The following is a 57,392-nucleotide window of genomic DNA, read 5'->3' on the forward strand; positions in this document are numbered from 1 at the left end:
TGTTCGGCCAAAACAACCACTGAGATCGCTGGAAATGTCTGAAATAGCCCCTGGTTCGGACAAAACAACCATTGGGATCGCTGGAAATGTCTGAAGTAGCCCTAGGTTCGGCCAAAACAACCACTGGGAAGGCTGGAAATGTCTGAAGTAGCCCCAGGTTCGGCAAAAAACTACCACTGGGATCGCTGGAAATGTCCGAAGTAGTCCTAGTTTCGGCCAAAACAACCATTGGGATGGATGGAAATGTCTGAAGTAGCCCCAGGTTCGGCCAAAACAACCACTGGGATCGCTGGAAATGTCCGAAGTGACCCCATGTTCGGACAAAATATTATAGTAAGTTAGAACGTAATACATACTCAGAATCTTTCCTATGAGAAACTGCTGCATTTTTCAAGTAGTGAGCCCTATTCTTCAGGTACATTTAAATCAGCTTTCAGTACTTTCCCGCCAACTTCCTTCATATATATGATAAAAATGGACAGGCCGGGGTGAGGGAAGTGTGTGTGATGAATTTCTGTTATGAAGAGAGTCTATCTGATGATCTTTAGATTGTTTGTTTTGACGATTGGTTTTGGACTGGCTGTTTCGGGAGGGATCAGCTCAATCGCTTATTTGAATATGATTGTAGCTGGGCACGGTCTGGATGAGTATTTAGCTTTTGTATCGAGGAGAGTGGAGTGCTACTTGCTGCCGGCTGGAATCGGGATCATTTGGTTAAGTATTTATTGGCCTCATAATAATGATATAAATTGATCTTCCTTTTAAGGAATATTTTTACTTAGTGATGCCCATACTGATGGACAAACAGTTTCTTGAAGTGAGGGGTTATAAAATCATGTTGTATCTTCATGATGTCTGGGTAAACTGGTTCGAAGGGGAAGAGAACGGTTATAATGTTTGCCATTTCCACGAATGGCGGAAGGATGATGGAGTTGAGCTGCTTGACCAGGTGCCGCTCCTTAAAATTGACCATCTTCTATTTAATTACATTGAGAATGATTTATCAGAGTTGCCACAACAGCTTCTGGATGACATTTACCGTAAGGCATATTTGAGGAAAAACCATGAACGTACACAGCTTGATTACTGTTTCGTTGTTTCCGATGGAACTGGCATACTGGCTGTAGATACCATCGGCTATAATATCCCAATCCGAAAGAGCCGGCTTATTCCGCGCCAGGAGCAGCTCGTGTACGAAATGATTGAAAATCAGGATACGATCCAATATGGGTTCAATGATCAAAGTGCCTTAAAGGACTTCCATATTTTATCGCCTGCTCCGGATTTAATGAGAGGGCTGACGCGTAAGGAAAGGCAGTTGAAGCAATTATTGTTCATGGCCATGGACCAGTTGAGTTCCTCAAAAAATGTGGCTGAAGTCCGTTACTGGTTCACTGAATGGAAACCTGAACTATATGAAGAGATTCAACGCCTTGGATTTGAAGAGGTATGGGAACGGTTATTTGAAGAGACAAAGTTTGGCTGGTCACATAAACACGAGAAGTTTTGCGAAAACATCATTAAAGGACAATCCTTTTTCGAAAAACTTTGGGAAATGGAACACGGCCCTAAGGTAAACTGATAAGCAACAGTATTGAAATCTATTGCGAAAAAACGGAGCTGACATTGTGTCAGCTCCGTTTTGTTCTATCTGCGCTTGCGCCCAAGGCCCATCGCATTCTCCATTTTCTTTAGCATTTTGTTAGCGACAAAATTTGCTTTCTCAGCACCACGGTCAAGAATATCATCTAACTCTGGTGAATCGATCAGCTCGTAATATTTTTTCTGGATTGGTTCAATGACATCGACAACAACCTTCGCAAGGTCTCCCTTGAAGTCTCCGTAGCCTTTACCTTCATATTCTTTTTCAATATCAGCAATTGCTTTGCCGGTCAAGATAGAATAGATGGACAAGAGATTTGAGATGCCAGGCTTGTTCTCTTTATCATATTTCACGATACCCTCTGAGTCAGTAACAGCACTCTTGATTTTCTTTTCGATTTGCTTTGGATCGTCGAGCATCGAGATGAATGCCTTGTTGTTCGGATCTGATTTGCTCATTTTCTTCAATGGATCTTGTAAGGACATGACTCTTGCTCCGACTTTTGCAATGCGAACATCTGGAATTGTAAAAATGTCATTGTATTTCTTGTTGAATCGTTCTGCTAAATCCCTTGTTAATTCTAGATGCTGTTTCTGATCTTCGCCGACTGGCACGAGATTAGTATTATATAGAAGAATGTCGGCTGCCATTAACGGAGGATACGTTAATAAACCAGCCGAGACAGCTTCTTTCCCAGTGGATTTATCCTTGAATTGGGTCATCCTTTCAAGCTCACCTATATAGGCTACACATTGCATCATCCATCCTGCCTGTGCATGCGCCGACACTTCCGACTGGATGAATAAAGTTACCTTCTCAGGATCAATACCAGAAGCGATATATAATGCTGCAAGGCTCTTGATGTTTTTTCGAAGCTGCAAACGATCCTGCGGGACAGTTATCGCATGCTGGTCAACGATACAAAAATAACAATTATATTCTTCCTGCAGTTCTGTGAATTGCTTCATTGCGCCGATATAGTTGCCAAGTGTGATGGTACCGCTCGGCTGGATGCCGGAAAAAATAGTCTCCATAATAAAATCCTCCTATAAGTATATATCTTGTTCTCTTTCTGTCTGAATGTATTTACATTAACTTAAAAACAGAAGAAAAAAGAACACAAAAAAGACCATTCGCCCTAAATTCTAGGGACGAATGGTCCGTGTTGCCACCCTAATTACTCACGAATGAGTCACTCTGCCCATGCCTCAGTGAAGCATGGATTCCTTTAACGCAGGAATACGCCTGGATCTACTTAAGTTCAAACCAGAAGCTTAAAAGTCCATTCCAATTGCCAGGCTGTTTGTTTTCACCAACCACAAACTCTCTGAAAAGCCTTGAACAAGTGTACTACTCTTCATCATCGCTTTTAACGTTTTATTAAAAATGATTATAATCAAATCAATCATGATAAGCAAGAGTACCAGAAGGATTTTTACAGATAATAAACGGACAATGCGGCAAGCATCAACATAAAATCTAAAAGTCCAACCATTAATAGAGGGTTGGCATTGAGGGTGACCAGTTCGGATAAAGGCGTCATCTCATGTAATGACTTTTTCTTCTCTCCCTCTTCTTTGCCAGCAAAAACAATACGAAAAGAATAGGAAATGGCGTCAAAAAACCCTGAGTTAACCGTAAAGACTATAAGAGAAGTAAACAGCAGGGTACTAGCGATGTAAAAAGAGATATTTATGTAACTGAGCAAGCTAATGCTCTGTTGATAGACAAGTGAGAGGATAAAAATCAATAGCTGTGAAATCAAAAAACCATAAAAAATTTTCCCAAATCTATTACGCATATTTCTAAATCTCCCTTATATTGTTATTTCATAAAAGTAATTTTGAGAATAAACCTTCGGAAATAAACAAATATTACAATAAGTAACACTATGATTTTGCCCGCAAAAGGCTTATAAGACACTATTATAACACAATTCAAGGAGGAAATTTATTACTATTGTTTCAAAGTTGTAAATTTTTCGCGCAAAAATATTGAACATTTAATTTAATCTATGTATAATAGGGAATGTAAAAAGTTTTCAGAAAACAATAATAAAGAGGGGGCATATCCTTGAAAAAGTCAAAATTTTCATTTCTATTGATTTTGACTCTAGTATTCTCGTTAATCCTGTCTGCATGTAACAGCGGAGACGACAATGCTGGAGACAAAGAGCCTGCTGATAAAGACGATGCAACAGGCGAAGAAGTAGCTAATGTACCACAAGAATTAAACATGTTGGATTCTTCTGAAATCCCAACTATGGACAGCGTACTTGCTGAAGGTTCTACAAGTTTCACTTACATAAATAACGTAGGTGAAGGTCTATACCGCCTTGACCAGGATCACAAGCCAGTTCCTGCTCTTGCAGAAGGCGAGCCTGAAATCAGCGAAGACCAGAAAGTTTACACTTTCAAACTTCGTGATTCTAAATGGTCTAACGGTGAGCCTGTAACTGCACACGACTTCGTGTTTGCTTGGCGCCGTGCGATCGACCCTGCAACTGCTTCACCTTATGGTCCATACATGATGGGCGGAAAAATCAAGGGAGCAGCTGAAATCACTGAAGCTGGAGCTGCTAAGAAAGAATACAATGTAGAAGATCTTGGCGTTAAAGCAATCGACGACAAGACTTTGGAAGTAACTCTTGAAAAGCCAGTAGTATATTGGGAAGACCTATTCGCTTTCCCAACATTCTACCCACAGAACGAAAAGTTCGTAACTGAAAAAGGCGACGCGTTCGCTAGCAATGCTGAAAACTTACTTTACAATGGTCCATTCAAAATGGAAAAATGGGAAGGTACTGACGCAACTGAGTGGGTACTTGTTAAAAACCCAGATTACCACAGTGCTGACGATGTAACTCTTGAAAAAATCACTGTTAACGTAGTTAAAGATTCTAACTCTGCTGTAAACGCATTTGAAGCTGGCGAAACAGACATGACTGGATTGCTTTCTTCTGATATCGTTCCTTCTTATGAAGGTGATGAGCGTATGCTTACATGGATGGAGCCAGTAGTATTCTGGATCAAGATGAACCAGAAGAACGAAGCTCTTGCTAACGTGAACATCCGTAAAGCAATTGCTATGGGCTTCAACAAAGAAGACCTAGCAAAGAGCATCCTTAACAACGGATCTATCGCTGCAAACTTCTTTGTACCAAAAGATTTCGTAACAGGCCCTAACGGAGAAGACTTCCGTGAAAAGCACGGCGACCTAATCGTTTTCAATGCTGAAGAAGCTAAGAAGCATTGGGAAACTGGTCTTAAGGAACTTGGTGTAGATAAGCTGGAAATCCGCTACCTTGGTGGAGACACTGAAGCAGCTAAGAAGACTGACGCTTATATCAAGAACCAATTGGAAACAAACCTTCCTGGCTTGACAGTCAAGCTTGAGAGCGTTCCTTTCGCAGTACGTCTAGAGCGTGACAACGCTATGGATTACGATCTTCAATTCGCAGGATGGGGCCCAGACTACGGTAACGCATTGTCGTTCACTGACCTTTGGATCACTGACGGCGGAAGCAACAGAATGGGTTACTCTAACTCAAAATACGATGAGCTGATCAAAGCTGCTCAAGGTGAGCTTGCTACTGACCCAGAAAAGAACTGGGAAGCACAGCAAGAAGCTGAAAGAATCATGCTTGAAGAAGATGCTGGTCTAGCGCCTGTTTACCAGCGTTCTGCTAACATCCTTCTAAACCCTGGTGTTAAAGGTCTTGCGATCTACAACTACGGTCCTGACTACAACTTCCAGTGGGTTAAGATCACTGAAGCTGAATAATAACTGAAGCAGTTTCTTATTTCAGAGTGTAATAATTCTGAGGATAGAAAGAGAGTATATCTAGATATACTCTCTTTTTCCCTGTAAAGCATTTGTCGAACAATAGGGAAAATTGAAATAATACAGGAGGTGCACCCATATGGCAAAATACCTGTTAAAAAGGGTACTTTATATGTTTTTGACTCTTTTCATCATTGCGTCCCTTACATTTTTCTTAATGAAAATCATTCCTGGTACGCCTTTTGCAAGTGCGAATAAATTGGGTCCTGCACAAATGGAAATCATGAAGGCAAAGTATGGTCTAGATCAGCCAGTGCCTGTGCAGTATGCTAAATATATTGGCAACTTGCTTCAAGGGGATCTTGGTATTTCCTTTCAATTTAACAACACTCCGGTTACTGACCTGATGTTCAAACGTTTAGGGCCATCCATGCAGCTAGGTGCCCAGGCGATGTTATTTGGAACAATCGTTGGTATTTTACTTGGTATTTTTGCTGCATTAAGACAGAATACCTGGGTCGATTACAGTTCCACTTTTGTTGCAGTATTGGGTAAGTCTATTCCTAACTTCGTATTTGCAGGATTGCTGCAATATTTCGTAGGTGTAAAATTAGGCTGGTTCCCGGTTCTTTTCTGGCGTGGGTTTGAATATACAATCCTGCCGACTATAGCTCTGTCCATGCTGCCAATAGCAATTGCAGCTCGTTTTATGAGAACAGAAATGATTGAAGTCTTAGGCTCTGACTACATTACATTGGCAAAAGCAAAAGGAGCAAGCTTCTTTGAAATTGCTTTTAAGCATGCATTGAGAAATGCAATGATCCCACTAGTCACTGTTTTAGGGCCATTGGCGATTTCCTTGATGACTGGCTCCCTTGTAATTGAGAAAATTTTTGCGATCCCTGGACTTGGTGAACAGTTCGTAAAATCTATTACAGTAAATGATTACCCTGTTATCATGGGAACAACCGTCTTATTTGCAGCGTTATTTGTAGTTATCATCCTTGTAGTGGATATTCTTTATGGAATCATCGATCCACGTATCAGGCTGTCTGGAGGGAAAAAGTAATGGCTGACTTCGAAACAAAAATTCCAAAAGATCGTTTTAGGCCGGCAGAAATCGATTCGGCCAAGAGCGAGGAAATCAACAAGCCAAGCTTAACCTTCTGGCAGGATGCTTGGATGCGTGTCCGTAAAAATAAGGGTGCTCTTGTCAGTTTGATTGTGATGGGCATTGTTATAATTATGGCCTTGGTAGGACCATTGGTTAGCGGAAAAGAATTTGATAAACAATATGTTCCACACAATAATCTACCACCGAAAATCCAGGGGCTTGAAAACATTAGCTGGCTTCCATTCGACGGTGTAAAGACGAATAAAGCTGGCAAAGAAATCGATATGTATGAAGTCAAAAAGGTAGATGAGTACTACTGGTTTGGAACAGACGCACTCGGACGTGACTTATTCACTCGTGTCTGGAAAGGTACCCAAATCTCCTTGTACATTGCGCTTTTGGCCGCGGTCATTGATATGATCATTGGTGTTGCTTATGGCGCAATATCTGGATATTACGGTGGAAGATTGGATAATGTGATGCAAAGGATAACCGAAATCCTTGTGGGTATTCCAACTATGATTGTTGTTATCTTGATGATCCTGGTTCTAGATCCTGGTATTATTTCCATTACGGTAGCATTGACGATTACAGGCTGGGTTGGTATGGCTCGTGTCGTGCGTGCCCAGACACTAAAACTGAAGGAACAGGAATTTGTTCTGGCTTCCAAAACTCTTGGTAACAGTGATGGTAAAATTATCTCTAAACACTTATTGCCAAACCTTGCGGGTGTCATTATTATCAATACGATGTTCACTATTCCAAATGCGGTATTTTTTGAAGCATTCCTGAGCTTTATCGGTCTGGGACTGCAGGAGCCATACGCATCACTTGGTACATTGATTGATGAAGGATTCAAAGTACTGAGATTGCACCCACACGAAATGATAATTCCAGCTATTGTCATTAGTGTCATTATGATTACCTTCAATATGCTGGCAGACGGATTGCGCGATGCGCTTGATCCGAAAATGCGCGATTAAAGGGCAGGTGAATGTATTATGGAAAATATTTTAGAAGTTAAGGATTTAAATATCTCCTTCCATACATTTGCGGGCGAAGTTAAAGCAATCCGCGGTGTGAATTTTGAACTTAAAAAGGGAGAAACCCTTGCGATAGTCGGTGAGTCTGGCTCAGGTAAATCAGTAACGACTAAAGCAATCATGAGACTGCTTCCTCCTGGTAATTCAGAAATCAAGCAGGGTGAAATATTGTTTGAAGGCAAGGATTTAGCAAAATTGACCGACAAGCAAATGCAGAAGATCAGAGGTCAGGATATCTCGATGATTTTTCAGGATCCAATGACATCTTTAAACCCAACAATGACTGTTGGAAAGCAAATCATGGAACCATTGATCAAGCATCAAAATATGAGTAAAACTGCAGCTAGAGAACGCGCTGTTCAGCTCTTGAAGCTGGTAGGTATCCCGAAACCGGAATTGCGTATCAAGCAATACCCGCACCAATTTTCAGGCGGTATGAGACAAAGGGTTGTAATCGCAATTGCTTTGGCTTGTAACCCAAAAGTTCTAATTGCTGATGAGCCTACAACAGCTTTGGATGTTACAATCCAGGCACAGATTTTGGAACTCATGAAAGATTTGCAGAAAAAAATTGATACTTCAATTATTTTCATTACTCATGATCTTGGAGTTGTAGCTAACGTAGCTGACCGTGTGGCAGTCATGTACGGTGGAAAAATTGTCGAAATTGGTACTGTGGATGAAGTATTCTACAACCCGCAACATCCTTATACTTGGGGATTGATCAGTTCAATGCCAAGCCTGGATGCTAAAGAAGAGGAACTTTACGCAATTCCTGGTACGCCGCCAAACTTGTTGTATCCGCCAAAAGGTGATGCTTTTGCGCCTCGTAATGAGTATGCTATGCAAATCGACTTAGAGGAACAGCCTCCAATGTTTAAAGTGTCTGATACACATTATGCTGCTACATGGCTGTTGCATCCAGATGCTCCTAAGGTAGAACCGCCGGAAGCTGTGAAAAGCAGAATGCGTAAATTCATGGGCACGAAATAACTGTAGGAGGAGGACTGGCTGATGGAAAATAGAGAAAAGCTTCTTGAAATAAAGAATCTGAAGCAATACTTCAATATGGGTCAACCGAATGAAGTAAGAGCGATTGACGGAATTACTTTTGATATCTTTAAAGGAGAAACTCTTGGATTGGTTGGAGAATCAGGCTGTGGTAAGTCCACAACTGGCCGAACAATCATCAGGCTTTATGAAGCAACAGATGGAGATGTCCTTTACAAGGGAGAAAACGTACACGGCAAGAAGAACAAAAAAGATCTGAAGAAATTCAACAGAAGTATGCAAATGATTTTCCAGGATCCTTATGCTTCCTTGAATCCGAGGATGAAGGTTTCTGATGTTATTGCAGAGGGCATTGACATTCATGGCCTTGCAAAAAGCAATAAAGAAAGAATGGAAATGGTATATGAACTGCTTGAAACAGTTGGCTTAAACAGAGAACACGCCAACCGTTATCCTCATGAGTTTTCAGGTGGACAAAGGCAGCGTATCGGAATTGCACGTGCACTTGCTGTGCAGCCCGAATTTATTATTGCAGACGAACCAATTTCCGCATTAGACGTTTCCATCCAGGCGCAGGTTGTCAACCTGATGAGGAAATTGCAGCGTGAAAAAGGTTTAACATACTTGTTTATCGCACATGATCTTTCAATGGTAAAATATATCAGCGATCGAATTGGTGTAATGTACTTTGGTAAGCTGGTTGAGTTAACAACAGCTGAAGAACTATACAAGAATCCGCTTCATCCGTACACGCAATCATTGTTATCAGCGATACCACTTCCGGATCCTGAGTCTGAGCGAACACGCCGACGCAAAACATATGATCCAAATGTGCATCAATATGCTGATGGCGAAGAAGTTAAGATGCGCGAAGTTGTTCCAGGGCACTATGTGTATTGCTCTGAAAAAGAACTAAAGCAATATCAACAGTCATATGTCAAATAAACTTAACGATCTCTCATTTTGAGATCGTTTTTTTTTATATTAGTTGATACGAAACTTGAATTTTTGTCAGGGAATAAATTCCATGTGAAAAATTTAATCAATAATATCTAAATCTGTCGAAAGTGGGTAAAATAGAATTATAGATTCATATTATATAGAAAACTACTGTAAAGAGTAGGCATACGTTTTGAAAGGAGAGGTGTTTATGCAGTTTAAAAAAATCGCAGCAGCAGCATTATTGGCTGCCTCTTTTTCACAAGCAGGAGGTACAGTGTTTGCAGAATCGAAAACACTTGAAACAGAAAAGCTTCCGGTCAGGGAACATCAGTCATTGATTAGGGAAATACCAAAGCAGATGCCAAGGTTCAAATTCGATTCAGGTTACACATTTGAATATCCTGATGCTGTAAGGGGAATCTATGTAACTGGGAACTCAGCTGGAGGAGAGAGGTTTAGTAGTCTTACAAAACTTATCGATGACACCGATTTAAATGCAATGGTTATCGATATAAAAGAGGACCACGGATATCTTACATACAAACCCGATGAAGATTCACCTTTCAAAGAGATTGGAAAGCCTTATATTAAAGATCCGAAAAAACTATTGAAAACCTTGGAAGAAAAACAGATATATCCTATCGCTAGGGTAGTTGTTTTCAAAGATACCGCCCTGGCAAATAAGAAACCGGAGTGGTCATTTAAAGATGGAAATCAGGTTTGGAAAAATGGCAGAGGAGAATCGTTCGTTAATCCATTCGTGAAAGAAGTGTGGGATTACAACGTTCAAATTGCAATCGAAGCAGCTAAGATGGGTTTCCAGGAAATCCAGTTTGATTATGTTCGTTTCCCTGAGGGATTTGAAAAGAGGGATGCTACTCTTCAATATTCAATGGGTGACTATAAGGATGTAGAAATGGATAATGTGCAAAAGAGGGTTAAAGCGGTGACTGATTTCGTGGCATACGCTCGAAAAGAGCTAAAGCCATATGATGTTAAAGTTTCTGTTGATATCTTTGGCTATACGGCAACACTTCCTGAAGCACCAGGAATCGGACAGAACTTCTCAAAAATATCTGAGAATGTTGACGTCATTTCTTCAATGATTTATCCAAGCCATTGGACTTCTTATTTTGGAATTGCCAAGCCTGACACAGAGCCATACCGTCTCGTTCAGGAATATGCAAAATTGGAGAAGAATAAGCTTGATGAATTAAAGACCCCGCCTATTTCACGTCCATGGCTGCAGGATTTCACAGCCTCATGGTTAGGCAGTGGAAATTACCTTGTCTACGGGAAAAAGGAAGTCGAAGACCAAATCAGGGCTTTGAAGGATCAGGGCATCAATGAATATTTATTATGGAACGCAAGCAACAGATACTCACCAAATGTTGATTACACACCATAACCTGGAAGTGAGAAAAGCGCAAGCACCTTGGTCACCCCCAACAAGCGCTGGAGCTGGACAATTCTCGAAGTGAAAAATTTATACTTTCTGATACTATATAAAAAGCCTGGAATGATTAAAATCGTTCCAGGCTTTTCATATCATTAGATTATCGATATCAAAATAAGTTATAATAACAGTTGGGATGTGGATTACTTCTTGCTTCCGCCGACATTTTTCCAACCAGTTTGCAAACTAGTTGATTGATCTACGAATTCATTTCTTTTATTTCCACTAAAGAATCTGGTTCCTACTCCATTGGTAATCACACCAATTGTCGCGGTAATGCCCACAATCAGTAAAGCAACGATAGTTAAATCCATTATGTAACCGCCCATGATAAACCTCCACCTTTTTTTTCACTAAGTCTTAATAGTGATTTTGTGATAAATATAATTCATGATCCCCGTACATCTTTATTTTAAAAGAATTGCCGGTGTATTAAAAGAACTTTATAAAGAAAAAATAATACAAGTATTATGATCATGATTATATAAGAAAAGCTGGGTGCTTATCAGGAAGGAATAAAAATAAAAAGGAGATAAGCAATGCATTGGTATGAGAAATTAAATCAGTATTTCCCGATTGAGGAAATGAAGTCAAAGGAACATATGGAAACACTTTTAAAGGAAAGACCAGAGATTTACCATAAGGATGAAGGTCCCGGACATGTCCTCATGTACGTTGAAACAGATGATTTTGTTTTCATCGATTACCTTTTCGTCTCTAAGACGACACGTGGTCAGGGACTAGGCCATAAGCTGATAGAGAAGCTGAAGGAAAAGGGCAAACCGATTATCCTTGAAGTTGAACCAGTTAACTATGAGGACACAGATACGGAGAAGCGTCTTCGTTTTTACAAACGGGAAGGCTTCGAGCATGCAAGGACGATTGGTTACAGACGTCGGTCGTTAGCGACGAAGGAAATCAATGAGATGGAAATCCTTTACTGGTCTCCAGACGAGGCTTCAGAGGATTTAGTATATGAGTCGATGAAGAAGACCTATAATATGATTCATACTTATAAAGACAAAAAGTTTTACGGAGAATCCTACCAGCCAGTTGAGGAAGTCTTGACTGTGGAAGATAAACGGGAGGATTTGCTACAGGATATCTAATTCAAGAGCGCAACCAGTGTTTCTAACATGGTTGCGTTTTCATTTTTGCTCAATTAAATGAGAATATAACTTTTTTAAATAAAAAGGTTTAAGTCTTTTACAATCGGGTAAATATAATTAAATTATGAAAATGAAAGTCTAACGGACACAAACAAGTAGAATTGTACGAATATTTATATTGATTTAGATCAGAGGGTGATGAAAAATATAAATTATATTGAAACTTTTTTCTATTTCGTTCGTTATATATAGAGAAGGACAAAAATATCCTTACATAAATACCCGGAATAAATTATGAAAAGGGATACCTTTTATTAAATCCATAGTGTATAATAAACAATATGAATTATAAAATTAAACTTATTATTATTTAAGAAATGAAAGTCATTTAAAGCAAATAATATAAGTAAATCTAAGGGAGTGTGAATTACCAATGGTCACTTTATACACTTCACCAAGTTGTACCTCTTGCAGAAAGGCAAAGTCATGGCTTGAAGAACATGAGATTCCTTATACTGAAAGAAACATATTCTCAGAGCCATTATCTATTGATGAAATAAAGGAAATTCTTCGAATGACCGAAGATGGAACGGATGAGATTATTTCTACCCGCTCGAAGACTTTCCAAAAGCTTGATGTAAATTTGGAAACCATGCCTCTACAGGAACTGTTCGAGGTTATCAAAGAAAATCCTGGCTTGCTACGCCGTCCGATCATCATTGATGAAAAGCGCCTGCAGGTTGGATATAATGAAGACGAAATCAGACGATTCCTGCCGCGCAGAGTGCGTACATTCCAGTTGCGTGAGGCTCAGCGTTTAGTCAATTAAACATAACAAAACTAAGCTCCCTTTTGGGGGCTTTTTATTTTCTATGAAAGAACATATCCTAAAGCCGCATAGCCGTGCAGACAAATTGAAATATAGGTGCAGTTCTGCTAAAATATAAAGAATACTTTAAAATTTATAGTATGTTAAAAACCAATAACTTTTGGGGTAACTTGGCTGATGGTAGCTGAAGGGGAGAGTATCCTGTGAAAAAGGCAGCACATTCCCGCCTTTACAGCAGCCTAATCAACAGTAAGTCGATCCAGACAAAATCATACATTAACCTTTTTTAAAGGCTCTTTTCTCAAACTTTGTTGCTAATGAATACAAAAATGGATTTAATTCTCTATATTCCTTCGTAAAGTTGACACTTCTTATGTGAAAAGAGCTTGCAAACTTAATACCGACCTGCACACTGGGTATTTATTACGTTAAAATCAAATTTAGGATTTAACTACAATCTTTACGAAAACAGCCTTAATAAAAAATGGGTGTATATTTTGTTTCCAAAATGGCTTAATATAACATAAAATGAAAGTACAAGATCGTTTATTTCTATTTACACAGCCCCTTAGTAAATCAAGGTGATTTAGGCTTATTTATTAAGGGTAAATGATAAGACCAACTGCTTTTTTGGGGGTATTTAGTCCCTTCAAATCTTTGCATGGAAGGGAGAGAAAGCGAATGGAAATCGAGCGTATTAATGAAAATACGGTTAAGTTCTATATTTCATATATGGACATAGAAGAGCGCGGGTTTGACCGGGAGGAAATCTGGTATAACCGTGATCGCAGTGAAGAGCTTTTCTGGGAAATGATGGATGAAGTACATGCCGAGGAAGAGTTTGCCGTTGAAGGTCCTTTATGGATACAGGTTCAGGCCCTGGAAAAAGGTCTGGAGGTTTTAGTTACAAAGGCACAGCTATCGAAGGACGGTCCTAAGTTCGAACTGCCGCTTCCAAACGATAAACTGAAGGATCTGCCAGTCGATGAACGAATCGAAGAGCTGCTTGACCACCAATTCAATCCAAAAGGAATTGATGATGCTGATCCAGCCTTCGAGGATGATTTAGAATTCCTGCTGTATTTCAAGGATTTCGAAGATGTCATCTCACTCTCGAAACGCCCGGGAATAGACAAAGTCAAAACAAGCTTGTACAGCTATGATGACAAGTATTATTTATACATTGAATTTCCTGAGCAAGATTTTGAGGATGAAGAAGAAATTGACAATATACTAAGTGTTCTTCTAGAGTATGGGCAGGAGTCGACAGTAACGATTCACCGTCTTGATGAATACGGTAATAAGATTATCGAAGAAGATGTGTTTAGTGTCATAAGAAAGCATTTTTCATGATTGCAGGCCGATTTCAGAGATGAAATCGGCTTTTTTGATATAATTTGTATGAATCTCTTCACTTAATAGAAACGTATATATATCTAAAGTTCCTATTTCTGGTTGCAAGAATAATTCAGAGAGAGAAAACAGGTGGTAACAATGAAGAACACAGTGCGCATCTTAACCTTTTTATTAATTCTGGCCGGCATTTATTATTTGTTTTATGAAAAACTTGATGCAGTTTATCTTGGGTATATCAGTATATTTATGTCTCTTACTGTCATCTTCATCAGCTTTGTGATATTCCTTGAGAATCGTCATCCAGCCCAGACATTAACCTGGATTGTCGTGCTTGGCGGCTTCCCGGTTATTGGTTTTATTTTTTATCTTTTATTCGGCAGGAATAAACGCAAGGAAAAGATGTTCCGGCGCAAATACTTCCTGGATAAAAAAGCTTTTTCAAAAATCGAAGGGGAATCAGAAAGGGTCAACAAGGCGAGGATGCTTGATATGGAAGAGGACCATCGCCGCTTGTTTACCCTTGCCCAGAAGCTCGGGAACAGCCCTATCTCCTTTGCTACCTCCACAAAGGTGCTGACAAATGGTGATGAGACATTTAGTCATATTCTTGAAGAGCTAAAAAAGGCTACCCACCATATTCATATGGAATATTACATTGTCCGACACGATAAAATTGGTGAAGAAATTAAGGAAGTTTTGATCAGCAAAGCAAGAAAAGGTGTAAAGGTCAGGTTCTTATTTGATTCCGTAGGTTCCTGGAAGCTCTCGAAAGGGTATATTTCTGACTTGAGTGAAGCAGGGGTAGAAGTGGTTGAATTTGGTCCTGTCCGCCTGCCGTTCCTGAACAGTAAATTCAATTTCAGGAATCACAGGAAAATCATTGTCATTGATGGGACTGTTGGCTTTGTTGGAGGCCTGAATATTGGTGATGAATACCTTGGCAGGGACAAAGGATTCGGTTTTTGGCGTGACACTCATTTAATGGCTAGAGGAGAAGCTGTTCGTAGCCTGCAGCTGATTTTCCTGCAAGATTGGTATTACATGACGAACAAAAGCTTTCTGACGTCGGATTATCTATCACCAGCCCTGAAGGCTAACACTCATGGTGGTGTCCAAATGATTGCCGGAGGACCTGACAATGAATGGAGTGTCATCAAGAATATCTTTTTTTCAATGATTTCCTCAGCTGATAAATCAGTTTGGATTGCGTCGCCTTATTTCATCCCTGATGAAGACATTTTCAGCGCAATAAAAGTTGCTGCACTAAGTGGACTGGATGTCAGGCTTCTTGTGCCAAAGCGGCCAGATAAAAGAATCGTGTTCTTTGCTTCGAGGTCGTATTTTCCCGAACTGCTTGAAGCAGGTGCAAAGATTTATGAATACGAAAAGGGCTTCATGCACAGCAAAATCGTCATCGTCGATGGTGAGCTTGCTTCCATCGGTACATCCAATATGGATATGAGAAGCTTCCACTTGAATTTCGAAGTCAACGCCTTCCTTTACAAAACTAGCAGCACTGCCAAACTTGTTAAAGAATATGAAAACGATGTACTCGACTCAACAGAAATAGTCATGGATGATTTCAGTAAACGCCACATAGGCTACAGACTTCTCGAATCCACTTCGAGACTGTTGTCGCCGATGCTTTAGATACCCGGATGCAGATCCGGGTTATTTTAAATTTTGGCTATGTTAAACTAGGCTGTTGATTTTCGTTCCAGGCGCTTCGCTTTCCGCGGGGAAGAATTATGAAAAAGCTCAACTGCCAGCTTTTTCAAACTTCAAATTCTTCCTTGCAGTCGGGGAGCCTCCTCGGCGCTTTATGCGCCTGCGGGGTCTCCCCATGACTTGCACATCCCGCAGGACATTGAAGGGCTTCTTTGAACCTGCCCACGCACGAAGGAAATGCGGTAGCATTTTCGAGGAGTCTACGCGCCTTCCACTACAATCAACAGGGCTGTAAAACAACATTGGGCTTTAACAGAGCCTAAATTTTATAAAAAGATTTAAACTTTTCATTAAGAATAGTGTCTAGCTCCAGCGCCTAGCCACTCGAGACGTTTCGGGGGTGACCAAGGCGCTTGCGCTTTTTTTATTTGTGAACACTTTATAAACCTTTTTATATTTAAAAGGTATTAACTCTATGGACTCGAATATCTCATAATGAAAGGAGGCGCATCGATTTGCTAGTTGCGAATAAAAGCGATGGTAAAAGGTTATCTCTGGGGGAAAGGTGGGAAAAAAGTGATTTAATAGGAATCAGGTCGACGGAAAAGTTCTACTGTCCAGAATGTGGTGAAGAGGTGGTTATGAAACTAGGGAGCAAGAAGGTTTGGCATTTTTCTCATTTGGCGGGAGGCAGCTGCCAATATGAGTATGACCGTGAATCTAAATATCATCTTTCTGGAAAGCTTCAGCTCTTCAATTGGCTGAAAAAACAAGGAATCAATGCTGAACTTGAGCAATTTGACCAACATATGAAGCAGAAACCCGACATTGCTTTCGAGTTGCAAAACCAAAAATATGCGATTGAATTTCAATGTTCAGTTATACCGGAAGAGATTTTTGAAAAAAGGACCAAAACTTATTTGCATTATGGTGTAATTCCAATTTGGGTTGCTGCAGAGACATTGGTTAAGCGCAAGAAAAATAATGTTGTATCAATCAATAACTTCCTCTATCTCTTCATTAGGCAGACAAGGCACTCCTGGAATATCCCGGCTTTTTGTCCGATTTCAGGGCAATTCATCAATCTGAATGGAGCTATTCCAATCACTTCCAAAAAGACAATCACGAATCTTATAGTGAGCTCACTAAATCAGTATTCAGTAGAGGACCTACTGAGCCCAATCGATAAGCCATTCCCTATATTGAAGACTTGGCAAGCTGAAAATCAAAAACTGAAATCCCGCTACTTAACTTCCCCAGGAGCATGGAAAAATCCATTTCTGAAAGAACTATATCGCAATCACCTAAGCCTTCATACACTTCCATCCGAAATTGGCCTTCCTGTCCGCTCGAGCCCCTATATTGAAACACCTTCACTCATATGGCAGACATTCTTATATTTCGATGTATTCCGGCATTATCAAAAGGGGGACATAATAATTTATGCGAAAATCCGGGAAGCCTTTGATAGGCGAGTAAGAAGGAAAGAAATCAAACTTCGAACTCTGCCTGTTGCTGGGCAAAGAGACCATCGGTACGCTCTTGCTGAATATGTATTTCTTTTGACAAAGGTATCATTCTTGGAAAGAATCAATTCAGGTACAGTGAGAGTACTCCGGGAAATCATTATCCCAGATTCAATTAACGAACAAATCGATGCAGAAGCCAAATTTTTCACCAAGTATCGAAATGAAATTACACAATCAATATTCCCACTAACATGAAATGTGATATAACTGCGTAAAATAGGGTAGTTAGAATGCAAACTCTTGAAAAAGAAAAAGTTTTCCTTATTTAATTTTATAGAAGGAAATAAGAAACCATTATCGAATATATGTTACTAGAAAAGTTTTTCGAATTCCGAAATGTTGTAAGGAGGATCCATATGTCAAACGAATCTACAGTAAAGAAATTACCAGCAAGGGACGAGGTTTCCACAGAAAATACGTGGAGACTTGAAGATATTTTTGCGGTCGATGAGCAATGGGAAAAAGAATTCAATGAAGTTAAAGGGTTGATTCCTTCTGTTCAGGAGTATCAAGGCAAGCTTGGTGAAAGTGCTGAACAACTTTATAGTGCACTCCAGTTGCAGGATAAATTGCTTGAGCGTTTAGGACGACTTTATACATACGCGCATATGCGCTATGACCAGGATACAACGAATTCCTTTTATCAGGGGCTTGATGACCGCATCAAGAATCTGTATTCTCAAGCAGCAAGCGCACTTGCCTTCATCGTGCCGGAAATCCTGGCTGTTGATGAAGAGAAAATCAAAGGCTTCTTGAATGAAAAAGAAGAGTTGAAGCTTTATGAGCATGCATTGGAGGAAATCAATCTTCAGCGTCCGCATGTGCTGTCAGCTGAAGAGGAAGCGCTTCTTGCTCAAGCTTCAGAGGTTATGAGCTCACCGTCAAATACATTCGGAATGCTGAACAATGCGGATCTGGAATTCCCTTCAATCAAGGATGAGAACGGAGAAGATGTGGAGATCACACATGGCCGTTACATCCGATTCCTGGAAAGCGAAGACCGCAGAGTTCGTGAGGATGCTTTCAAAGCAGTGTATAAAACGTATGGCAGCTTCAAGAATACTTTTTCCAGCACATTAAGCGGCAATATCAAAAAGGATAATTTCAATGCAAGAATTCGCAAATATGACTCTGCGAGGCATGCTGCGCTGTCGGCAAATAATATTCCTGAAAGTGTCTATGAAAATCTTGTGAATACGGTGAATGACAACCTGCACCTGCTGCACAGATATGTCAAGCTTCGCAGAAAGGTATTGGGCCTTGAAAAGCTTCATATGTATGATCTTTACACACCGCTTGTGAAGGATGTGAAGATGGAGATTCCTTATGGTGAAGCAAAGGATTATGTCCTAAAAGGCTTAGAGCCTCTTGGGGATGAATATAACAATATCCTAAAAGAAGGATTTGAAAATCGATGGGTGGATGTGTATGAGAATAAAGGGAAACGCAGCGGTGCTTATTCTTCCGGGGCATATGGCACAAATCCATATATTCTGATGAACTGGCAGGACAATGTAAATAACCTGTTTACATTGGCTCACGAGTTTGGCCATTCCGTGCACAGTTACTACACCAGGAAGACACAGCCATATCCTTACGGCAACTACTCTATTTTTGTTGCAGAAGTGGCGTCTACATGCAATGAAGCGTTATTGAATGACTATATGCTAAAAACAATTGATGATGAGCAGAAGCGACTGTATCTTTTGAATCATTACCTCGAAGGCTTCAGGGGAACAGTATTCAGACAGACTATGTTTGCTGAATTTGAACATTTGATCCACCAAAAGGCGCAGAATAACGAGGCGTTAACAGCTGAGTCATTGACAAAAGATTACTACGAGCTCAACAAAAAGTACTTCGGTGAAGAGGATATCATCATTGATGAAGAAATCGGTCTTGAATGGTCAAGGATCCCGCATTTCTACTACAATTATTATGTATACCAGTACGCGACTGGCTTCAGTGCGGCAACAGCGCTGAGCAAACAAATCCTGGAAGAAGGGCAGCCGGCCGTTGAACGCTATATTGATTTCTTGAAATCAGGCAGCTCAGATTATCCAATTGAAGTACTGAAAAAAGCAGGAGTCGATATGACAAGCTCTAAACCAATCGAGGAAGCATTGAAGGTCTTCGAAGAAAAACTCAACGAAATGGAAGCATTGCTTTCATAAAAAAACAAACCGGCCGCAAAAAAATCTGCGGCCGGTTTTTAGGTTAAAGTTTAGAATCCTTTGAACTTTTTCCGGTTATTTAAATATATCAGTAAAATAAATAAGGCAATAAATAGAATAGGAGATGTTAGATACAAGGGCAAGAGATGCATTAATCCTAAAATATGAAGAATAAATGAAAAAACTATGAACAGAGCAATAAGGGAAAGACCTAGTTTATCCAATTGAATCACTCCGAATCGCTTTATAGTTCATTTATATGCTTCAGTCCAGGCATTCATGAATGGATTTGACAATATTGTGAAATAACACACAAGGTTATTGTGATAGAGAGCATGAATATGATATATTTATGGCGTGAAGTTGATCACAAACAAACATTTACCCCTTTGTTTGACCGTGAAAAATTTCTCCCATCCCCTTTGTTCGTATAAAATAGAGAGAAGGCCTTGCAGTTGGAGAGCTGCAAGGCCTTTTTCTGTGCCGTGCTGGTGAAAACCACTAGAAGAAGTGATGTTAGATAAATAAATCGACCATATTTCAAAGATTTTTTTATTTATTCGACCACATTCCGAAATATATTAGCGAATTTTTCATTTATTCGTCCACATTCCGAAATATATTGGCGGATTTTTAGTTTTTTCGACCACTTTTTCAATTAATTCGACCACCCTGCATTTTTTTGATTTCAAGGTTTCCTAACAAAGTGCTTTATAAGGTTCGATATCCCAAGCCAGTGGAGCATCGGGACTAAACCAAAATTAAAAAAACCGTGCAAATGCACGGTCATCCTTCAACATATCGCCAAAACACGCCATATTTAGCGGGGATTTGTTCGACTTGTTGTTTTAACATTAATTTCTTTAATTCCTTCTCTGCCTGTTGAACAGTTATGTCGTATACAACGGCTACTTCCTTGGAGGCGACCATTTTGTATTGCTTCAGGAATTGTTCGAGGATCGGCGGATTGGCCGCTTCTGGTTTTTCCTGCAGCATTTCTTCGAGAATCTGGACGTATACCTCATATGGGTAAAGACCGGTTATCTTAATACCTTCCTCTTCAACATTCGCGTTAAAAAAGACGAATGTCGGGATTTCCTGGACATCCATTTCATTCGTTATTTTTAAATCGCACTGAAATGCTTTTGCTGCTGTTTCAGAATGAATATCGGTTACGAATTCCTCAACGTCCAAACCGACGCTTCTCGCGCAGTTTTTTAGCACCTCGAAGTTCGAGACATTCTGTTTTTCAAGAAATAGCACTTCCTGAAGCTTGCGCAGGAACCTGATGCCTTTCTTTCTCCCCTGAAGCTCAGCTGATTTTATTGCAATCGATGCTAAATACGGGGATGACACAGGGTTTTCAAACCACAACGATCCGTCACAAGACATTCCTGTTCTGCTTGCTGTTTTTTCCCAAAGCTCGGCGATCGTTTCATAACGTTTTTTTCTGCTCATATTCAGTGTGGCCAGTTTGCCGCTTAAAACATGGCGAATTGAGAAATACTTGCCGTATTCGATTTGGAGCTTTTTGATGATTGGTTCGAGTGCCCAGCATTCCGGACAGAGCGGGTCGACAAACATATAAATTTCGATAGGTTTTTTATCCAAGCTATGGCAAAACTCTGATGGGTCATAGCTCAAAAGGTTTTCCCGACTCAGTTTCATGTGTTATCACCAGTTTCATCATCTGGTGTATTGATCATATGCTGGGCGGTCAGGTATAGTCTAGCGTAAAAGTCTTCCCTTACAGGTCCTTCAAGCCCCACTTCATCCATGGCTTCAGCCATACAGGCAAGCCAGGCTGTCGCCCTCACCGGTGTGATTTCGAACGGCAAATGTCTTGCGCGTAGCATTGGATGGCCATGTTCATTGGTATATAAGGGCGGGCCTCCTAAATATTGAGTTAAAAACTGCTTCTGCTTTCGGGCAGTTTCAGTTAAATCATCCGGGAATATAGGAGCAAGATCAGGATGCATTCCAACGCGGCGGTAAAAAGCATCGACCAGCCGGTGAAGTGTCCCTTCGCCAATGGCTTCGAATGGTAAGGTCTTATTCTCAACCATATTGATAACTCCTTTAAAATAGATTTTAGAAATTTCATTCTGCTTTGATAGTTATGCTTTTTATTGTAGCAATGCTAAATTTATATCTCAAACAAATCGTCTTGAGTTCTATAAAATCTGTCATTTTAATGATTGCTTTACTAATGTACACAAAAAGGCCGCCTGTTACCACTGACAGGCGGTCAAAACCAATGGGAATATTCTCCTTTTGAAGGTGTCTTTATCCGTAAAATACATCCGTGACTTTCCGTACATAGTTTTGCGTTTCTTTAAATGGAGGGATTCCTCCATATTTGTCAACATTTCCTTGTCCAGCATTATATGCTGCAAGGGCAAGTTCTATATTATTGTCATACTTGTCCAACATTTGACGAAGGTATTTACTTCCTGCGAGAATATTCTCCGTTGGATCAAATACATTTTTAACCCCCAGGCCCCTGGCTGTCGCAGGCATCAATTGCATAAGTCCCGAAGCGCCGGCATGACTCACGGCATTTGGATTAAAATTCGATTCCTTTTGAATGACAGACTTAATCAGCTTGGCTGGAATATTGAACATAGCTGAAGCCTTATCAATGATTCCATCAAAATCAGCATGGCTTTTGGCCGCCACTTTCGTCAGTTGAATAGGAGGAAGCATTTGTCCAATGTTTGGTTTTGCTAAAGCGAAAGAGTCAACCGTTGTTTGTGCGTTGTTAAATAACTCTTCAAGTCTTGTTGCAGTGGCACCCAGAGCATTGCTTTGGTCACTGAGGATTCCGGAAAGCATTTCCTGAAAAAGGTTGTTACCTGATTGGCTGGTTGTCGGCTGGTTGAAGTTTTGGAGCGCCTGCAATTCAAGCATGACTTTTAACTGGTCAACATTCATCATGATTCTCCTGCCTGGTCTATTCTTGTAAAAGATTATATTTTTTAGTGTAAAACCTTTTAATCTTATTATCGGTCGGTCTATGAGGGATTTTTAACTCTCCCAATAATTCAGAGAATACCTTATATCCTTCTGTCTCATCCGTTACTTCATATTCTAGCTCATAATCTTCTGTATTTAAATAGTAACTATGGTCCAGTACAAGCAATCCATCTTTGTACTCAACCTCGGCACGCACGGTTGTGAGCGCCCCGAAGTATTGCAATGGCTCTGTATCCTTGATTAAGTTTTCAACAGCGTCTTTTACTTCACCTTCTGGCAGCTTTCCTGATGATAAGGCTTCCTCAGCCTGTCCAGTCGTAAGTATCTGATTCGTTTCTAGCAGCCCTTGTTGTGCAGGTTGCTTTAAAGTCATTTCAAACTTGGACCCTTTTTCCCTGATCCTTAATGCAGAACCATAGTCTTTCAAGGTGAAGGAATGCGTATCAAAATAATGATTAATCTGTTTTTTGAATTGCTCCGGCTCTATTTTGAAGTATTTTTGAAGGAAGTGGAATTCTTCCTCTGTCAGGATATTCTTGAATTCGATTTCGATATTCTGGCTCACATCTGTCCGCCCTTTCCAATAAGCTGATCTTATTATCTCGTTAAATCCGGTTTGCTTCAATCCTTAGTAGAAAATGGTTCGATATGATAAAATAAAAAAGATTATGGAGGTTGAGGAAATGAGTCAAAGAATTTTAATTATCGATGCAAAAATAGAAAATAATGAGTTACTACTCTCTACAGACATAGAGACAGGTCTGGGGGATTTTGCTCCAACAGGGCAAATGCTTGTTGATTCCGATCAATTATCATTTATTTATATTCTTGATAAAGAAGATGGATATCATTATATCACCATTCCTGCAGGTACTTGGAATGTCATTCAAGAAGGTCTGCAGTCTGGATTAGAAACTTACTTAAGTAATAATGGAGGCAAACTTAAACTGGACGGCTTCCATAGCGAAATGAAATATTTGATTGAAAATATAAATGGCAACAGCAACTATGGAGAGGAAATGGTCACGAAAGTGGAACAGGTTTTTGCCGCACCCTCCGCTTAGGCTTTCGTGAATAGAACCGGATGAGGTGACTGATGTGAAACACTGGGATCAATTTTTAGAACCTTATAAGCACGCTGTTGAGGAATTGAAGGTTAAGCTTAAGGGAATCAGGAGCCAATATGAACTCCATTCCGACCATTCCCCGATTGAATTCGTCACTGGAAGGGTAAAGCCTATTGCGAGCATTCTTGATAAGGCGCATCAAAAAGGAATTTCACTTGATAAGCTTGACTCGGAAATGCAGGATATTGCCGGCTTGAGGATCATGTGCCAGTTCGTGGATGACATCAAGACAGTGGTTGAACAATTGAGAAGTCGTAATGATTTTGAGATTGTTGAGGAGAGGGATTATATTTCCCATAAGAAAGCGAGCGGCTACCGCTCCTATCATGTCGTGATCCGTTATCCAGTGCAGACAATCCGCGGTGAAAGAATGATTCTGGCAGAAATCCAGATCAGAACTTTGGCGATGAATTTCTGGGCAACAGTAGAGCATTCGCTGAATTATAAATACAAAGGACTTTTTCCTGAGGATATAAAGATCAGGTTGCAGCGAGCTGCCGAGGCCGCATTCCGGCTTGATGAAGAGATGTCGACAATCAGAGGAGAAATCCAGGATGCACAGGCATTCTTCACGAGGAAAAAAGAAATGCAGCAGGATGGGAAGAAATAGTTTAAATCCGAAATGCAGGGGTGTTTGATTACATGAAATTTGCGATCACTTCAAAAGGGGATTCCAGGTCCAATACGTTGATGCATAAAATGAGAACATATCTTTTGGACTTTGATTTACAATATGATGAAGACCAGCCCGATATTTGTATCTCCGTGGGAGGAGATGGCACGCTTCTGTATGCCTTCCATCGATACGCGAGCAGGCTGGACAAAACAGCATTCATTGGAGTACATACCGGGCACCTTGGCTTTTATGCCGACTGGGTTCCTGAAGAAATTGAAAAGCTGGTCATTGCCGTTGCCAAAACACCATACCAGGTAATTGAATATCCGCTGCTGGAGGTAATCATCAGATACCAGCATGGCGGCAGAGAAACAAGGTATCTTGCCCTGAATGAATCGACCGTCAAATCTGTTGAGGGCACCCTTGTCATGGATGTTGAGATCAGAGGCCAGCATTTTGAACGCTTCCGCGGAGATGGTTTGTGCGTATCCACGCCATCAGGAAGCACAGCCTACAATAAAGCATTGGGCGGTGCCATCCTTCACCCGTCACTAAGGGCTATCCAGGTTGCAGAAATGGCATCCATCAACAATCGTGTCTTCAGGACAGTGGGATCACCGTTGATACTTCCTGACCATCATACATGTACGTTAAAACCGGTTAATAGACCTGACTTCCAGGTAACTGTTGATCATTTGACACTACTGCATAAGGACGTTAAGTCAATTCAATTCCGGGTTGCAGATGAAAAAATCCGATTCGCCCGCTTCAGGCCATTCCCGTTCTGGAAAAGGGTACACGATTCCTTTATTTCAGATAGCGATTAAGAAGGTAGTTTGATTTTATAGACAGACCGCTGACAGACTGTCCAGGGAGAGATGTTTAATGGACATTTCGTGGGCCTAGCGCGTTCAAAATGTCTAATAAACGAATTTTATGGGAATTTTGGGGTCATGTAGCGTTCAAAATGTCTAATAAACAAGGTTTAATGGACATTTCGAGGCCATGTAGCGTTCAAAATGTCTAATAAACAAGGTTTAATGGACATTTCGAGGTCATGTAGCGTTCAAAATGTCTAATAAACAAGGTTTAATGGACATTTCGAGGCCATGTAGCTTTCAAAATGTCTAATAAACAAGGTTTAATGGACATTTCGCAGGCAGACTGCGATAAATATGTCCAAGAAATAGTTAATGGTCATCATTCATTGAACAAAAACGCAATCGATAAATGCTTTTTGCCAAAAAACAATGGTATTAGAAACATTTCAGACAGGAGCCGCTGATATGGGGAAGAACTTCACACTGGAATATACAGCTGGAGCTGCTGATCAGGGTAAAATGCTTAGGGAATTTCTTAAGGAAAAAGAAATCTCCAAGTCAGCCCTTACCGATATAAAGTTCAAGGGTGGATTTATTTCAGTAAATCGCCAAGAGGTTAATGTAAGGTACATACTGAAAAGCGAAGATTTTATCAGCGTGGGCTTTCCTCCCGAAGTTCCTTCCGAGGGATTAAAGGGGGAGGAAATCCCGCTTGAGATTCAGTATGAGGATGAGCATTTACTGGTGGTCAATAAACCGGCCGGAATGAATACAATACCTTCGAGGGAGCATCCGTACGGAAGCCTGGCCAACGCACTTATCGGTTATTATGAATGTTGTGGGCTATCTGCAACAACACATATTGTCACCAGGCTTGATAGAGATACTTCCGGACTAGTGTTGATTGCAAAGCACAGCCATATCCATCATTTATTCAGCAAGCAGCAGCGTGCTGGCGGTGTTAAGCGAAAGTATGAGGCACTGGCCGAAGATATTATACATGTTGATGAAGGTAGAATCGAGGAACCGATTGCCAGGAAACAGGACAGCATCATTGAGCGTGAAGTACATCCTGATGGTCAATATGCTTGTACATTATTTGAAGTTGAGAACAGATATGAAGATTTCACCCATATCATCTTAAGGCTATTGACAGGAAGAACCCACCAGATCAGAGTGCATATGAGTCATCTAGGGCACCCTCTGCTCGGGGATACTTTATATGGCGGAAATAAAAATAAGATGTTAAGGCAAGCTTTGCACTGCTGCGAACTTAGCTTTATCCACCCAACTTTACAAAAGGAATTGCTATTCAATGCAAGCCTTCCAACAGATATGGTTACAGTACTTGAAAAAGGCAGATCGTTATAATAACGATTTGCCTTTTTACATTTCTCTCAAATTTTTCTTTATATATTTCTGTGCAATACGTCAAATCATAAGGAAGTAATAAATGAAAAATTGAAGGAGGAAACATCCGTTGAATATAAATAAGCACGGTAAATTAATTGCCGTATCCGCAGTTATGTTATTAGGTCTCGCTGCCTGCAATAACAATAATGAAGAAGCGTTGGATTTACGCGACAATAGAATGACCACCCTTGGAAATGGCCAAGAAGGTTATTGGGATAATGATGCAAATAGAATCAAGCAGCAAAGACGAAGAGCAGAAATCAATTCTGCTAAAAGAAATACCAATGAGGCTGGGTTTAATCAAAAAGGCGGAGATGCAACGAGTGAAATCATGCAAACGCCTGATGGGTATATTACCATAGACCCGAATTCTTACAGTACTGGCATCCCGAGTTCTAAATTTCCACACACACAAATGAACAAGCAGGGCAGGTTGACATTAACAGAAGGACAACAAGCAGATCTCAATAAAATGCTGGCAGAATTGCAGCGCCGTACAGGTGTAGAACTTCCCGAATTGAATAGGGGTGGAATGCCTTCACCAGAACAGGGAGCAGCACCAGTACCACAGGAAAGAGCAAATCCAGTTCCAGAACAAGGAGCAGCACCGGCACCACAGGAAAGGGCAACACCAGCCCCTGAACAAGGAGCAGCACCGGCACCACAGGAAAGGGCAACACCAGCCCCTGAACAAGAAGCAGCGCCTGCACCACAAGAAAGGGCAACACCAGCCCCTGAACAAGAAGCAGCGCCTGCACCACAAGAAAGAACAACACCTGCTCCGCAAGAAGAAGCAGCACCGGCTCCAGAGCAAAAAGCAACTCCTTCTGGCACCGAGATTAGTGCATTTGAATCGAAAGTCATAGACCTGACAAACGAACAGCGCAGGAAAAACGGTTTGCCAAACCTGCAGCCAGATACAGCATTAAGCAATGTAGCACAAGAGAAATCCAATGATATGCAGGCGAAGAACTATTTTTCGCATACAAGTCCTACTTACGGATCACCATTCGATATGATGAGGGACTTTGGTGTATCGTATAACACAGCAGGAGAGAACATTGCAATGGGACAGCGGAGTGCCGAAGAAGTTGTGAACGCATGGATGAACAGCGAAGGGCACAGGAAGAATATTTTAAGTCCAAACTACACGCATATTGGCGTTGGACATACAACACAGGGGAACTACTGGACCCAAATGTTTATTGGAAAATAAAGCAAAAAGCTAACCATCATTCCAATGGTTAGCTTTTTTAATTCTGGGTATTAATTTATTTCCCTGAATTTTTCCCGAACAAGCGGCATGGATGAGGGAACGGATACCAATTCCATCTCCGGATAACGCAAGGCTGTTAAATTGCCGCCAAAAACAGCTCCTGTATCGATATTGTAGGTATTGTTAAGAACTCTTGGTTCTCTGACCGGTGTATGCCCATAAACAATAATTGCTTTTCCTTGGTAATTTTTTGCCCAATCACGCCTTACTGGGGTTCCGTCCGGATTGGTTTGTCCGGTTATATCGCCGTAAAGGACAAAGGTTTTTACTTTTGAATGATCCTTGCCTATGTAATCTTCACGGATCCCCGCGTGCGCTATTACAAGGCGCCCCTGGTCAAGGACGTGGTATAAAGGCGCGGACTCATATAAATGAATGAATTTATCACGAAATTCATTTTTCTGTTCTGAATTCAACGACATAAACTCCGAAACAGTGGTCTCAAGTCCATGAGTCGTCTGGACTTTATTTCCTAACAGGTAGCGGTACAGTTTATTGCAATGGTTCCCGGGAACATAAAAAGCGGATTTCCTATTCGCTGCTAAATCCCAAACCAGCCTTGCGGTTTTTATTGACTCTGGTCCACGATCAGTCAGGTCACCTACAAAAGCAAGATGGCGGCCAAGAGGATGGACCGGGAGGCCAGTGATCCAATCGTATCCAAGTTTTTTGGTGAGTTTTTCAAATTCAACATAACAGCCATGGATATCGCCTATAATATCAAGGTTCAATTGGGATTCCTCCTTTAAATTAATCAGTTTCCCCGGAAATCGGAAAAAAGACAAGTTTACAACAAAAAAGGGAATGTTAAGAGAATAGGCCGGGCTCAAACAAGCAGGAATCTTAACATATATTGCCCAATTAATTTTAATTGAAAAAGTGTAGTTAAAAGACAAAGAAATTAATAAATGCTAGTATAATGAAATGTACATAAAGGAAAGGGGGTAAGGTGGATGTCTGAAGAACGGCAGGAAATGGCATCTAAGCAGCAGATCAATACTGAGCTGCTTATGGAAGCACTTTACTCTGAGAAAATTGATGATTTTCGTGCGGAATTTTTAGAGCTGCACCCGTACGATCAGGCAGCTTTTTTCGGTGAATTGAAAGATGAAGAGCGAGCGAAAGTGTATAACTTCTTGTCACCTGAAGAAATGGCCGACCTGTTCGAGAACCTGGAATCAGATGAGGAAGATTTTAAAGATGTACTCGCTCAAATGAATCCTAATTATGCGGCAGATATGCTGTCAAATATGTATGCGGATGACGCGGTCGATGTGCTGAATGAGCTTGATAAAGACCAGGTTGTCAGTTATTTGACGATCATGAATGAAGAAGCAGCACAAGAAATCAAGGACTTGCTGCATTATGAGGAATACACAGCCGGTAGTATCATGACGACGGAATTCATTGCAATTTCTGCAAACCAGACTGTTAGATCGGCGATGTATATCCTGAAAAAAGAAGCGCCCCAGGCTGAAACAATTTACTATATTTTTGTGGTCGATGAAGATAAAAGGCTTGCTGGAGTTATTTCTTTGCGTGACCTGATTGTTTCCGATGATGAAACAATGATTGGGGAGGTTATGAATGATCGTGTCGTTTCCGTTTCAGTAGGAGAGGATCAAGAAGAGGTCGCACGGATGATGAGAGACTACAATTTCCTGGCGCTTCCGGTCGTGGATTTTCAAAACCATCTCCTTGGGATTATCACGGTTGATGACATCATGGACGTCATGGAAGAAGAGGCTTCAGATGACTATTCCAAGCTTGCTGGTATAGCAGATCTTGATACAATAGACCGAAATCCATTAACCGCTGCAAAAAAGCGTTTGCCATGGCTGATCATTTTGCTCTTTTTGGGCATGTTTACTGCAAGCCTTATTGGGAGATTTGAGGATACATTGGATAAGGTGGCTATTTTAGCTATTTTCATCCCTCTGATTGCCGGGATGGCAGGTAATACAGGTACACAGGCCCTGGCTGTAGCTGTCAGGGGAATCGCAACTGGAGACCTTGAGAAAGAGAGCAAATGGAATATTATACTGAGGGAAGCGGGAACTGGACTTATTACTGGTGCCGTTTGCGGTATCCTTATTACATTCGTTGTCTATTTTTGGAAAGGTGAACTGTTCCTCGGAGCCCTTGTAGGCATCTCTATTTTTATTACACTAATCATTGCAACACTCGCGGGTTCACTTGTGCCCTTGCTGATGCACCGTCTTAAGATTGATCCGGCTGTGGCATCAGGACCATTCATTACTACAATAAATGATATTATCAGTATTTTGATTTATTTTGGAATTGCTACTGCTTTCATGAGTTATCTTACTAAATAAAGGAGGGATGAGGGTGGAACATCATGCTTCGATAACTTCGCTTGTAATCGTCATTATAGTTGCATTTTTAACACCTATTTTACTACACCGTTTAAAATTGAATTTCATACCAGTGGTCGTTGCCGAAATTATCATGGGTTTGATTATCGGTAAAAGCGGCTTCAATATTGTACATGAAGATGCATGGCTTGGAACCTTATCCACATTAGGCTTTTTGTTCCTGATGTTCTTGAGTGGACTGGAAATTGATTTCTCAGCTTTTTCTGGAAACAAAAAGAACAATACCAAGAAGGCAAATGATGAAAAGGAACCAAATACTTTCATTGTTGCTTCTATCATCTTTGTCGGTATATTCATTGTATCACTGGGATTATCCTATCTGTTTGTACTCGCTGGCTTCATTGAGAACGTCTTTTTGATGACATTGATTATCTCGACGATTTCTTTGGGCGTGGTCGTCCCTACTTTGAAGGATGCCCACTTAATGAAGACGAATATTGGGCAGACAATCTTATTGGTTGCGGTTATAGCAGATTTGGCAACCATGATCTTACTAGCTGTCTTTGTCTCTCTTTATGACGGAGGCGAAGGAAATACATGGTTGCTGCTAGTTCTGTTCGCAGCAGGAGTTGGCTTGTATTTTATCGGCCGAGTCTTCAAAAATAGAACCTTCATCAATGCGCTTTCCACTGGAACCACTCAAATCGGTACTCGTGCCGTATTTGCGCTGATCATTCTTCTGGTTGCCATTTCTGAAACAGTAGGGGCCGAGAATATCCTTGGCGCATTTTTGGCTGGTGTACTTGTTTCATTGCTTGCGCCAGATCAGGAAATGGTCCATAAGCTAGATTCATTTGGCTATGGATTCCTTATTCCGATTTTCTTCGTCATGGTTGGTGTGGACCTCGATATTTGGTCCTTGTTCAGTGAAAGAAAGCTGCTATTGCTGATTCCGCTGTTACTCCTGGCTTTATTTTTATCAAAGTTGATTCCAGTTTATCTGTTGAAAAAATGGTATGACACCAAAACAGTTTTGGCAGCAGGGTTCCTGCTGACATCTACGCTATCACTGGTCATTGCTGCCGCTACCATTGGTGAACGTATGGAAATGATTACACCACAAATGAGTGGAACATTGATATTGGTTGCGGTCATCTCCAGCGTTCTGACACCAATCTTATTCAAAAAGCTGTTCCCGCAGGAAAAAGCCGAAGAGAAGAAAGTGAAAGTGGTATTCATTGGAGCAAACCAGATGACACTCCCGGTTTCCCGAGCCCTGCAGTCTTCTTTGTACGAACCGGTTCTTTTTCATACGAAACAGGAAAAAGCGGATAACCGAATTGCGGATTCTGTTTTTAAAATCATTGAGATGGAGAATTATGAAATTGATACATTAGATAAACATGAAGTTTACAATGCGGACATCATTGTAATCTCCACCGGGGATCCTGACCTGAATGCAACGATTGCTGTCAGTGCGAAGGAACAGGGTGTTGAACGTGTCATTGCCAGAATTGAAAGTCCAGACCTGGCCGAAAAAGCACAGGAAGAGGGAATCGAAGTATTCTCGGTCCTTCGTTCAACTGAATCCCTGCTGCGTGCGATGATTGAATCGCCTGGTGTCATGAGCATCCTGACCAATCAGGAAAACTCCCTTCACGAAATCAGAATGCTTAATGATCACTTTGACGGCATGACCCTAAGACGCTTCCCATTCACGGGGGATGTCATTTTTGTCCGTATCTTACGTGAGAATGAATCAATCGTGCCTCATGGGGATACCGAGTTGAGGCTGAATGACCGCTTGATAGTGACAGGCTCAAAAGAGTATGTCGATGAGCTAAAGCGTGAGCTTGAATTCTGTTTCTGGTGTTAATTAAAGGCTCTTTTCTCAAACTTTGTTGTTATTGACTACAAAATAGGAATGAATGACCTATGTTTCTTCAGGAAATTGAAGCTTATTATGAGAAAAGAGCTTGCACTTCTTAATACCGACCTGCAAAATAGCCTTTTATCACGTTAAAATCGGCTTTAGGATTGTAACAATAATTTTTACGAAAACAGCCTAATTAAAGTAAACCCGCCATCTCGGCGGGTTTTTCTTTTCAAATGAAAAAATATAGTGTAGAATTAGCACTAGGTACTAATAACTTGTATTAACATTGGGGGAACAGTAAAAATGACTCTTTCACTGAACGGAAAAACATATGTAGTAATGGGTGTTGCCAATAAACGAAGCATTGCCTGGGGGATTGCACAGTCACTTCACAATGCGGGAGCGAATTTGATCTTCACTTATGCGGGAGAGCGTCTGGAGAAAAGTGTACGCGAGCTTGCTGAATCGTTGGACCAGAGCTATTTAGTATTGCCATGCGACGTTACGAGCGATGAAGATGTTGCAAAATGCTTCCGTGAGGTCAAGGAAGCGGTTGGCACTATTTCAGGTGTTGCCCACTGTATCGCATTTGCGAACAAAGAGGAACTCCAGGGGGACTATATGAATGTATCACGCGACGGTTTCCTGTTAGCCCATAATATCAGTGCTTACTCATTGACTGCAGTTGCCAAGGAAGCGAAGGAACTAATGTCAGAAGGCGGAAGTATCGTTACTTTGACTTACCTTGGAGGAGAACGAGCGATTCCGAATTATAATGTCATGGGAGTAGCAAAAGCATCTTTGGATGCCAGCGTTCGCTACCTTGCAGCAGACCTCGGGAAGGATAATATCCGCGTGAACTCTATTTCAGCAGGACCAATCCGTACACTATCTGCAAAAGGTGTAAGTGACTTTAATTCAATCTTAAAAGAAATCGAAGAACGAGCTCCACTTCGCCGCAACACAACACCTGAAGAAGTCGGTGATACAGCAGTATTCCTATTCAGCGACATGTCTCGCGGGATTACTGGAGAGAATATCCATGTTGATTCAGGTTTTCATATCCTATAATCAATCAAGTCCGCCAATGTGCGGGCTTTTTTTTTATTATAAACAATTCAAAAATTGAGTCTGGCACCTATCCTAGGCTATCGCATACATATAGGGTGAGCGAAGTATTGGAGGTGCCGTATATGGGGAGGAAACGAAGTCGTAAGCAATCTCCTTTGTTTTACATTAATCAGCCAAACATTGATCTACCGCAACTCGATATGCAAAAGAATTTTTCTTTTAAGAATAGTGAAGAGATCTCTGAAAATCAACAACAGCAGGAAAATAGTTCAAGGATAGTTGAAGTGAATTCTGAAGAAATCGGAATTTCTGAAGAAGTAATTCATGAAACAGAAAGCCCGGATGCACCAAGGAAGAGGACGTTCAATGAATATACACTTGAGGAAAAGGTCAAACATTTAAAGCTTGTCCCGGCCTCTGTCGCGAAGGTTAAGTATGAATTCATTACCATAGAAAGATCATATAAGGGTTATTTTATAGAAATGAAAGGGGAAGTATTGTTTATACATTCGATCAGCCCGAGAAAGAAAAGTATAAGCATCCTCAAAGAGGATTTAGTCGATATAAAGAGGGTTGGGTTATAAAAATAGGCTTACCAATTTCGGTAAGCCTGATTTTTCAAACTGTAGTGATCAGTCATTTCCAGGTAGGCCTGAAAGTGGTAATGCAGCTACAGGGTCTAGGCAGGTGACAGCGCAGAAGCAATCCAAGTCGACAGTGATACAGATTCCAGTTCTGAAGAATTCATTTCTGGCTCCTCCAGTTTGGATTTGTCTGCATGGAGTGTCGAAACCTTCTCCTTCATCACCTCGTGTAGCCAACAACTCGATTTTCGCACAGCAGTTGTCGTCTACTGAAGTGACACGGAAAAAGAATGACCTGAAGCAATCAAGTCTTTGTGGACCTCCTCCATTTGTGCGGATGCGAGTTCCAAATCCTTCGAATGGCACACAGTCACCGCAATAAAGGATTAGTGGGATTGTATCTAAATCCGTCGTTGGAGTTTGTGCACCTGCAAGTAACTCTTGGATAGACTTGTGGCAGCTGACATCGCAATCATTGTCTACATCCACTTCATCTTGAGCATCTGCTACTGCTCTAAGAACCTCGCAAACACAGCTGTCGCCATCATGTTTTTTACCTTTGCAACCCATAACAAGTTCATCTCCTTTTAGTTGATATGACCTATTGTCCTTAATAGAATATGAATCGCCCTCCTAATGGTGTGGGTGTTTGTCTAATTTTCAACAGGTTTCCCATAAAAAAATGATGACAGGAGCGGACTGGCTAAGGGCCTATACATAGGGATTTGCCCTGCATAAACTGTATTGACTTGATTCAACACAGGTGGTGTAGCGGATGGGGAATTGGCTGGATTTATGCCTTCTTGTATTTGCGAGCTTTCGTCTGACGAGGCTGATTGTTTATGATACAATCACTGAATTCCTTCGAGCACCATTTCACGATATGGTGGAGGAGACCCTGGAGGATGGCAGTACGGAAACTTATATAGAAATAAAAGGAGAGGGACTCAAATATTGGATAGGCGAGCTATTAAGCTGCCACTGGTGCACTGGTATTTGGGCAACTTCTTTCCTATATGCTGGCTATGCATTGATACCGCAACTTTCAATGCCGGTCATCACTGTGCTTGCAATAGCCGGAATTGCTTCAGTGATCCAGCATTATTTCATTAAAGACTGAGCCGTATAACAAACCTAAATTAGTGAGTCCGTCCAGAACCCGTTTAAAGATTTGTTCATAAACTATCGTATGGACTCTTTAATGAAGGGGTTGTATTCATGGAGGAAAAGCAAAAAACGAAAATCAGCAAAGGTTCTACTGTATCCAAAAGTAATGCTTCAACCCGCAGAGTGCGCAAGAAACGTGGCTGTGGTTGCGGGAAAAAGAAAAAACAAGCATAAAACAGCGTCTGCCAAACTTTCTGGCAGGCGTTTTTTTTTGTAGAATACGTCGAATGGGGAAGGCTATTAAGAGCAATAAGGGAGAGTTTTATTAAATGGAGGATCGTAAAAAAATCATGAAGCAAATTTACTGTCAAGAAAGCTAAAACACCAATTTTACATTAAATGGAAGTGTAATGCGCTTTAAAAAATTCATAAATTGGGTTTGGGACGTGGAAAATAATTTTATCAGATGAAGCATAGGAAGGGATTAATGATGAATATGAAACAGGCAGTGAAATTTTTAGCAATATTAATCATGCTCGGAGCTGGCCCTGCTGGCTGTACTTCTTTTGGCAAAACATCTCCAGAAAGCAGGGCGTCAATGATTCAGTCAGTAAATCCTGATCCAGGAGCGACAAATGATCTTGAAGAGAAGGATATCAAACTGGCTAAAAAGGTAAAGAAAGATATCGCTGCACTTGATGAGATTTATGATGTTGCTGTCATTGCAGGAAAAAAAGAAGTATTAGTCGCATACAAGGTCAAGCATTTAAAGCGGTTCGGCATGAAGCGGATTGAGAAAGAAATCAATAAGAAACTGGAAAAGAATTATCCTGATGAAGACTTCATTGTTTCTAGTGATTATAAAATTTTTATTGAGGCGGTCGAGCTTCGGGAGAGAATGAAAGATCCGTCCTTTCCGGATAAAAAAGCAGAGGAACAATTGCAGCGGATTATTTCGTTGAAAAAAGAATTGACTTAAGAAAGGATGGGTGAAATGGGGGATAAAAAAAAGCAAAAGATGACACCTGAACAGCAACAATATCAACAGCTGGAACAAAAGCATGAACTTAAACGCCCAGTGGTTAAAAATTGCATCAAAGCATTTTTGGTTGGTGGCTTGATCTGTACGATTGGTCAGGCAATTACCTATTTTTATATATACTTTTTTAATTTTACTGAACAAACAGCTGGAAATCCGACAGTTGCTACGATGATTTTCCTTTCCATGCTGTTGACAGGCTTCGGTGTCTATGACCATATTGGTCAATTCGCAGGAGCGGGTAGTGCCGTACCGGTGACTGGCTTTGGAAATTCTGTTATATCAGCAGCTATTGAGCATCGAACTGAAGGCTTTGTTCTTGGTGTCGGTGGCAATATGTTCAAATTAGCAGGATCAGTAATTCTATTTGGAGTCTTTGCAGCCTTTGTCGTTGCACTCGTAAAAACTTTGCTGATAATGATGGGGGTGCTGTAAATGTTGATTGGAAAACAGTCATGGCAATTTGCGAACCGGCCTGTTATTGAATCATGGGGCACATCCGGCGGTCCTTTTGAAGCTGAGGGAAAACTCGCTGCTGACTTTGATGTCCTTCATGACGATTTGTGGATGGGAGAAGACTCATACGAAAAAGCACATAGAGTTTTACTTGAAGAAGCAATTAAATCGGCGCTGCAAAAAGGGGATTTCAACAAAGAGGACATGCAATTCATGCTGGCAGGGGATTTAATTAATCAGATCACGCCGACGAGTTTTGCGGCAAGGACGATGGAAATCCCTTATTTTGGTCTCTTCGGTGCTTGCTCTACCTCAATGGAAGGTCTTGCGTTAGCATCATTCATTGTAAACTACCAGGGAGCAAAGAAGACTGTAACTGGTGCATCAAGCCACAATTCGGCAGCGGAAAAACAATTTCGCTACCCGACAGAATATGGCGGACAAAAACCACCAACAGCTCAGTGGACTGTTACCGGAGCAGGAGCGGCTGTTTTAACGGACAATTCGGAAAAAATAGGGAAGATTGTAACCACCTCTGCCACTATCGGGAAAGTAGTGGATATGGGAATATCGGATCCATTTAATATGGGCGGAGCAATGGCGCCTGCTGCAGCGGATACGATCATTGCCCACTTTAAAGATTTGAATCGTGATCCATCTTATTATGATTTAGTTGTAACAGGTGATCTTGGAAGGATTGGGCAGGCTGCTACATACGAGCTTTTGCAGCAGTCTGGACTGGACATATCCAAGGAACAATTTCAGGATTGCGGTTTGATGATTTATAACGAGGATCAGCAAGTCCAATCTGGAGGCAGTGGAGCAGGATGTTCGGCTTCCGTGTTATATGGTCATTTATTAAACCAAATGAAAAATGGTGTCTATAAGAGAATACTTGTTGTAGCTACAGGAGCTCTGTTATCGCCGCTATCGTTCCAGCAAAAAGAAACCATTCCATGTATAGCCCACGCTGTCTCAATTGAAATGAACTAAAAGGAGGAATCGCTTTGTTGCCAATGTTTTTTTGGGCTTTTGTTGTTGGAGGCCTGATTTGCGTGTTCGGCCAGTTGATGTTTGATATCGTGAAGTTGACACCAGCACACACAATGAGTCTGCTTGTTGTCATTGGTGCTGTCCTTGATGGTTTCGGGCTTTATGAACCATTAATGGATTTTGCAGGAGCCGGTGCCACGATTCCAATCACAAGCTTTGGGAATTCGCTTGTTCACGGAGCGCTTCAGGAAGCAGAGCAGCACGGGCTGGTCGGTGTCCTGACAGGCATGTTCGAAATTACGAGCTCTGGTATATCGGCTGCTGTGATTTTTGGCTTTATCGGCGCCCTCATCTTTAAACCAAAAGGTTGATTCTTTTTTTTCAAGGGATGATTTAATGCCAGATATACTTAGAACGATCATACGCTCTATTTTGCTGATTTTAGGCTTATTTATCATTACAAAGCTTCTTGGGAAAAAGCAGTTATCGAGTCTGTCATTTTTTGAATATATCGTAGGCATCACTGTAGGAGATATTGCCGGTACATTAGCGATGGATCCTGATTTGAGCTTGAGGGATGGAATTGCCAGTCTGGTTGTTTGGTCATTCGTTCCTTTGGCGATTTCAACGATATCCTTAAGAAGCAGAGCATTTCGCAAAATAGTTGAGGGGCAATCAACTACCTTCATTGAAAATGGTAATATTCTCGAAAAAAATATGCGGAAAGAGAAATACAGCATAGATGAACTCCTGGAACAACTACGCAAGAAAAGTGTATTTAAGGTAGCTGATGTTGAGTTTGCTTCACTTGATTCCAATGGAGAATTGAGTGTTTTATTGAAAAAAGCCAAACAGCCCTTAAGATATGAGGATATTGCAATTAAGATGGATGAAGAGTCTGCCCCGGTGTCAGTTCTAGTCGATGGAGTATATATCGATGAAAACTTAAAGCGGATGGGTGTGGATAGAAGTGCATTAATGGAACAAATCCAGGCTAAAGGATATCAGCCACAACAAGTCTTTTATGCAGAAATGGATTCTAGAGGAAACCTTAGTGTTGATTTATATGATGAATTTATATCCTGCCATTTCCCAGACTTTGATCAAGTATAATCAAATATTTCAAAATGGATGGGGGCTCGCCCATACAAATTCGTTATGCCTCACATATATTGCTATTGAGTAATAAAAAGTGAGGTGAAGAAGAATGGGCTACGGTTATGGTGGCTTTTGCGGCGGTGGCTATGGCTACGGAGGTGGCGGCTACGGAGGCTCCACTTTCGTATTGATCGTCGTTTTGTTCATTTTGTTGATTATTGTAGGAGCGAGCTTCTACAACTAAGAAAGGGAAGGAGAAGCTGTTCCAATCGGAACAGCTTTTTCTGCATAGACTCATGCTGATTTTTTTGGGCGCTCTTTCACCATTTTATGCTTCCTTCATACAATAGAGTAGTTAAAGAAGGAGGCGTGATTTATATGGATAATAATTTCTTCAAGAATATAGAGAAAAAAACGGGCGTAAATATGAATGATGTATTTGAGTTAGCGAATTCATTACAAAATGCGAACTTTAAAGATGAGCAAACTGTAAGAGGCGTAATCCGCCGTGTTTCAAAAATGGCTAACAAACCGGTAAATAAAGAAATGGAAGACAAGATTGTAGAATCCATTGTTAAGGATGGAAAGCAGCTTGACTTTGGCCAAATCTCCAAAATGATCAACAAGAAGTAATTCTTGAATGCCAAATTAGGACCTGAGTTTATATCCCCAGATCCTGATTTGGCATTTTTCTTTTAATATTGGATAAAAAACGGGAAGGATTAGCTTTTCTTCCACGTCTTTTTTGTGGAACAGAAATGAATAAGTTCTTTTCTGCCCTTGTCACCGCTACATAAAGTAGACGGCGTTCTTCTTCGAGCGGCTGGAGGTCTCCATTGCGATAGGCATCCAAAGCGTAATCATGGGGGATGCTTCCGTCTACGGTTCCAATTATATAGACATTTCCATATTCTAGCCCCTTGGCTCGATGAATGGTGCTTAATGTGATGGCGTCAGTTAGGTTCCTGCTGCTTCGTTTAATTTCAGCGTTCATGGCTGTCATATGGTCAGCATGCTCGATGAATTCTCCGACGGTTTTAAAGTTGCGTGCCGCCACTTTTAAATCCCGGATGTCATCCGAACCCTTTTCAAGCTGGTTCCCTTCATTTCCGCGCTTTTTGATAAAGTCTTGATATCCAAGGTCCTTTTCGACTATATCGATTGCCGCTACTGGCGATAGAGAAGACAGAGAGCGTACGATCGGTATGAGTCTTTTTAGCTTTTGTTCCTGGAAGGCAAAGCCGGTTTTTACATGGGTAAGCGCTTCAAGCATGGAACAATCGTTCAGGATGCTATTCGCCTGTAAATCACGGAAAATCGACTGCTTTAAAAATAGTGATGGAAGTATATTTTTGATTGCCTCTGATTCATCGGGATTCATGCTTAGCCGCAGAAATGACAGCATTCCTTTTATCATGAAACGCTCGTAAAAGGATTCAATATCCTGATCAAGACGGAAGGGCAAGCTTGAATTCGCCAGCCTCTCGAATACTGCACGGCTGGCTGCATTCGTCCTGAACAGGATAGCGAAATCACCGGGGCGTTCGCCTTGTTCGACCCGTTCTTTTATATCTGTCAGAATCATCGTTGCTTCTTCTTCTTCATCATATGGATGGAAGATTACTGGCGGACGCTCACCGGAGAATTGGGCCCGCATTTCTTTTTCATGACGGGTGAGATTTGCAGAAATTAAAGTGTTTGCTGTCTCGACAATCTCATGCGGCGAGCGGTAATTCTGGTTTAAGATGATTAATTTAGTATTTTTGAAATCTGTCTTGAAGTTAAACAGATAGGCAGGGTCACTGCCTCGGAATGAATAGATTGACTGGTCGTCATCGCCGACAGCGCAAACATTTCCATGCTTGCTAGAGAGCATTTTCATAAGTTCGTATTGAACTTTATTAATATCCTGGAACTCGTCTATTAAAAAATAGTGAAAACGATTTTGATAGTTATCAAGTATTTCAGGCTTTTCCTTAAAAAGCTTATAACAGCCCAGAAGCATGTCATCAAAATCGAATAACTTCTGCCTCTCTTTAGCAGCTTCATAGTCTTTATACAGAAAAGCCACCTTTTCTTCCCATGGAGATTCTGGCTTAACTTCGTGTGGCATGATCATCGTGTTTTTCCATAAACCGATTTGCTGGAGTGCGAGGTCATAGGCAAACTCTTTTTCATCCAGCTGGAGCTTTCGGCCAGCCTCCTTTAATATCTGTTCCCGCTGCCATTCTTTTTTCATCAGCTTGTCAGATGACCAATTTTCACGGTCATGGAAACAAAGGATTCGGTAGAAGATGCTATGAAAGGTGCCAGCAATCAGCTGGTTAACCTTAGCGGGGGACATTCCCGGGTAAAGGGCAATCCGTTTCTTCATTTCAGCGGCAGCCTTTGCTGTGAAGGTGACAAGCATGATAGAACCGGGATCAACTTTCTTCTCTTCAATCATGAAGGCGGTTCTTGCGGTCAGTACTCTCGTCTTTCCACTTCCAGCACCAGCTAAAATTAATAATGGCCCATCTATAAAAACAACAGCTTTTTCCTGGTTACCATCGAAATGGATCCCAGCATCTTTAAGTTGTTTTAAGTAATTTAACTTTACCCCTGGCTTAGCCGGAGGGAACGGATTAAAAGGTGAAGGAATCTTTACTTCCCGTGGGAATATGAATTTTTCCTCTCTTTCAGCTTCAGCCGTAATGGAACGGGCCTTCGGTATCCGGAAGCCATTTCGTTCGATATATTCCGCTTCCTCGGAAGGTTGAACGGACGGGGAGGATTCAATTTGTTCACTGCAATTTTCTTTTGCGGAAAGGTGATGATAGAAATGGGGCTTGTCCTTAATGCCAAGGTAAAGCCGGACAGGGCCTCCGCATACAGAACAGGTGAGCATCCCTTTTTTTCCGTCATCATAAAGCTTTTGATAATCCTCACGGTTATATCGATCCAGGCTTATTAACTGTTGATTATACTTGGCTGTTTTCATGTTTTCCCTCATCTCCGACCAAAAATAGCACAATCTTTATCATAGCAGAATAAGATTTTTAACAAAAGGTGTTTTCGGCATCCATAAACACTTTGTGAATACATTATATATAAGTCGGAGGCCAGAATTTTTTTTCATTAGTAGTTTAGTACGGTCAAAAACAGGGGAAAGGAAAAGAAGAATATAGTGAGAAAAAATAATTATGCTTGGGGGATACCAAAATGGGATACATTCTTCCAGTGACAAATTATCAATATATACAATATGCCGAGCGTGAAATAGGGACAGATTATGATCCGTTCCAGATTAATAAAATCGCAAAGATACGCAAAGAAGATCCTGTAGAACAGGGACAGGAACAGCGGGAGCAAGCAGTAGAACCAATGAAAAAGCGCAAGGACCAGCAGCCTGTGGCACGAATGCAGCTGGCCGCCTCTGATATAAGCTTCTCTAATACGGATCGGGTTTATAAGAAGAAGGTAAATCCTTCAGTGGTCAGCCAGGCATATGCTGAATTAACGGGAAAAGGAAGGCACTACAGCGAGTCAATTTAAACTAGCTGTAGTGCCTTTTTGTTATTCAAGAAGGCTGTTTTCGTAAAGGTTGTTGTTATAATCCTAAAAACGATTTTAACGTAATATATACCCATTTTGTAGGTCGTTATTAAGTTTGCATGCTCTTTTCTCATAAGGAGCATCAACATTACCAAGAAATAAAGGTAATTCAATCCAATATTGTATTCAATAGCAACAAAGTTTGAGCAGAGAGCCTTCAAAAAAAAGACTCCACTCATAAAAGAATGGAGTTTCAGTAAATTTAAATAGATTTTTTCATCGTTTTATGTGGGATTCCGGCATCCATGAATTCTTCTGATACCGTTTCATATCCTAGCTTGCTGTAAAATGGGATAGCATGTGTCTGCGCGTTCAATTTCAAGGTTGATATGCCTTGTGACTTGGCATAATCCTCGATTTTATTCATGACCGCGACTCCAGCACCGGCTTTGCGGTTTTCTTTTAAAACGCAAATCCGTTCTACCTTGCCGATTCCGTCCAATACACGGAATCTCCCAGCACCAGTTGCTTTTCGGTTATCATCATATAATACAAAATGAACAGAGTCGGATTCGAATTGATCAATTTCTTCTTCTTCCGGAACATCTTGTTCATGAATGAATACACTCTTGCGTACTTCGAATGCATCTGCTAATTCTTGATCGTTGTTTACAATTTTTACTTCCACGTTAGATTATTCCTTTCCAAGCCTGAATGTTTCATATACTGTCCATGATCCATTATCCAACTGGTACAATAGGTGGATTCTGTCGGCGGTATCCTCAAATTGCACCTTTGTCATCCTCAATGAACCATATACATCGGAATGTTCATCGTCAGACATTTTCTGTCCGATAGTGATATGTGGTACAAAGTTATACTCCTGATTTCCGTCAAATGTTGCATTAAGCTCATTATGAAGCTTTTCCAATTCTTCAGGTGATTCAACCTTCAAGTAAATTACATTGTTAACGGGCTTAAAGGAACCAATCTTAGTGATCTTGATGTTGACTGGTCTGAAATTCCTGGCGATTGAATCGAGTTTATTCGCGATTTCCTTGATTTCTTCCTCCGTTGCTTCAAAGGATGACTTTAAAGTTACGTGAGGCGGGATTAACGCATAGTGTGGATCATAACGCCTTCTCATTGAATTTGCAAAATCCTGGATTTTTTTCGATGGAAAAATGACAATACCGAACTTCATCTCAGGTACCCCCCGTTTCATTAGTGTGGTGCATATCGATTTACTGAAAACCTATATTATGATTTACCATTCATTATAACAAATTTTCTAAATATATAATATAAAGAAGCATATATTAGGAAAACACTTGTCTTATTGCCCGCTTGAGGTCTGGCTGCCAATAAGTCCAGGTATGATTCCCGCTAAACTCATCGTAAAAATAGCCAAAGCCTCTTTCCTTAAAAATTCTCGACAGTTCCCTATTTGGCGTTAAAAAGTCTTTGGTTTTGGGGGATGTCGTTTTTACGACTGTTTCTTGCTCTCCAACAGTATGGTAAATCTGGAGCAATTCAGGTTGGCGGAAGTCCTTTACGGCCGTGAATACATCCTCGTTCACATAAGGTGACTGAAGAAGTACTTTTCCAAATGTGTGCGGATACTGGAGCGCGGCAAGCAAGGAAACTGTAGCTGCGAGTGAATCACCAATCAATGCGCGGCCCATGCCCATTTGGTAGGTAGGATATTGTTCATCTAAATAAGGAACAAGCTCATGAGCCAGGAAACGGATATAGGCTTGGTGCTGCTCTCCTTTTGGATGGTACTTTCGCCGTCTATCCTCTACGGATTCATATGGTATTCCTACGATGATGACGTTTTCAATTTCCTTTTTACCAAGGAGCTCGTCTGCAATCCTTCCAATCCGTCCGAGCTGGAAATAATCCCGGCCATCCTGTGCGATTAGTAATGAATATTTATATAAGGGAGAATAGTTGGCAGGCAGGTATACCAGCATAGTTACTTCTTCTCCAAGTTCCTTGCTTTGAAGTGTGATTTCTTCTATTTTGCCCAGTGGAAAATCCATTAATTTACCTCCAAATCAATTCTTTTGCATTTGTCCTTTTAAAAAAATAAGAGTCTTTTCTTATCAACACGATTTTAGCATATGTATTTTGAAAAATCTTTTATGGCAATCTAAGTGTATCGGGCAAGAAAGATAGTTAGTAAGTAACATGTTTGACAATTGTGTGAAGTCTTATGTTAAGATTATGTTGAACAATTCTATTTCTATAAGGGGGATTTCTGATGAAAAAAAGAAAGTTTCTTTTGTTCACTGCATTGATGCTGGTTCTTTCAATGGTACTGGCTGCATGTGGTGGCGGCGACTCTAAAGAAGAGGGCGGCGGAGAAGGAAAATCAGAAGAAAAGCCAAAATACATGAGCATCCTTACTGGTGGGACCGGTGGTACATACTTCCCGTTGGGCGGATCATTTGCCAAAATTGTCTCTGATGCAACTGGGGTTAGCACGAACGCTGAAACAACAGGTGCTTCTGCAGAAAACATGCAGAGCATTAAAGACAATAAAGGTGAAATCGCCTTCACACAAACTGACATCGCTTCCTACGCAACTGAAGGAAAGTTAATGTTCGATGGAAACAAAATCGAAAATATCAAGGCAATCGGAACATTGTATCCTGAAACTATCCAAATCGTTACAACAGAAAAATCAGGAATCAAATCAGTAGAAGATCTTAAAGGCAAAAAGGTCTCAATCGGTGCACCAGGTTCTGGTACGGCAGCGAATGCTGAACAAATCCTTGAAGTTTACGGTCTTTCACTGGATGATATCGAAAAGCAGGACTTGAGCTTTGATGAATCAGTAAACGGCATTAAAGATGGGAACATCGATGCGGCATTCGTAACGGCTGGAACACCTACAGCAGCTGTAGAAGAACTTTCTGCAACTGAAAAGGTAGTTATTGTTCCGGTTGAAGCTGACAAAGCTGAAGAGCTTATCGAAAAGTATCCTTACTATGCTAAAGAAGTAGTACCTTCTGGAACATACAAACTTGGTTCAGAAGTGCCGACAGTGGCAGTTCTTGCGATGCTTGTTGTAAAGGCAGACCTTTCTGAGGATCTTGTCTATGACATTACAAAGTCGATCTTTGAAAATCTTGACCAGGTAACACACGCAAAAGCAAAGCAAATCAAGCCGGAAAATGCTCTAAACGGTGTTGGCATTGAAGTGCACGCAGGTGCCCAGAAGTACTATGATGAAAAAGGTATTAAGGCAGCTGAGTAAATGTTTTAATATTACCGGATAGTGCCCATAGAGGGTATTATCCGGTCAATTCATCTAAACCAAAAGGCTTTTCGCAAAGGAAGGCTATATGGATTAAAACCCAGGCAGGTAGACCGAACTTCCAACCGGTCTATTTTTTACTGTTATAAAGAAAGTACTCCATCGGAGACATTGGACAGGCGAGGCTAGTGATATGAATTTAAAATGGATTAAATCAAAATTCTTCGTTCTGTTAACCCTCATCATTTTTTTTGCAATTATCTCAATCAATATCCCTTATAAACAAGCTCTAGTTTTTCATGCACCTGAAAGTAATGATATACTCTGCTATGTACCGATTGATACAGGGGAAGCCTTTAAAATAAAGTATAAGCACTCGATCCATCTTTCAGATGTGATTGAAAGCTACAAAGTTACCGAAAGCCATAAAATCAGGCAATACGAACTGGAGTATGAGGATTTTGCTATCGGTATGCCATCTGAAGTCGCGGATGGAGAGAACTTTGAAATGAAGGATGGCAAGTACTATATTACGAATATGAACAGGGAATTTTCGCATTTCGATATGAGGCTTGGCCAGGTCCGGGCAAACCACACCCTGATTTTTGAAGACATAACGTACCCGTTGTCCAAGGCGATTGAACCAGGGACAAGGGTACGGATAAAGATTGAGGAAATTAGTTTATTGAAGCAATTGGAAGGAGTGAATATCCTTGACGACAAATGAAGAAATGGTATCTCAAGAAAAACAACAAGAGCTTCTGGAAAAATATGACCCGGAGGCTGCAACTAGAAAATTGGCAGGTAAGATGGGATGGATTGTTTTCTTCGGGCTTCTGGCTTTCTCAGTATTCCAGCTATACACTTCCATATTTGGTGTCCTTACTGCCCAACTCCAGCGTTCGATTCACCTGGGATTCGCTCTCGCGCTCATTTTCTTGCTGTTTCCAGCAAGGAAGAAGAATCTTAAAGTAAAAAAGGTTGCATGGTACGACCTGCTATTGGCTGTGCTTGCTATTGCAGTTGGGGCCTATTGGCCAGTGATGATAGACGAACTCGTCAATCGTGTCGGGCGATTGACACCAACGGATTTCTACATTGGTATTGCCGCTATCCTGCTGGTACTGGAAGCGACACGAAGAACGGTCGGCTTGCCGATCACGATCATTGCAGCTTTATTCATGGTTTACGCCCTTTTTGGACCGTATATGCCTGGATTCCTGGCGCATAGAGGTCTTGATCTGGAATCTCTCGTCCAGACAATGTTCTTTACTACTGAGGGTATTCTGGGAACTCCTTTGGGTGTTTCATCAACATTCATCTTCCTATTTTTATTGTTCGGTGCATTCCTGGTAAAGACGGGTGTTGGTCAATATTTCAATGATCTCGCTGTTGCCGTTGCAGGAAAAAGTACTGGAGGACCAGCAAAGGTTGCGATTTTTTCCAGTGCCCTTCAAGGAACAATCAGTGGAAGCTCAGTGGCTAACGTTGTGACATCGGGGTCATTTACGATTCCGATGATGAAAAAGCTTGGCTACCGCAAAGAATTCGCCGGTGCCGTAGAAGCAGCGGCATCAACAGGAGGACAGCTAATGCCTCCAATCATGGGAGCGGCAGCGTTCCTGATGGTTGAATTCATCGGTGGCGGAATTACTTACTGGGAAATTGCCAAGGCAGCTACAATCCCTGCGTTGCTTTATTTCTCTGGTATATGGATTATGACTCATTTTGAAGCGAAAAGGATCGGTCTGCGAGGATTGTCTGATGAAGAAATGCCTGACAGAAAAGAAGTCCTTAAAAAGATTTATCTTCTATTGCCTATCCTGATTGTTATTATATTGATGGTAAGCGGAATGAGTATCATGCGTGCTGCCTTGTGGTCGATTCTATCCACAATTGTCGTCAGTGCTTTCAGCAAAGAGACGCGAATTGGTTTCAAAGATGCGATCGATGCACTTGTCGATGGAGCGCGGACTGCACTGGGAGTTGCGGCAGCTACAGCTGCTGCAGGTATCATTGTTGGGGTAGTTACTAAGACTGGTCTTGGACTGAAGCTTGCAAATGGCTTGCTCGATCTTTCTGGTGGTTACCTAATTCCTACTTTGATGCTGACTATGGTCGCCGCAATCGTTTTAGGTATGGGTTCTCCAACCACGGCTAACTACGTTATCACTTCAACAATTGCTGCACCGGCCATAATTTTACTTGGTGTACCGGATTTATCAGCTCACTTATTTGTTTTCTATTTTGGTATTATTGCCGATATTACGCCTCCAGTTGCTCTTGCAGCATTTGCGGCGGCAGGAGTTTCCGGTGGAGAACCGCTGCGTACCGGTGTGAATTCGGCCAAGCTCGCGATAGCGGCATTTATCATACCTTATATGTTCGTGTTATCTCCTGAACTTCTTATGATCGATACAACCTGGACAGAATTAATTTGGGTGGTATTCTCGGCCATTTCTGGTATGCTTGCCATTGGAGCAGGGGTCATTGGTTACTGGTTAAGGAAATTGCAATGGTGGGAAAGAGTGCTGGGAATCGTAGGCGGTATTATGCTGATTTATCCAGAAGGAATGTCGGATATAATCGGTCTCGGTCTTTTTGTACTGCTTGTTGCACTTCAGTTAATTATTAAAGATAAAGATTCAGTGAAACCAAAGCCAGCAAATTAATGAACGGGGAAAGGAGTCCTTTTACAGGGCTTCTTTTTTTAGCTTGATTTAAGCAGTTTGCGTCTTTCGGGCATAACAGAAAGTATGTTTTCCTTTTTGAACAGGCGATCTGCGTTTCTGAGAAAACAGAAAGCTTTAAAATAACGATCATGTATTTCTTTTACGATAATCCGCCGATGGGTAATTTGGTTATTAGCTGCGAGATAAATCATCTCGACAGGAAGGTTTTCCTTAAATGATTTTGCAATAAGGCCATTCATGCGCTCTCACTCCTTTTATTTCTATTTACATTATACCCGAACATTCGTTCTTTATTCAATCTTTTTTAGAACGTTTGTTCGTAAAAACTTAAAGTGAGATATGGTATTATTTAGAAGGGGGTGTACTCATGGAAAACGAATTACTTAAGGTGTTTGATCAACAGGGAATTTGTATTGGTACTGCTACGAGGTCGGAAGTTCATAAAACAGGACACTGGCATGAAACCTTTCATTGCTGGTTTACCGAGCGGATAGACAATGAAGAATTTCTTTTCTTCCAAGTCCGCAGTTCAGCTAAAAAAGATTATCCTAATTTGCTGGATATTACCGCAGCGGGACATATTCTTGCTGATGAAAGTCCTGTGGATGGCTTAAGAGAAGTGAAAGAGGAACTTGGGATAGATCTTGCCTTGGAGGAATTGCATTCATTAGGAATGATCAAAGATTCTTTGAACAGTCCTGGATTTATCGACAACGAATTATGCCATGTGTTTTTGTATGAACAACCTCAACCTTACGATAATTACAAGCTGCAAAGAGAAGAGGTATCGGGTATCATGATGGCGAGCCTTACGGAATTTGAAGATCTTTGGTTTGGTAAGAAAAAGAAAATAAAAGTTGAAGGTTTCCTTGCGAGCGTGAATAATGAAAAGAAATCACACAGCATGCTTGTGACCAAGAAAGATTTTGTCCCACATGAAGATACATATATCGAAAGTGTAATTAAGGCAATTAAAAAATTATAGATTAGGGTATTTTTACGTAAAAATTATATTGACATTCCTATTAATCCAGTATATATTAGTAAATGTCCTCACTACGTGGGACAATGCTAAAACGATTCCTTAGCTCAGCTGGGAGAGCGCTACCTTGACAGGGTAGAGGTCGCTGGTTCGAACCCAGTAGGAATCATACTAAAAAGCTTCAATCCTTATATTAAGGGTTGAAGCTTTTTTTTCTTTCAATAATGATGTTCACATCAAATTTGGCGGGATCTGTTCAGTGCGCATAACCGCAGGTGGTGTATTAAAAATATAAGGAGGTGATGGTTTAAGTTTTGGCTTTGGCCCAAATGGAGCAGGATTTTGTACATACTGGAATGTACCTAGGCCGTCCATGCTAGGTCCGCTTGCCCATCTGCCGGCCGCACTTTCGTCTCCCTCTGAAAGGTTAAACAGCACGTAGGAAACTTCCTGTTTTTCCAGGTGTTTCGGGAAGGTGCTTGGCACCACTACGTTTTCCTTTGCTTCCAATTCTTTTATGGCTGCGATCCACTGATTCTGGTGCATTGTGTCCCTTGCAAGCAGCCAGGATAGCATATCCCTTACTCCACGGTCCGTCGTTTCATAATATAACCTTGCGACCTGGAGCCTTCCTTGAGACTCAGCATTAAGGTTTGCCCTGAAGTCGGCCAGAAGGTTCCCGCTCGCGGCAATGTAATCTGCCGTCCAGCGGTTTCCGACACTGTCCGCAGGCATTGCTCCCAATCCTGATACGATGATATGTTGGGGATTCATTCCGCCTAAGATTGCATTCATTACCGGATCCTTTGCCGCTTCTTCTTGTGCGCCAACGGGTGCGCCATCTAAAAGCCTGGCTATCATGGTGGACAGCATTTCAATATGGGCCAGTTCTTCTGTCCCGGTATCCATCAAGAGATCACGATACTTTCCATCACCTCGAGTATTCCATCCCTGGAATAGATATTGCATTGCAACAGAAATTTCCCCGAATTGTCCTCCGAGAACTTCTTGAAGCTTTTTAGCATAGACAGGATCAGGCCTTTCTGGTTTTGCTTGGTATTGTAATTCTTTTACATGGTAAAACATCCTATTCCTCCCGAAAACAATTTTGCATTCCACTTTTATGATATGGGCAATTCAATATTAGGTAACTTGCCCATGCAAAAGACGGGGAGAATCATTGAGGCTGTCATTCTTGAATGAATAGCTCATTTATTTAATAAAACTGCAATAGAATGGAAAAGGAGCAGTTTATCACCTCTTTAAATTTAAGTTAATCTTTCAATTTTAATGCCAAACAGAAATAGGGGGGATGACCGATATTCTTTTTTAATAGAAAAGTAAAGTCGCCTATTGAAGTGATCCACGAAAACTTGCAAAGAAGGCAAAAAGTAAGTTTGGCTAAAAACCCCTCAGAAGAAGAGAGAAAAATCATTCGCGAGATAAAGAAGAAGACTGAAGAACTAAACATAAACAATATTACTAGAACGAAAGCTTATCTGGATTTTTATAAAGAGCATCCGGAAATCCACTGGGTATTCCTGGCCCATATGGTCTCAAGGAATGGCGGTTGGAGCATGACGGATTTAAAAGCTGAGCTTTTAGCAAGGCTGTTATCTAAAAGGGAAAAAAGCTCCTATTTTTCTTTCCTAGAACGAGGGAATTGGCTTATTTTCCAGGATGCCTATCCACAGCTGCTGCTTTACGAAGAAAGTCTCAAAAGGAAAGAACCGCTATTCAGACTGCTTCCCCACTTTAATGTTTCAATCTTTATAGAGACGATCTGGGATTATTACTGGAGCTTTTCCAATTCATCTCTGCTCACATTTGGACTGATTATTAATGAACAGAACTATATCGAAAATAGAGTCATCAAGAATCAGGAATATATTAAAGGTGTATTCAGTACCCTGGAGTTTGAATTACAGGATTTATTATCCTTCAATCAAATTCTTTTCCCTTATAATGATTACGGTGTGACTAAATTGGCCGGACAGACAGTAAACCAGTTCGAATCATTGCACGAACGTATCCAGTTAGGAAAGAGACTGTATACCATCCTTTTTGATATACATGTTTTGAAAAAGGTGGAAGAGTGGGCCGTGGCACACCCACATACCGGTTCACGAAAAGATTACTGGCCACATATTTTTAATGATGTACACGAAGGAATGCCTGGGCTTAAATATCAAATAAAATTGAGTTCCTGTAAGCTTAAATCCGGAGCAAGACGAATCTTTAGCCCGACACTTGAAAATGTATGGAAAAACGTTAAACACCAGGAAGCTGAGAAGGGCGAGTGGTTTAGTAATTTTAAAGTATTAGAGTATCTTAGAGAGATAGAGGGACCATCACTTGGCAATATTGAATACGATTACTGTCAAACACTTGAAAAGTTGGAACTTGCTGCTTTTGCTAAAAAAATCATTTCGATTCTTGATTAGCAGTCAAGATATTAGATATAAGAGTAAATGGTTTATTTTTCTAGACGAATCATAAAACTTTATATATAGTAGAGATGACAATTGGAGATTTGGAAATGTAGGGGAGCCGGTAGTGCCGGCTGAGATAGTATCCATAGATGCTGACCCTTTAACCTGATCTGGTTCGTACCAGCGTAGGGAACATCTTCTGATAGACGTTTTTTCGTTTATTATGGATTTTTTCATGCGCTTGGGATTCCCTGAGCGCATTTTTTATTTTTATGAACATTACCCATCCTTCTTTTCCACCTTCATTGTCAAAATAAGAGAAGAGGGGATAGTATGAAAAAATTATTTATTTTGTTTTTTGTATTTTTATTCGTCACGAATCTGGCTGCCTGTTCATCAAGTCAGTCTTCAACGGAAAAGGGAGGAACATTAAAGAAGGTATCAGTAGTGCTTGATTGGACACCGAATACGAATCATACCGGTATCTATGTCGCAAAAGAAAAAGGATATTTCAAGGAGCATGGGTTGGACGTAAATATCATACTTCCGGGAGAAGCAGGGGCTGACCAGCTTGTCGCGTCAGGAAAGTCTGAATTCGGAGTAAGTTATCAGGAAGGGATTACCCAGGCGAGAATCCAAGGAATTCCGATCGTTTCACTTGCCGCTGTTATCCAACATAATACTTCTGGATTCGCCTCACCAAAAGCTAAAAATATTGTTTCTCCAAAGGACTTTGAGGGCAAAACGTATGGCGGCTGGGGATCACCAATTGAAAAGGCTGTAATCAATTCGTTGATGAAACAAGAAAATGCTGATGTGGAAAAAGTTAAAGTTATAAATATGGGTGACGCTGACTTTTTTACAGCAGTGAATCGTGATATTGATTTTGCCTGGATTTACTATGGTTGGACAGGGGTTGAGGCGGAAATTCGTAATGAGCCTATCAATATGGTTTATTTAACTGATTACACAAAGAAACTTGATTACTACACACCAGTCATTACCACGAATGAAAAAATGATCAAGGAAGATTCAGAAACAGTCAAAGCGTTCATGGCCGCGCTTACAAAGGGTTATGAATTTGCGATTGAGCAGCCAGCTGACAGTGCTGATATTTTGATAAAGGCTGTACCTGATTTGGATGGAGAGCTCGTGAAGAAAAGCCAGGAATGGCTTTCCCCTAGATACCAGAATGACGCAGAACGCTGGGGGGAGCAAAAGCTGGAGGTTTGGCAGAATTACAGTGAATGGATGTTCGACAATGGCCTTTTAGAGAAGGAATTAGAAGCTGAAAAAGCTTTTACAAATGAGTTTTTACCAAAGAGGGGGAAATAATGATGGCAACAGCGTTAGTGAGTGTACAAATTATTCCTAAGGCTTCTTCTACCGAGGAGGTCATTGAATTGGTTGATGAGGCAATCAAAATCATTGAATCGTCTGGTGTAAATTATGAAGTCCATCCGCTTGAGACGACAATGGAGGGGGAGCTGGAGCATTTGTTGGCTGTGATTGCTCAGATGAATAAGAAAATGATCGAGCTCGGATCTCCAAACGTGATCTCTCAGGTGAAAATCCTGTATCAGCCAAGCGGTATCACTATGGGCAGACTGACGGAGAAATATCGGTCATGATAACAATATGGAATAAAGGATGGAAACCGTTTTTGGTTCTCCTCCTTTTCTTCTTATTTTGGGAAGGGATTACTCATTTTCAGGAGATACCAGCATGGCTGCTGCCAGCTCCTTCTATCATTTTTAAGGAAGCTGTAACGAGTTATCCATTATTTCTTCCTGATATTGGAGCGACCTTGAAATTGGCGGTTACAGGACTTTTGCTGGGGTCAGCAATAGGATTTTTGATTGCTATGACACTTCACTTAATACCTTCTCTGCGAAACGCATTCTACCCATTCCTGATCTTATCGCAAAATGTACCGATCATCGTTTTGGCTCCTTTGTTAGTCATTTGGTTTGGTTTCGGTTTTTTTCCGAAGTTAATCATCATCATTTTAGTCTGTTTTTTCCCAGTTACAATTGCATCGTTGGATGGATTCAGCAATGTTCCCCGAGAACTTATGCATTACATGAGGATGTCAGGTGCCACAAGGTTTCAGACATTTGCGAAGCTGGAGCTCCCTAATGCTCTGCCACCTATGTTTTCGGGATTGAAAATAGCAGTAACATATAGTGTGATGGGGGCCGTTATTTCAGAATGGCTGGGGGCTGAAAAAGGGATTGGTGTATTTATGACACTATCTTCTTCAGCTTTCAGGACAGATCGAGTATTTATTGCCATATTCATTATTATCTTTTTCAGTATGCTGCTCTACAGCATTATTGTAATGATTGAAAAGAATGTGATTAAGTGGAAGGTCAAAGGTGAGGAATGATGGAAGCGAAAATCAGACTTGAACATGTCACCAAATCCTTTAAAGACACAGGGGTAGTGCTTGATGATATTACTTTGCATGTGAATGATGGAGAATTTGTTTCCATTATTGGTCCTTCTGGCAGTGGGAAAAGCACCATTTTTCAATGTATTGGCGGCCTGCTTCAGCCTGAAAAAGGAGAACTGTTTCTGGATCATCGAAAAATTAACGGAGAAACAGGGAATATAGCGTATATGCCCCAGCAGAACTCACTTCTGCCCTGGAGGACGGTATCAGATAATGTCTTGCTGGGCCAGGAACTATTCCATAAGCCTGATAAACAAGAGGCTCAAAAATGGTTAAGAAAAATAAACTTATCAGACTATCAGGATGCTTATCCACACCAGCTTTCAGGAGGAATGAAACAAAGAGTAGCCTTTTTAAGGGCGCTTCTTAGCCCACAGTCAGTTTTGCTGCTCGATGAGCCATTTTCTGCACTGGATGAGTTCACCCGATTTGATATGCAAAAGTGGCTGTTATCGATTTGGGAAGAGAAGCAGAAGTCAGTTCTGTTTATTACCCACAATATTGAAGAGGCTATCTTTCTATCTGACCGGATTTACCTTTTATCTCCCCGGCCTGCTAAAATCATTCGGGAGATTAAATTGCCTTTTAGAAGGCCACGATGTGACCAGTTGCTTATGGAAAGCGAATTTCTCGCGTTGAAAAGAGAGATATACAGCGATTTGAAGGCAGGTGGATTGCATGAGAGTGTTTGACGCTCATATTCATTTTGATAAATATATAGAAAGTCATCAAAATATTATTATTAATAGTTTAATGGAAAACCAAGTAAAAGGTTTAATAACCGTCTCGATGAATCTTTTATCTTGCAAAGAAAATCTGAGATTGTCTGATCACCATCCAAATATTTATCCTGCCTTTGGCTACCATCCTGAACAGCCATTGCCGACCGATAATGAAGTTGTAGAACTGTTGAATTGGATTGAAGCAAATCAAGAAAAAATGGTTGCTGTCGGAGAAGTTGGGCTGCCCTATTATCTGCGCAAAAGGGAAAAAGGCAGTAGGTTTCCTTACCAGGGTTATGTGGAGGTTTTGGAGCATTTTATTTTGCTGGCTAAGCGGCTTAATAAACCGATCATCCTGCATGCAATTTATGACGATGCATCTGTTGTTTGTGACCTGTTGGAAAAGCACAATGTAAGGAAGGCGCATTTTCATTGGTTTAAAGGTAATCAAGGAACAATGGAAAGAATGGCGCAGAATGAGTATTTAATATCGTTTACACCGGATATCCTTTATGAAGAAGAGATCAGAGAGGTTGCAGAATTCTATCCTTTGCATTTGATCATGGGGGAAACTGATGGTCCTTGGCCATTTGAAGGGATTTTTCAAGACAAGCTGACTCATCCTTCAATGGTTCATCATGTGGTCCAGCAAATTGCCGCCATTAAGAAGGTCAGGCCTGAAGATGTGTACAACAGTTTGTACAACCAGGTGAAAAGCTTCTATCAAATATAAAATAAACGAAAGGATAGGCTGCTCCTATCCTTTCGTTTATATCAGGGCAATTGCCGTTGACAGAATCAGGGATGATGCAGGTGCTGTTTTTGGTCTTTGATTAAATGTAAGTCATTTATCCAGTCATCCCCAAGAAGACTTCCTGAATACAGGTAGATGATAAACAATGTGAAAATAAGGACTGGTTTTATGATATATTTTTTTGATTTAATGGCTGCCTTAGTTTTTGGAAGTATTTTGAAAAGGAATAAGCTAGCTGCTGAAATCGTTAAGAAGATATTGATCAAGATCAGTGATTTTTCAGGCAGCAGCATTTCTCCAAGCATTGCCCCCATCATCCCGCCCATAATACCGGACATAAGACCTTCGATTGCTGCAGCAGAACTGAATAAAGCACCTGTTATCGTGCCAGCAGCTGCTCCTATCAGCATTGATAGAATAGTAGAAAGAAATAAATCACCACGAAAAACAGTTCCAAATAAAACTCCAGTAGTCAATCCTATATTCATGCCGAGATACATTGAAATGATCATTCCATTCATGCCTGTCATCTCAGTCTTCTGACGAAGAGCCAGGATGGTGGAAATCAGAATAACTGCAGCAAGGGTGGAGAAGACATAAGTATTGTACAAAAGCATGGTTAACCTCCTTTTCACCATCTTATGAAGAAAGAGGACAAACCATGACGAAGTTCAAGGGGGTAGCCCCTTGAAAATAGTACCATTTATAATCTGTTCGTTTACTGCTATATCCCCAGGGTACAAACATAAAAGATGGACATCATCTAAAATAGATTTCAGGAGGGATAATAAATGGATAAAAATAAAGCTCCCAACAAAGGATTGAATACTGAACAGAACAATGGTTTGACTGATACTCAGGAAGTACTTTACGCAAAGGAATTCAGCCGTGCAGTAAAGGCGGAAAATAAATATAGAGAAGAAAACGGAAAAAAGCTAAATAGGTAGGTAAAAGATGGCTTACGGCCATCTTTTCTATTTATCTGCAATTCACGGGGAGGACTCTATGTTTAGCTCATAATGCGACGGGTAAGGGTTCTATGTAGGCAAAAACACACAGTTTTTCAATGGTAAATAGCTGTTTTTGCAGGAAAGTTGTCGCAAAGGTAACTCTCACGCTCGTTAAGTGAGTCACGCGATTAGATCGTAAAAATTCGAATGGAGGTAATAGTCTATGGAGAAGACAATCGTAGGTGGAGTATTCAGGAATACAGACGAAGCAGTTGGAGCAATTAGAAGACTTAAGGAAATGGGATTTGACGCGCACGATTTATCGATTTTTGCAAAAGACGATGATAAACTGGAGAACATCGAAGACCAAACGGATGTAGATGTAATTGAAAATGATTCTGATCGAGGCAAAAATGCTGGCAAGGGCGCTGGTATTGGCGCTGGGACTGGTGGCGTTCTCGGAGGAATCGCCGGCCTGATTGCCGAAATCGGTCTGCTTTCAATTCCTGGGATTGGTGTCCTTGCTGCCGCTGGTCCGCTTGCAACAACATTGAGTGGTGCAGCAATTGGTGCTACAGGAGGCGGAATTGTCGGTGCATTGACAGGTGCAGGAGTAACAGAAGATGACGCCAAAGAATATGAGAGGTACTTGAAGGAAGGCAATATCCTTGTGTTAGTCGAAGTGGATGAGGAAAGAAGAGAAGAAACCCATACCACTTTCAGAGACTCTAATTCATTGAACACTGATATGTATGTGACTTCCTAAACTGGAGGGCAAGAGGCATTCCTTTGGATAGGAATGCCTCTTTTTTATGGATATTGGGATTTCTTCTGTATTAAAAAAAGTACCTGTTCCAGTAGGACAGGTACGATTCATGAAGAAGTTATCCGGTAAGTTTTGGCCACTCATTATAACGAAGAACATGGTAAATGGCCAGACCGTCACTATAATTGCCGTTGCCGTAATCAACTGGAATCAAAGAAAAGGTGGCCAGCCAGACAGAAAAGTAGGAATAGCGGACAAATATAGTATGAGGTTCTATAAATCCTTGCGAGATAAGGATATTAAGCACCAAGACTGATCCAAGATTAAAAATGATTCCACCAGCATGGACAAGGAAGTGAGTTAATCGATTATTCCATTTAAGGTGCTCATACTCGCTAAAAGCATCCAAAAAATACATGCTGTTTAAACTGAA

The 57,392-nt window shown here is 40.9% G+C and carries 63 protein-coding genes, 1 tRNA gene, 1 riboswitch and 1 other annotated feature (1 of these 66 running past the window's edge); of the genes, 46 read left to right on the forward strand and 18 right to left on the reverse strand.

The window, feature by feature from the left end; translation table 11 throughout:
* Positions 1-537 precede the first annotated feature (537 nt).
* Both TY49_RS22710 and TY49_RS22715 read left to right on the forward strand, forming a co-directional pair.
* Entirely contained in the window at positions 538-753 is a 216-nt protein-coding gene (locus TY49_RS22710) for a YuzI family membrane protein (RefSeq protein ID WP_041968156.1), read from the forward strand.
* 82 nt (positions 754-835) lie between these two features.
* Positions 836-1,582 carry a YjbA family protein gene (locus TY49_RS22715; protein WP_041968157.1) on the forward strand — a complete coding sequence of 249 codons (747 nt, stop codon included), beginning with the start codon at positions 836-838 and terminating at the stop codon, positions 1,580-1,582.
* Positions 1,583-1,647: 65 nt separating this feature from the next.
* Here TY49_RS22715 and trpS read toward each other — a convergent pair whose 3' ends face one another.
* Together trpS and TY49_RS24035 are read right to left on the reverse strand one after the other, a co-directional pair.
* The gene (gene trpS / locus TY49_RS22720; RefSeq protein WP_198135675.1) at positions 1,648-2,640 is read right to left on the reverse strand and encodes a tryptophan--tRNA ligase; all 993 of its coding nucleotides are present in this window, start codon (positions 2,638-2,640) and stop codon (positions 1,648-1,650) included.
* Between the two features lie 107 nt (positions 2,641-2,747).
* Positions 2,748-2,976, reverse strand: a binding site (T-box leader).
* Between the two features lie 62 nt (positions 2,977-3,038).
* Positions 3,039-3,404, reverse strand: a complete 366-nt coding sequence (locus TY49_RS24035; protein WP_052442272.1) for a DUF3899 domain-containing protein — start codon at positions 3,402-3,404, stop codon at positions 3,039-3,041.
* A gap of 272 nt (positions 3,405-3,676) precedes the next feature.
* On the opposite strand from TY49_RS24035, the gene TY49_RS22730 reads away from it, so the two are divergent.
* From TY49_RS22730 to TY49_RS22755, 6 genes are all read left to right on the forward strand, one after another.
* Positions 3,677-5,386, forward strand: a complete 1,710-nt coding sequence (locus TY49_RS22730; RefSeq protein ID WP_041968159.1) for a peptide ABC transporter substrate-binding protein — start codon at positions 3,677-3,679, stop codon at positions 5,384-5,386.
* Positions 5,387-5,525: 139 nt separating this feature from the next.
* The gene (gene opp3b / locus TY49_RS22735; RefSeq protein WP_041968160.1) at positions 5,526-6,455 is read left to right on the forward strand and encodes an oligopeptide ABC transporter permease; all 930 of its coding nucleotides are present in this window, start codon (positions 5,526-5,528) and stop codon (positions 6,453-6,455) included.
* Positions 6,455-7,483: an oligopeptide ABC transporter permease gene (gene opp3C, locus TY49_RS22740; protein ID WP_041968161.1), complete on the forward strand. Its 1,029-nt coding sequence runs from the start codon at positions 6,455-6,457 to the stop codon at positions 7,481-7,483. The genes opp3b and opp3C overlap by 1 nt, the downstream gene beginning before the upstream one ends.
* An 18-nt stretch (positions 7,484-7,501) precedes the next feature.
* On the forward strand, positions 7,502-8,536 hold the full coding sequence (locus tag TY49_RS22745; protein WP_041968162.1) for an ABC transporter ATP-binding protein: 1,035 nt from the start codon (positions 7,502-7,504) through the stop codon (positions 8,534-8,536).
* A gap of 21 nt (positions 8,537-8,557) precedes the next feature.
* Positions 8,558-9,499, forward strand: coding sequence for an ABC transporter ATP-binding protein (locus TY49_RS22750; RefSeq protein WP_041968163.1), 942 nt, complete (start codon positions 8,558-8,560; stop codon positions 9,497-9,499).
* Positions 9,500-9,704: 205 nt separating this feature from the next.
* A complete protein-coding gene (locus TY49_RS22755) occupies positions 9,705-10,904 on the forward strand; it encodes a putative glycoside hydrolase (RefSeq protein WP_041968164.1) in 1,200 nt (399 codons plus the stop codon).
* A gap of 191 nt (positions 10,905-11,095) precedes the next feature.
* Here TY49_RS22755 and TY49_RS22760 read toward each other — a convergent pair whose 3' ends face one another.
* Positions 11,096-11,281 (reverse strand): hypothetical protein, encoded by a 186-nt coding sequence (locus TY49_RS22760; protein WP_041968165.1) that lies wholly within the window; start codon positions 11,279-11,281, stop codon positions 11,096-11,098.
* A 210-nt stretch (positions 11,282-11,491) separates the two neighbouring features.
* On the opposite strand from TY49_RS22760, the gene TY49_RS22765 reads away from it, so the two are divergent.
* From TY49_RS22765 to pepF, 6 genes are all read left to right on the forward strand, one after another.
* A complete protein-coding gene (locus TY49_RS22765) occupies positions 11,492-12,061 on the forward strand; it encodes a GNAT family N-acetyltransferase (protein WP_041968166.1) in 570 nt (189 codons plus the stop codon).
* A gap of 433 nt (positions 12,062-12,494) precedes the next feature.
* Entirely contained in the window at positions 12,495-12,890 is a 396-nt protein-coding gene (spxA, locus tag TY49_RS22770; RefSeq protein WP_041968167.1) for a transcriptional regulator SpxA, read from the forward strand.
* A gap of 681 nt (positions 12,891-13,571) precedes the next feature.
* Complete coding sequence (gene mecA, locus TY49_RS22775) at positions 13,572-14,243, forward strand: adaptor protein MecA (protein ID WP_041968168.1); 672 nt, start codon at positions 13,572-13,574, stop codon at positions 14,241-14,243.
* A 141-nt stretch (positions 14,244-14,384) separates the two neighbouring features.
* A complete protein-coding gene (gene cls / locus TY49_RS22780; protein ID WP_041968169.1) occupies positions 14,385-15,896 on the forward strand; it encodes a cardiolipin synthase in 1,512 nt (503 codons plus the stop codon).
* 533 nt (positions 15,897-16,429) lie between these two features.
* Positions 16,430-17,638 carry a competence protein CoiA gene (locus TY49_RS22785; RefSeq protein ID WP_041968170.1) on the forward strand — a complete coding sequence of 403 codons (1,209 nt, stop codon included), beginning with the start codon at positions 16,430-16,432 and terminating at the stop codon, positions 17,636-17,638.
* A 161-nt stretch (positions 17,639-17,799) separates the two neighbouring features.
* On the forward strand, positions 17,800-19,617 hold the full coding sequence (pepF, locus tag TY49_RS22790) for an oligoendopeptidase F (RefSeq protein WP_041968171.1): 1,818 nt from the start codon (positions 17,800-17,802) through the stop codon (positions 19,615-19,617).
* Between the two features lie 50 nt (positions 19,618-19,667).
* On the opposite strand, the gene TY49_RS25655 is transcribed toward pepF, so the two are convergent.
* The 5 genes from TY49_RS25655 to TY49_RS22810 form a co-directional block, all read right to left on the reverse strand.
* The gene (locus tag TY49_RS25655; protein WP_500778261.1) at positions 19,668-19,850 is read right to left on the reverse strand and encodes a hypothetical protein; all 183 of its coding nucleotides are present in this window, start codon (positions 19,848-19,850) and stop codon (positions 19,668-19,670) included.
* Positions 19,851-20,403: 553 nt separating this feature from the next.
* Positions 20,404-21,285, reverse strand: coding sequence for a ClpXP adapter SpxH family protein (locus tag TY49_RS22795; RefSeq protein ID WP_041968172.1), 882 nt, complete (start codon positions 21,283-21,285; stop codon positions 20,404-20,406).
* The gene (locus TY49_RS22800) at positions 21,282-21,683 is read right to left on the reverse strand and encodes a globin domain-containing protein (protein WP_041968173.1); all 402 of its coding nucleotides are present in this window, start codon (positions 21,681-21,683) and stop codon (positions 21,282-21,284) included. Before TY49_RS22800 ends, TY49_RS22795 begins: the two co-directional genes overlap by 4 nt.
* A 220-nt stretch (positions 21,684-21,903) precedes the next feature.
* A complete protein-coding gene (locus TY49_RS22805) occupies positions 21,904-22,551 on the reverse strand; it encodes a lytic transglycosylase domain-containing protein (RefSeq protein WP_041968174.1) in 648 nt (215 codons plus the stop codon).
* 19 nt (positions 22,552-22,570) lie between these two features.
* Complete coding sequence (locus TY49_RS22810; RefSeq protein ID WP_041968175.1) at positions 22,571-23,158, reverse strand: CYTH domain-containing protein; 588 nt, start codon at positions 23,156-23,158, stop codon at positions 22,571-22,573.
* Between the two features lie 118 nt (positions 23,159-23,276).
* On the opposite strand from TY49_RS22810, the gene TY49_RS22815 reads away from it, so the two are divergent.
* The 5 genes from TY49_RS22815 to TY49_RS25625 all read left to right on the forward strand — a co-directional run bounded on the left by TY49_RS22815 (position 23,277) and on the right by TY49_RS25625 (position 27,786).
* Positions 23,277-23,657: a UPF0738 family protein gene (locus tag TY49_RS22815; RefSeq protein ID WP_041968176.1), complete on the forward strand. Its 381-nt coding sequence runs from the start codon at positions 23,277-23,279 to the stop codon at positions 23,655-23,657.
* Between the two features lie 34 nt (positions 23,658-23,691).
* Complete coding sequence (gene yjbM, locus TY49_RS22820; RefSeq protein ID WP_041968177.1) at positions 23,692-24,330, forward strand: GTP diphosphokinase; 639 nt, start codon at positions 23,692-23,694, stop codon at positions 24,328-24,330.
* A 32-nt stretch (positions 24,331-24,362) separates the two neighbouring features.
* Positions 24,363-25,163 carry an NAD kinase gene (locus tag TY49_RS22825; RefSeq protein ID WP_041968178.1) on the forward strand — a complete coding sequence of 267 codons (801 nt, stop codon included), beginning with the start codon at positions 24,363-24,365 and terminating at the stop codon, positions 25,161-25,163.
* Positions 25,164-25,622: 459 nt separating this feature from the next.
* Positions 25,623-26,528, forward strand: a complete 906-nt coding sequence (locus tag TY49_RS22830; protein ID WP_041968179.1) for an RluA family pseudouridine synthase — start codon at positions 25,623-25,625, stop codon at positions 26,526-26,528.
* 109 nt (positions 26,529-26,637) lie between these two features.
* Positions 26,638-27,786 carry a CAP domain-containing protein gene (locus TY49_RS25625; RefSeq protein WP_439646190.1) on the forward strand — a complete coding sequence of 383 codons (1,149 nt, stop codon included), beginning with the start codon at positions 26,638-26,640 and terminating at the stop codon, positions 27,784-27,786.
* A 50-nt stretch (positions 27,787-27,836) separates the two neighbouring features.
* On the opposite strand, the gene prpE is transcribed toward TY49_RS25625, so the two are convergent.
* Entirely contained in the window at positions 27,837-28,577 is a 741-nt protein-coding gene (prpE, locus tag TY49_RS22840) for a bis(5'-nucleosyl)-tetraphosphatase PrpE (protein ID WP_041968180.1), read from the reverse strand.
* 243 nt (positions 28,578-28,820) lie between these two features.
* Between prpE and mgtE the strand changes: the two genes are divergently transcribed.
* The 4 genes from mgtE to TY49_RS22860 all read left to right on the forward strand — a co-directional run bounded on the left by mgtE (position 28,821) and on the right by TY49_RS22860 (position 33,713).
* The gene (gene mgtE, locus TY49_RS22845) at positions 28,821-30,182 is read left to right on the forward strand and encodes a magnesium transporter (RefSeq protein WP_439646192.1); all 1,362 of its coding nucleotides are present in this window, start codon (positions 28,821-28,823) and stop codon (positions 30,180-30,182) included.
* A gap of 13 nt (positions 30,183-30,195) precedes the next feature.
* A complete protein-coding gene (locus tag TY49_RS22850) occupies positions 30,196-32,058 on the forward strand; it encodes a monovalent cation:proton antiporter family protein (protein ID WP_041968182.1) in 1,863 nt (620 codons plus the stop codon).
* A gap of 303 nt (positions 32,059-32,361) precedes the next feature.
* Positions 32,362-33,129, forward strand: a complete 768-nt coding sequence (gene fabI, locus TY49_RS22855) for an enoyl-ACP reductase FabI (protein ID WP_041968183.1) — start codon at positions 32,362-32,364, stop codon at positions 33,127-33,129.
* Between the two features lie 122 nt (positions 33,130-33,251).
* Positions 33,252-33,713 (forward strand): CotO family spore coat protein, encoded by a 462-nt coding sequence (locus TY49_RS22860; RefSeq protein WP_041968184.1) that lies wholly within the window; start codon positions 33,252-33,254, stop codon positions 33,711-33,713.
* A 48-nt stretch (positions 33,714-33,761) separates the two neighbouring features.
* Here the strand turns inward: TY49_RS22860 and TY49_RS22865 are convergent, their stop codons facing one another.
* Positions 33,762-34,283 (reverse strand): CotY/CotZ family spore coat protein, encoded by a 522-nt coding sequence (locus tag TY49_RS22865; protein ID WP_041968185.1) that lies wholly within the window; start codon positions 34,281-34,283, stop codon positions 33,762-33,764.
* Between the two features lie 205 nt (positions 34,284-34,488).
* On the opposite strand from TY49_RS22865, the gene TY49_RS22870 reads away from it, so the two are divergent.
* From TY49_RS22870 to spoVIF, 9 genes are all read left to right on the forward strand, one after another.
* Positions 34,489-34,833 carry a DUF1360 domain-containing protein gene (locus TY49_RS22870; protein ID WP_041968186.1) on the forward strand — a complete coding sequence of 115 codons (345 nt, stop codon included), beginning with the start codon at positions 34,489-34,491 and terminating at the stop codon, positions 34,831-34,833.
* A gap of 98 nt (positions 34,834-34,931) precedes the next feature.
* A complete protein-coding gene (locus TY49_RS25495; protein WP_269745800.1) occupies positions 34,932-35,054 on the forward strand; it encodes a hypothetical protein in 123 nt (40 codons plus the stop codon).
* A 253-nt stretch (positions 35,055-35,307) separates the two neighbouring features.
* The gene (locus tag TY49_RS22875; RefSeq protein WP_232310513.1) at positions 35,308-35,799 is read left to right on the forward strand and encodes a YhcN/YlaJ family sporulation lipoprotein; all 492 of its coding nucleotides are present in this window, start codon (positions 35,308-35,310) and stop codon (positions 35,797-35,799) included.
* Positions 35,800-35,814: 15 nt separating this feature from the next.
* Complete coding sequence (gene spoVAC, locus TY49_RS22880; protein WP_041968187.1) at positions 35,815-36,294, forward strand: stage V sporulation protein AC; 480 nt, start codon at positions 35,815-35,817, stop codon at positions 36,292-36,294.
* Entirely contained in the window at positions 36,295-37,308 is a 1,014-nt protein-coding gene (gene spoVAD, locus TY49_RS22885) for a stage V sporulation protein AD (protein ID WP_041968188.1), read from the forward strand. It abuts the gene before it with no gap.
* 14 nt (positions 37,309-37,322) lie between these two features.
* Positions 37,323-37,679 carry a stage V sporulation protein AE gene (gene spoVAE / locus TY49_RS22890; protein ID WP_041968189.1) on the forward strand — a complete coding sequence of 119 codons (357 nt, stop codon included), beginning with the start codon at positions 37,323-37,325 and terminating at the stop codon, positions 37,677-37,679.
* Positions 37,680-37,704: 25 nt separating this feature from the next.
* Positions 37,705-38,421, forward strand: a complete 717-nt coding sequence (locus tag TY49_RS22895) for a DUF421 domain-containing protein (RefSeq protein WP_041968190.1) — start codon at positions 37,705-37,707, stop codon at positions 38,419-38,421.
* Between the two features lie 94 nt (positions 38,422-38,515).
* Positions 38,516-38,650, forward strand: a complete 135-nt coding sequence (locus TY49_RS24430; RefSeq protein ID WP_023615235.1) for a YjcZ family sporulation protein — start codon at positions 38,516-38,518, stop codon at positions 38,648-38,650.
* A 134-nt stretch (positions 38,651-38,784) separates the two neighbouring features.
* Entirely contained in the window at positions 38,785-39,039 is a 255-nt protein-coding gene (gene spoVIF, locus TY49_RS22905) for a sporulation-specific transcription regulator SpoVIF (protein WP_041968191.1), read from the forward strand.
* A gap of 28 nt (positions 39,040-39,067) precedes the next feature.
* Here the strand turns inward: spoVIF and TY49_RS22910 are convergent, their stop codons facing one another.
* Complete coding sequence (locus TY49_RS22910; protein ID WP_041968192.1) at positions 39,068-41,386, reverse strand: ATP-dependent helicase; 2,319 nt, start codon at positions 41,384-41,386, stop codon at positions 39,068-39,070.
* A gap of 221 nt (positions 41,387-41,607) precedes the next feature.
* Here TY49_RS22910 and TY49_RS22915 point away from each other — a divergent pair, with 221 nt between their 5' ends.
* On the forward strand, positions 41,608-41,940 hold the full coding sequence (locus TY49_RS22915) for a hypothetical protein (protein WP_041968193.1): 333 nt from the start codon (positions 41,608-41,610) through the stop codon (positions 41,938-41,940).
* Positions 41,941-42,202: 262 nt separating this feature from the next.
* On the opposite strand, the gene TY49_RS22925 is transcribed toward TY49_RS22915, so the two are convergent.
* From TY49_RS22925 to TY49_RS22935, 3 genes are all read right to left on the reverse strand, one after another.
* On the reverse strand, positions 42,203-42,628 hold the full coding sequence (locus TY49_RS22925) for a GNAT family N-acetyltransferase (protein ID WP_041968195.1): 426 nt from the start codon (positions 42,626-42,628) through the stop codon (positions 42,203-42,205).
* Positions 42,629-42,634: 6 nt separating this feature from the next.
* Entirely contained in the window at positions 42,635-43,144 is a 510-nt protein-coding gene (locus tag TY49_RS22930) for a YjcG family protein (RefSeq protein ID WP_041968196.1), read from the reverse strand.
* A gap of 115 nt (positions 43,145-43,259) precedes the next feature.
* A complete protein-coding gene (locus tag TY49_RS22935; protein ID WP_041968197.1) occupies positions 43,260-43,985 on the reverse strand; it encodes an alpha/beta hydrolase in 726 nt (241 codons plus the stop codon).
* Between the two features lie 221 nt (positions 43,986-44,206).
* Between TY49_RS22935 and TY49_RS22940 the strand changes: the two genes are divergently transcribed.
* From TY49_RS22940 to TY49_RS22950, 3 genes are all read left to right on the forward strand, one after another.
* Complete coding sequence (locus tag TY49_RS22940; RefSeq protein ID WP_041968198.1) at positions 44,207-45,205, forward strand: TAXI family TRAP transporter solute-binding subunit; 999 nt, start codon at positions 44,207-44,209, stop codon at positions 45,203-45,205.
* A 193-nt stretch (positions 45,206-45,398) separates the two neighbouring features.
* Complete coding sequence (locus tag TY49_RS22945; protein WP_041968199.1) at positions 45,399-45,932, forward strand: DUF1850 domain-containing protein; 534 nt, start codon at positions 45,399-45,401, stop codon at positions 45,930-45,932.
* 4 nt (positions 45,933-45,936) lie between these two features.
* Positions 45,937-47,877: a TRAP transporter permease gene (locus TY49_RS22950; RefSeq protein ID WP_041968227.1), complete on the forward strand. Its 1,941-nt coding sequence runs from the start codon at positions 45,937-45,939 to the stop codon at positions 47,875-47,877.
* Between the two features lie 38 nt (positions 47,878-47,915).
* On the opposite strand, the gene TY49_RS22955 is transcribed toward TY49_RS22950, so the two are convergent.
* Complete coding sequence (locus TY49_RS22955; protein WP_041968200.1) at positions 47,916-48,137, reverse strand: hypothetical protein; 222 nt, start codon at positions 48,135-48,137, stop codon at positions 47,916-47,918.
* Between the two features lie 128 nt (positions 48,138-48,265).
* Here TY49_RS22955 and TY49_RS22960 point away from each other — a divergent pair, with 128 nt between their 5' ends.
* Together TY49_RS22960 and TY49_RS22965 are read left to right on the forward strand one after the other, a co-directional pair.
* Positions 48,266-48,883, forward strand: coding sequence for an NUDIX hydrolase (locus TY49_RS22960; protein ID WP_041968201.1), 618 nt, complete (start codon positions 48,266-48,268; stop codon positions 48,881-48,883).
* Positions 48,884-48,976: 93 nt separating this feature from the next.
* A tRNA-Val gene (locus tag TY49_RS22965) sits at positions 48,977-49,049 on the forward strand.
* 62 nt (positions 49,050-49,111) lie between these two features.
* Here TY49_RS22965 and TY49_RS22970 read toward each other — a convergent pair.
* Entirely contained in the window at positions 49,112-49,966 is an 855-nt protein-coding gene (locus TY49_RS22970) for a manganese catalase (RefSeq protein WP_041968202.1), read from the reverse strand.
* Positions 49,967-50,199: 233 nt separating this feature from the next.
* Between TY49_RS22970 and TY49_RS22975 the strand changes: the two genes are divergently transcribed.
* From TY49_RS22975 to TY49_RS23000, 6 genes are all read left to right on the forward strand, one after another.
* Entirely contained in the window at positions 50,200-51,324 is a 1,125-nt protein-coding gene (locus TY49_RS22975) for a DUF2515 domain-containing protein (RefSeq protein ID WP_041968203.1), read from the forward strand.
* Positions 51,325-51,413: 89 nt separating this feature from the next.
* A riboswitch (TPP riboswitch) is annotated at positions 51,414-51,521 on the forward strand.
* A gap of 124 nt (positions 51,522-51,645) precedes the next feature.
* Positions 51,646-52,647 carry an ABC transporter substrate-binding protein gene (locus tag TY49_RS22980; protein ID WP_084135584.1) on the forward strand — a complete coding sequence of 334 codons (1,002 nt, stop codon included), beginning with the start codon at positions 51,646-51,648 and terminating at the stop codon, positions 52,645-52,647.
* 2 nt (positions 52,648-52,649) lie between these two features.
* Positions 52,650-52,943, forward strand: coding sequence for a thiamine-binding protein (locus TY49_RS22985; protein ID WP_041968204.1), 294 nt, complete (start codon positions 52,650-52,652; stop codon positions 52,941-52,943).
* Positions 52,940-53,701 carry an ABC transporter permease gene (locus TY49_RS22990; protein WP_041968205.1) on the forward strand — a complete coding sequence of 254 codons (762 nt, stop codon included), beginning with the start codon at positions 52,940-52,942 and terminating at the stop codon, positions 53,699-53,701. The genes TY49_RS22985 and TY49_RS22990 overlap by 4 nt, the downstream gene beginning before the upstream one ends.
* A complete protein-coding gene (locus TY49_RS22995; RefSeq protein ID WP_369390711.1) occupies positions 53,698-54,459 on the forward strand; it encodes an ABC transporter ATP-binding protein in 762 nt (253 codons plus the stop codon). The genes TY49_RS22990 and TY49_RS22995 overlap by 4 nt, the downstream gene beginning before the upstream one ends.
* Positions 54,446-55,222 carry a TatD family hydrolase gene (locus TY49_RS23000; RefSeq protein WP_041968207.1) on the forward strand — a complete coding sequence of 259 codons (777 nt, stop codon included), beginning with the start codon at positions 54,446-54,448 and terminating at the stop codon, positions 55,220-55,222. The genes TY49_RS22995 and TY49_RS23000 overlap by 14 nt, the downstream gene beginning before the upstream one ends.
* A 65-nt stretch (positions 55,223-55,287) precedes the next feature.
* On the opposite strand, the gene TY49_RS23005 is transcribed toward TY49_RS23000, so the two are convergent.
* The gene (locus TY49_RS23005; protein ID WP_052442274.1) at positions 55,288-55,860 is read right to left on the reverse strand and encodes a hypothetical protein; all 573 of its coding nucleotides are present in this window, start codon (positions 55,858-55,860) and stop codon (positions 55,288-55,290) included.
* Positions 55,861-56,034: 174 nt separating this feature from the next.
* Here TY49_RS23005 and TY49_RS24840 point away from each other — a divergent pair, with 174 nt between their 5' ends.
* A complete protein-coding gene (locus TY49_RS24840) occupies positions 56,035-56,190 on the forward strand; it encodes a YfhE family protein (RefSeq protein WP_156972754.1) in 156 nt (51 codons plus the stop codon).
* A gap of 226 nt (positions 56,191-56,416) precedes the next feature.
* A complete protein-coding gene (locus TY49_RS23010; RefSeq protein ID WP_041968208.1) occupies positions 56,417-56,959 on the forward strand; it encodes a general stress protein in 543 nt (180 codons plus the stop codon).
* A 118-nt stretch (positions 56,960-57,077) separates the two neighbouring features.
* On the opposite strand, the gene TY49_RS23015 is transcribed toward TY49_RS23010, so the two are convergent.
* Positions 57,078-57,392: the 3' portion of a hypothetical protein gene (locus tag TY49_RS23015; RefSeq protein ID WP_156972755.1), read on the reverse strand. It continues 240 nt past the right edge of the window; the window shows 315 of its 555 coding nt (coding positions 241-555); the start codon falls outside the window, past its right edge — the gene reads right to left on this strand; its stop codon occupies positions 57,078-57,080.

It is taken from the genome of Mesobacillus selenatarsenatis SF-1 (genome assembly GCF_000813125.1).
Lineage (GTDB): Bacteria > Bacillota > Bacilli > Bacillales > Cytobacillaceae > Mesobacillus > Mesobacillus selenatarsenatis.

Bases quoted from the DNA above. Each gene is read 5' to 3' on its own strand.
- TY49_RS22710 (WP_041968156.1), top strand. From the start codon at position 538: ATGATCTTTAGATTGTTTGTTTTGACGATTGGTTTTGGACTGGCTGTT.
- TY49_RS22715 (WP_041968157.1), top strand. From the start codon at position 836: ATGTTGTATCTTCATGATGTCTGGGTAAACTGGTTCGAAGGGGAAGAG.
- TY49_RS24035 (WP_052442272.1), bottom strand. From the start codon at position 3,404: ATGCGTAATAGATTTGGGAAAATTTTTTATGGTTTTTTGATTTCACAG.
- opp3b (WP_041968160.1), top strand. From the start codon at position 5,526: ATGGCAAAATACCTGTTAAAAAGGGTACTTTATATGTTTTTGACTCTT.
- opp3C (WP_041968161.1), top strand. From the start codon at position 6,455: ATGGCTGACTTCGAAACAAAAATTCCAAAAGATCGTTTTAGGCCGGCA.
- TY49_RS22745 (WP_041968162.1), top strand. From the start codon at position 7,502: ATGGAAAATATTTTAGAAGTTAAGGATTTAAATATCTCCTTCCATACA.
- TY49_RS22750 (WP_041968163.1), top strand. From the start codon at position 8,558: ATGGAAAATAGAGAAAAGCTTCTTGAAATAAAGAATCTGAAGCAATAC.
- TY49_RS22755 (WP_041968164.1), top strand. From the start codon at position 9,705: ATGCAGTTTAAAAAAATCGCAGCAGCAGCATTATTGGCTGCCTCTTTT.
- TY49_RS22760 (WP_041968165.1), bottom strand. From the start codon at position 11,281: ATGGGCGGTTACATAATGGATTTAACTATCGTTGCTTTACTGATTGTG.
- TY49_RS22765 (WP_041968166.1), top strand. From the start codon at position 11,492: ATGCATTGGTATGAGAAATTAAATCAGTATTTCCCGATTGAGGAAATG.
- spxA (WP_041968167.1), top strand. From the start codon at position 12,495: ATGGTCACTTTATACACTTCACCAAGTTGTACCTCTTGCAGAAAGGCA.
- mecA (WP_041968168.1), top strand. From the start codon at position 13,572: ATGGAAATCGAGCGTATTAATGAAAATACGGTTAAGTTCTATATTTCA.
- cls (WP_041968169.1), top strand. From the start codon at position 14,385: ATGAAGAACACAGTGCGCATCTTAACCTTTTTATTAATTCTGGCCGGC.
- pepF (WP_041968171.1), top strand. From the start codon at position 17,800: ATGTCAAACGAATCTACAGTAAAGAAATTACCAGCAAGGGACGAGGTT.
- TY49_RS22795 (WP_041968172.1), bottom strand. From the start codon at position 21,285: ATGAAACTGAGTCGGGAAAACCTTTTGAGCTATGACCCATCAGAGTTT.
- TY49_RS22800 (WP_041968173.1), bottom strand. From the start codon at position 21,683: ATGGTTGAGAATAAGACCTTACCATTCGAAGCCATTGGCGAAGGGACA.
- TY49_RS22805 (WP_041968174.1), bottom strand. From the start codon at position 22,551: ATGAATGTTGACCAGTTAAAAGTCATGCTTGAATTGCAGGCGCTCCAA.
- TY49_RS22815 (WP_041968176.1), top strand. From the start codon at position 23,277: ATGAGTCAAAGAATTTTAATTATCGATGCAAAAATAGAAAATAATGAG.
- TY49_RS22825 (WP_041968178.1), top strand. From the start codon at position 24,363: ATGAAATTTGCGATCACTTCAAAAGGGGATTCCAGGTCCAATACGTTG.
- TY49_RS22830 (WP_041968179.1), top strand. From the start codon at position 25,623: ATGGGGAAGAACTTCACACTGGAATATACAGCTGGAGCTGCTGATCAG.
- mgtE (WP_439646192.1), top strand. From the start codon at position 28,821: ATGGCATCTAAGCAGCAGATCAATACTGAGCTGCTTATGGAAGCACTT.
- fabI (WP_041968183.1), top strand. From the start codon at position 32,362: ATGACTCTTTCACTGAACGGAAAAACATATGTAGTAATGGGTGTTGCC.
- TY49_RS22860 (WP_041968184.1), top strand. From the start codon at position 33,252: ATGGGGAGGAAACGAAGTCGTAAGCAATCTCCTTTGTTTTACATTAAT.
- TY49_RS22865 (WP_041968185.1), bottom strand. From the start codon at position 34,283: ATGGGTTGCAAAGGTAAAAAACATGATGGCGACAGCTGTGTTTGCGAG.
- TY49_RS22870 (WP_041968186.1), top strand. From the start codon at position 34,489: ATGGGGAATTGGCTGGATTTATGCCTTCTTGTATTTGCGAGCTTTCGT.
- TY49_RS25495 (WP_269745800.1), top strand. From the start codon at position 34,932: ATGGAGGAAAAGCAAAAAACGAAAATCAGCAAAGGTTCTACTGTATCC.
- TY49_RS22875 (WP_232310513.1), top strand. From the start codon at position 35,308: ATGATGAATATGAAACAGGCAGTGAAATTTTTAGCAATATTAATCATG.
- spoVAC (WP_041968187.1), top strand. From the start codon at position 35,815: ATGGGGGATAAAAAAAAGCAAAAGATGACACCTGAACAGCAACAATAT.
- spoVAD (WP_041968188.1), top strand. From the start codon at position 36,295: ATGTTGATTGGAAAACAGTCATGGCAATTTGCGAACCGGCCTGTTATT.
- TY49_RS22895 (WP_041968190.1), top strand. From the start codon at position 37,705: ATGCCAGATATACTTAGAACGATCATACGCTCTATTTTGCTGATTTTA.
- TY49_RS24430 (WP_023615235.1), top strand. From the start codon at position 38,516: ATGGGCTACGGTTATGGTGGCTTTTGCGGCGGTGGCTATGGCTACGGA.
- spoVIF (WP_041968191.1), top strand. From the start codon at position 38,785: ATGGATAATAATTTCTTCAAGAATATAGAGAAAAAAACGGGCGTAAAT.
- TY49_RS22910 (WP_041968192.1), bottom strand. From the start codon at position 41,386: ATGAAAACAGCCAAGTATAATCAACAGTTAATAAGCCTGGATCGATAT.
- TY49_RS22915 (WP_041968193.1), top strand. From the start codon at position 41,608: ATGGGATACATTCTTCCAGTGACAAATTATCAATATATACAATATGCC.
- TY49_RS22930 (WP_041968196.1), bottom strand. From the start codon at position 43,144: ATGAAGTTCGGTATTGTCATTTTTCCATCGAAAAAAATCCAGGATTTT.
- TY49_RS22935 (WP_041968197.1), bottom strand. From the start codon at position 43,985: ATGGATTTTCCACTGGGCAAAATAGAAGAAATCACACTTCAAAGCAAG.
- TY49_RS22940 (WP_041968198.1), top strand. From the start codon at position 44,207: ATGAAAAAAAGAAAGTTTCTTTTGTTCACTGCATTGATGCTGGTTCTT.
- TY49_RS22945 (WP_041968199.1), top strand. From the start codon at position 45,399: ATGAATTTAAAATGGATTAAATCAAAATTCTTCGTTCTGTTAACCCTC.
- TY49_RS22950 (WP_041968227.1), top strand. From the start codon at position 45,937: ATGGTATCTCAAGAAAAACAACAAGAGCTTCTGGAAAAATATGACCCG.
- TY49_RS22955 (WP_041968200.1), bottom strand. From the start codon at position 48,137: ATGAATGGCCTTATTGCAAAATCATTTAAGGAAAACCTTCCTGTCGAG.
- TY49_RS22960 (WP_041968201.1), top strand. From the start codon at position 48,266: ATGGAAAACGAATTACTTAAGGTGTTTGATCAACAGGGAATTTGTATT.
- TY49_RS22970 (WP_041968202.1), bottom strand. From the start codon at position 49,966: ATGTTTTACCATGTAAAAGAATTACAATACCAAGCAAAACCAGAAAGG.
- TY49_RS22980 (WP_084135584.1), top strand. From the start codon at position 51,646: ATGAAAAAATTATTTATTTTGTTTTTTGTATTTTTATTCGTCACGAAT.
- TY49_RS22985 (WP_041968204.1), top strand. From the start codon at position 52,650: ATGGCAACAGCGTTAGTGAGTGTACAAATTATTCCTAAGGCTTCTTCT.
- TY49_RS22990 (WP_041968205.1), top strand. From the start codon at position 52,940: ATGATAACAATATGGAATAAAGGATGGAAACCGTTTTTGGTTCTCCTC.
- TY49_RS22995 (WP_369390711.1), top strand. From the start codon at position 53,698: ATGATGGAAGCGAAAATCAGACTTGAACATGTCACCAAATCCTTTAAA.
- TY49_RS23000 (WP_041968207.1), top strand. From the start codon at position 54,446: ATGAGAGTGTTTGACGCTCATATTCATTTTGATAAATATATAGAAAGT.
- TY49_RS23005 (WP_052442274.1), bottom strand. From the start codon at position 55,860: ATGCTTTTGTACAATACTTATGTCTTCTCCACCCTTGCTGCAGTTATT.
- TY49_RS24840 (WP_156972754.1), top strand. From the start codon at position 56,035: ATGGATAAAAATAAAGCTCCCAACAAAGGATTGAATACTGAACAGAAC.
- TY49_RS23010 (WP_041968208.1), top strand. From the start codon at position 56,417: ATGGAGAAGACAATCGTAGGTGGAGTATTCAGGAATACAGACGAAGCA.